Origin of the sequence: Sphingobacterium sp. BIGb0165 (assembly GCF_024810095.1) — a bacterium.
GTDB lineage: Bacteria > Bacteroidota > Bacteroidia > Sphingobacteriales > Sphingobacteriaceae > Sphingobacterium > Sphingobacterium detergens.
Genome location: NZ_JANUEB010000010.1, coordinates 115,344 through 173,014 on the forward strand (window position 1 = coordinate 115,344; position 57,671 = coordinate 173,014).

55 protein-coding genes, 1 pseudogene and 1 riboswitch (2 of these 57 cut by a window edge) are annotated in these 57,671 nt (G+C 39.3%); of the genes and pseudogenes, 39 read left to right on the forward strand and 17 right to left on the reverse strand.

Annotation, left to right across the window (positions count from 1 at the left end; translation table 11 throughout):
• The 6 genes from M2408_RS21990 to M2408_RS22015 all read left to right on the forward strand — a co-directional run.
• A protein-coding gene (locus M2408_RS21990) for an ATP-binding cassette domain-containing protein (protein ID WP_259186662.1) crosses the window boundary here: on the forward strand, positions 1-382 show its 3' portion. The gene continues 242 nt to the left of window position 1, outside the view; 382 of the gene's 624 nt are visible here — the last part of the coding sequence; the start codon falls outside the window, past its left edge; the stop codon is at positions 380-382.
• Between the two features lie 84 nt (positions 383-466).
• Positions 467-1,027 (forward strand): elongation factor P, encoded by a 561-nt coding sequence (efp, locus tag M2408_RS21995; RefSeq protein WP_120261848.1) that lies wholly within the window; start codon positions 467-469, stop codon positions 1,025-1,027.
• Positions 1,028-1,195: 168 nt separating this feature from the next.
• The gene (locus M2408_RS22000; protein WP_259186667.1) at positions 1,196-1,795 is read left to right on the forward strand and encodes a 5-formyltetrahydrofolate cyclo-ligase; all 600 of its coding nucleotides are present in this window, start codon (positions 1,196-1,198) and stop codon (positions 1,793-1,795) included.
• Positions 1,796-1,946: 151 nt separating this feature from the next.
• Positions 1,947-3,689: a tetratricopeptide repeat protein gene (locus M2408_RS22005; protein WP_259186668.1), complete on the forward strand. Its 1,743-nt coding sequence runs from the start codon at positions 1,947-1,949 to the stop codon at positions 3,687-3,689.
• A 126-nt stretch (positions 3,690-3,815) separates the two neighbouring features.
• Positions 3,816-4,568 (forward strand): hypothetical protein, encoded by a 753-nt coding sequence (locus tag M2408_RS22010; protein WP_259186669.1) that lies wholly within the window; start codon positions 3,816-3,818, stop codon positions 4,566-4,568.
• Between the two features lie 988 nt (positions 4,569-5,556).
• The gene (locus M2408_RS22015; RefSeq protein WP_259186671.1) at positions 5,557-5,724 is read left to right on the forward strand and encodes a hypothetical protein; all 168 of its coding nucleotides are present in this window, start codon (positions 5,557-5,559) and stop codon (positions 5,722-5,724) included.
• Positions 5,725-6,424: 700 nt separating this feature from the next.
• Here M2408_RS22015 and galE read toward each other — a convergent pair.
• Positions 6,425-7,456 (reverse strand): UDP-glucose 4-epimerase GalE, encoded by a 1,032-nt coding sequence (galE, locus tag M2408_RS22020; RefSeq protein ID WP_259186672.1) that lies wholly within the window; start codon positions 7,454-7,456, stop codon positions 6,425-6,427.
• Positions 7,456-8,448 (reverse strand): UDP-glucuronic acid decarboxylase family protein, encoded by a 993-nt coding sequence (locus tag M2408_RS22025; RefSeq protein WP_259186673.1) that lies wholly within the window; start codon positions 8,446-8,448, stop codon positions 7,456-7,458. Before M2408_RS22025 ends, galE begins: the two co-directional genes overlap by 1 nt.
• A gap of 66 nt (positions 8,449-8,514) precedes the next feature.
• Between M2408_RS22025 and M2408_RS22030 the strand changes: the two genes are divergently transcribed.
• Positions 8,515-9,753, forward strand: coding sequence for a 3-deoxy-D-manno-octulosonic acid transferase (locus M2408_RS22030; RefSeq protein ID WP_259186675.1), 1,239 nt, complete (start codon positions 8,515-8,517; stop codon positions 9,751-9,753).
• A 152-nt stretch (positions 9,754-9,905) separates the two neighbouring features.
• Here M2408_RS22030 and M2408_RS22035 read toward each other — a convergent pair whose 3' ends face one another.
• The gene (locus M2408_RS22035) at positions 9,906-11,354 is read right to left on the reverse strand and encodes a glyceraldehyde-3-phosphate dehydrogenase (protein ID WP_259186677.1); all 1,449 of its coding nucleotides are present in this window, start codon (positions 11,352-11,354) and stop codon (positions 9,906-9,908) included.
• Positions 11,355-11,492: 138 nt separating this feature from the next.
• The gene (hemW, locus tag M2408_RS22040) at positions 11,493-12,665 is read right to left on the reverse strand and encodes a radical SAM family heme chaperone HemW (RefSeq protein WP_310447504.1); all 1,173 of its coding nucleotides are present in this window, start codon (positions 12,663-12,665) and stop codon (positions 11,493-11,495) included.
• Between hemW and M2408_RS22045 the strand changes: the two genes are divergently transcribed.
• Together M2408_RS22045 and M2408_RS22050 are read left to right on the forward strand one after the other, a co-directional pair.
• A complete protein-coding gene (locus M2408_RS22045; RefSeq protein ID WP_259186960.1) occupies positions 12,564-12,779 on the forward strand; it encodes a hypothetical protein in 216 nt (71 codons plus the stop codon). The two genes, hemW and M2408_RS22045, sit on opposite strands and share 102 nt — an antisense overlap.
• 95 nt (positions 12,780-12,874) lie before the next feature.
• Complete coding sequence (locus tag M2408_RS22050; RefSeq protein WP_259186678.1) at positions 12,875-13,996, forward strand: glycoside hydrolase family protein; 1,122 nt, start codon at positions 12,875-12,877, stop codon at positions 13,994-13,996.
• 109 nt (positions 13,997-14,105) lie between these two features.
• On the opposite strand, the gene M2408_RS22055 is transcribed toward M2408_RS22050, so the two are convergent.
• Positions 14,106-15,983: a M1 family metallopeptidase gene (locus tag M2408_RS22055; protein ID WP_259186679.1), complete on the reverse strand. Its 1,878-nt coding sequence runs from the start codon at positions 15,981-15,983 to the stop codon at positions 14,106-14,108.
• Between the two features lie 160 nt (positions 15,984-16,143).
• Between M2408_RS22055 and M2408_RS22060 the strand changes: the two genes are divergently transcribed.
• Entirely contained in the window at positions 16,144-17,001 is an 858-nt protein-coding gene (locus tag M2408_RS22060) for a hypothetical protein (RefSeq protein ID WP_259186680.1), read from the forward strand.
• A gap of 77 nt (positions 17,002-17,078) precedes the next feature.
• Here M2408_RS22060 and M2408_RS22065 read toward each other — a convergent pair whose 3' ends face one another.
• The 6 genes from M2408_RS22065 to M2408_RS22090 all read right to left on the reverse strand — a co-directional run bounded on the left by M2408_RS22065 (position 17,079) and on the right by M2408_RS22090 (position 22,247).
• Entirely contained in the window at positions 17,079-18,476 is a 1,398-nt protein-coding gene (locus M2408_RS22065) for a rhodanese-like domain-containing protein (RefSeq protein ID WP_259186681.1), read from the reverse strand.
• 12 nt (positions 18,477-18,488) lie between these two features.
• Positions 18,489-19,304: a sulfite exporter TauE/SafE family protein gene (locus tag M2408_RS22070; RefSeq protein WP_259186682.1), complete on the reverse strand. Its 816-nt coding sequence runs from the start codon at positions 19,302-19,304 to the stop codon at positions 18,489-18,491.
• 58 nt (positions 19,305-19,362) lie between these two features.
• On the reverse strand, positions 19,363-19,776 hold the full coding sequence (locus M2408_RS22075; RefSeq protein ID WP_120261836.1) for a DUF6691 family protein: 414 nt from the start codon (positions 19,774-19,776) through the stop codon (positions 19,363-19,365).
• Entirely contained in the window at positions 19,777-20,271 is a 495-nt protein-coding gene (locus M2408_RS22080) for a YeeE/YedE family protein (protein ID WP_259186683.1), read from the reverse strand.
• A gap of 148 nt (positions 20,272-20,419) precedes the next feature.
• On the reverse strand, positions 20,420-20,860 hold the full coding sequence (locus tag M2408_RS22085; protein WP_259186684.1) for a hypothetical protein: 441 nt from the start codon (positions 20,858-20,860) through the stop codon (positions 20,420-20,422).
• Complete coding sequence (locus M2408_RS22090; protein ID WP_259186686.1) at positions 20,850-22,247, reverse strand: WG repeat-containing protein; 1,398 nt, start codon at positions 22,245-22,247, stop codon at positions 20,850-20,852. Before M2408_RS22090 ends, M2408_RS22085 begins: the two co-directional genes overlap by 11 nt.
• Before the next feature lie 293 nt (positions 22,248-22,540).
• Here M2408_RS22090 and M2408_RS22095 point away from each other — a divergent pair, with 293 nt between their 5' ends.
• The 26 genes and pseudogenes from M2408_RS22095 to groL all read left to right on the forward strand — a co-directional run bounded on the left by M2408_RS22095 (position 22,541) and on the right by groL (position 47,012).
• Positions 22,541-23,221, forward strand: a complete 681-nt coding sequence (locus M2408_RS22095; protein WP_077438218.1) for a response regulator transcription factor — start codon at positions 22,541-22,543, stop codon at positions 23,219-23,221.
• On the forward strand, positions 23,211-24,593 hold the full coding sequence (locus M2408_RS22100; protein WP_259186689.1) for a cell wall metabolism sensor histidine kinase WalK: 1,383 nt from the start codon (positions 23,211-23,213) through the stop codon (positions 24,591-24,593). The genes M2408_RS22095 and M2408_RS22100 overlap by 11 nt, the downstream gene beginning before the upstream one ends.
• Positions 24,594-24,746: 153 nt before the next feature.
• Complete coding sequence (locus M2408_RS22105; protein WP_259186690.1) at positions 24,747-25,955, forward strand: OprO/OprP family phosphate-selective porin; 1,209 nt, start codon at positions 24,747-24,749, stop codon at positions 25,953-25,955.
• Between the two features lie 36 nt (positions 25,956-25,991).
• Positions 25,992-26,294: an urease subunit gamma gene (gene ureA / locus M2408_RS22110; RefSeq protein WP_046674789.1), complete on the forward strand. Its 303-nt coding sequence runs from the start codon at positions 25,992-25,994 to the stop codon at positions 26,292-26,294.
• Positions 26,295-26,308: 14 nt separating this feature from the next.
• Positions 26,309-26,605, forward strand: a pseudogene (gene ureB / locus M2408_RS22115) (urease subunit beta); the annotation flags it as partial.
• A gap of 81 nt (positions 26,606-26,686) precedes the next feature.
• Positions 26,687-28,537, forward strand: a complete 1,851-nt coding sequence (gene ureC, locus M2408_RS22120; protein ID WP_259186707.1) for an urease subunit alpha — start codon at positions 26,687-26,689, stop codon at positions 28,535-28,537.
• A 10-nt stretch (positions 28,538-28,547) separates the two neighbouring features.
• Positions 28,548-29,042, forward strand: coding sequence for an urease accessory protein UreE (locus tag M2408_RS22125; protein ID WP_259186709.1), 495 nt, complete (start codon positions 28,548-28,550; stop codon positions 29,040-29,042).
• Between the two features lies 1 nt (position 29,043).
• Positions 29,044-29,730, forward strand: coding sequence for an urease accessory protein UreF (locus M2408_RS22130; protein ID WP_120261828.1), 687 nt, complete (start codon positions 29,044-29,046; stop codon positions 29,728-29,730).
• A 102-nt stretch (positions 29,731-29,832) separates the two neighbouring features.
• Positions 29,833-30,462, forward strand: a complete 630-nt coding sequence (gene ureG, locus M2408_RS22135) for an urease accessory protein UreG (RefSeq protein ID WP_120261827.1) — start codon at positions 29,833-29,835, stop codon at positions 30,460-30,462.
• A 12-nt stretch (positions 30,463-30,474) separates the two neighbouring features.
• The gene (locus M2408_RS22140) at positions 30,475-31,446 is read left to right on the forward strand and encodes an urease accessory protein UreD (RefSeq protein ID WP_259186715.1); all 972 of its coding nucleotides are present in this window, start codon (positions 30,475-30,477) and stop codon (positions 31,444-31,446) included.
• On the forward strand, positions 31,439-31,918 hold the full coding sequence (locus M2408_RS22145) for an urease accessory protein UreE (RefSeq protein WP_259186717.1): 480 nt from the start codon (positions 31,439-31,441) through the stop codon (positions 31,916-31,918). The genes M2408_RS22140 and M2408_RS22145 overlap by 8 nt, the downstream gene beginning before the upstream one ends.
• 110 nt (positions 31,919-32,028) lie before the next feature.
• Entirely contained in the window at positions 32,029-33,078 is a 1,050-nt protein-coding gene (gene mutY, locus M2408_RS22150; protein ID WP_259186720.1) for an A/G-specific adenine glycosylase, read from the forward strand.
• A 19-nt stretch (positions 33,079-33,097) separates the two neighbouring features.
• On the forward strand, positions 33,098-33,556 hold the full coding sequence (locus tag M2408_RS22155; RefSeq protein WP_120261823.1) for a single-stranded DNA-binding protein: 459 nt from the start codon (positions 33,098-33,100) through the stop codon (positions 33,554-33,556).
• Between the two features lie 297 nt (positions 33,557-33,853).
• Positions 33,854-34,894, forward strand: a complete 1,041-nt coding sequence (gene pheS / locus M2408_RS22160; protein WP_104385292.1) for a phenylalanine--tRNA ligase subunit alpha — start codon at positions 33,854-33,856, stop codon at positions 34,892-34,894.
• Positions 34,895-35,008: 114 nt separating this feature from the next.
• Complete coding sequence (locus M2408_RS22165; RefSeq protein WP_104385291.1) at positions 35,009-35,584, forward strand: TetR/AcrR family transcriptional regulator; 576 nt, start codon at positions 35,009-35,011, stop codon at positions 35,582-35,584.
• A 357-nt stretch (positions 35,585-35,941) separates the two neighbouring features.
• Positions 35,942-37,354: a 23S rRNA (uracil(1939)-C(5))-methyltransferase RlmD gene (gene rlmD / locus M2408_RS22170; RefSeq protein ID WP_259186723.1), complete on the forward strand. Its 1,413-nt coding sequence runs from the start codon at positions 35,942-35,944 to the stop codon at positions 37,352-37,354.
• Between the two features lie 4 nt (positions 37,355-37,358).
• Positions 37,359-37,757: a hypothetical protein gene (locus M2408_RS22175; protein ID WP_259186724.1), complete on the forward strand. Its 399-nt coding sequence runs from the start codon at positions 37,359-37,361 to the stop codon at positions 37,755-37,757.
• A 221-nt stretch (positions 37,758-37,978) separates the two neighbouring features.
• Positions 37,979-38,734, forward strand: coding sequence for a hypothetical protein (locus M2408_RS22180; protein WP_259186725.1), 756 nt, complete (start codon positions 37,979-37,981; stop codon positions 38,732-38,734).
• A gap of 201 nt (positions 38,735-38,935) precedes the next feature.
• On the forward strand, positions 38,936-39,625 hold the full coding sequence (locus M2408_RS22185) for an OmpA family protein (RefSeq protein WP_208642619.1): 690 nt from the start codon (positions 38,936-38,938) through the stop codon (positions 39,623-39,625).
• Between the two features lie 249 nt (positions 39,626-39,874).
• Positions 39,875-41,311, forward strand: a complete 1,437-nt coding sequence (gene miaB / locus M2408_RS22190; protein ID WP_259186726.1) for a tRNA (N6-isopentenyl adenosine(37)-C2)-methylthiotransferase MiaB — start codon at positions 39,875-39,877, stop codon at positions 41,309-41,311.
• Between the two features lie 37 nt (positions 41,312-41,348).
• A complete protein-coding gene (locus tag M2408_RS22195) occupies positions 41,349-42,626 on the forward strand; it encodes a sigma-54-dependent Fis family transcriptional regulator (protein WP_259186727.1) in 1,278 nt (425 codons plus the stop codon).
• Between the two features lie 10 nt (positions 42,627-42,636).
• Positions 42,637-43,152: an LptE family protein gene (locus M2408_RS22200; protein WP_259186728.1), complete on the forward strand. Its 516-nt coding sequence runs from the start codon at positions 42,637-42,639 to the stop codon at positions 43,150-43,152.
• A gap of 12 nt (positions 43,153-43,164) precedes the next feature.
• Positions 43,165-44,250, forward strand: coding sequence for a hypothetical protein (locus M2408_RS22205; protein ID WP_259186729.1), 1,086 nt, complete (start codon positions 43,165-43,167; stop codon positions 44,248-44,250).
• A 12-nt stretch (positions 44,251-44,262) separates the two neighbouring features.
• Entirely contained in the window at positions 44,263-44,682 is a 420-nt protein-coding gene (secG, locus tag M2408_RS22210; RefSeq protein ID WP_259186730.1) for a preprotein translocase subunit SecG, read from the forward strand.
• A 301-nt stretch (positions 44,683-44,983) separates the two neighbouring features.
• Positions 44,984-45,259 carry a co-chaperone GroES gene (groES, locus tag M2408_RS22215; protein ID WP_088160030.1) on the forward strand — a complete coding sequence of 92 codons (276 nt, stop codon included), beginning with the start codon at positions 44,984-44,986 and terminating at the stop codon, positions 45,257-45,259.
• Between the two features lie 115 nt (positions 45,260-45,374).
• On the forward strand, positions 45,375-47,012 hold the full coding sequence (groL, locus tag M2408_RS22220; RefSeq protein WP_120261812.1) for a chaperonin GroEL: 1,638 nt from the start codon (positions 45,375-45,377) through the stop codon (positions 47,010-47,012).
• 68 nt (positions 47,013-47,080) lie between these two features.
• Here groL and ggt read toward each other — a convergent pair whose 3' ends face one another.
• The 4 genes from ggt to M2408_RS22240 all read right to left on the reverse strand — a co-directional run bounded on the left by ggt (position 47,081) and on the right by M2408_RS22240 (position 52,229).
• Positions 47,081-48,784: a gamma-glutamyltransferase gene (ggt, locus tag M2408_RS22225; RefSeq protein ID WP_259186731.1), complete on the reverse strand. Its 1,704-nt coding sequence runs from the start codon at positions 48,782-48,784 to the stop codon at positions 47,081-47,083.
• Between the two features lie 68 nt (positions 48,785-48,852).
• Positions 48,853-49,179: a nucleotide pyrophosphohydrolase gene (locus tag M2408_RS22230; protein ID WP_077438193.1), complete on the reverse strand. Its 327-nt coding sequence runs from the start codon at positions 49,177-49,179 to the stop codon at positions 48,853-48,855.
• Between the two features lie 18 nt (positions 49,180-49,197).
• The gene (dtd, locus tag M2408_RS22235; protein ID WP_259186734.1) at positions 49,198-49,656 is read right to left on the reverse strand and encodes a D-aminoacyl-tRNA deacylase; all 459 of its coding nucleotides are present in this window, start codon (positions 49,654-49,656) and stop codon (positions 49,198-49,200) included.
• A 137-nt stretch (positions 49,657-49,793) separates the two neighbouring features.
• Positions 49,794-52,229: a TonB-dependent receptor gene (locus tag M2408_RS22240; RefSeq protein WP_259186735.1), complete on the reverse strand. Its 2,436-nt coding sequence runs from the start codon at positions 52,227-52,229 to the stop codon at positions 49,794-49,796.
• 54 nt (positions 52,230-52,283) lie between these two features.
• Positions 52,284-52,409: riboswitch (TPP riboswitch) on the reverse strand.
• A gap of 231 nt (positions 52,410-52,640) precedes the next feature.
• Between M2408_RS22240 and M2408_RS22245 the strand changes: the two genes are divergently transcribed.
• Genes M2408_RS22245 through M2408_RS22255 form a run of 3 tightly spaced genes read left to right on the forward strand, consistent with a single transcriptional unit; the run spans position 52,641 to position 55,643 of the window.
• Entirely contained in the window at positions 52,641-53,816 is a 1,176-nt protein-coding gene (locus tag M2408_RS22245; protein ID WP_259186737.1) for an amidohydrolase family protein, read from the forward strand.
• Between the two features lie 37 nt (positions 53,817-53,853).
• Positions 53,854-54,135 carry an acylphosphatase gene (locus M2408_RS22250; RefSeq protein ID WP_259186738.1) on the forward strand — a complete coding sequence of 94 codons (282 nt, stop codon included), beginning with the start codon at positions 53,854-53,856 and terminating at the stop codon, positions 54,133-54,135.
• Positions 54,136-54,140: 5 nt separating this feature from the next.
• Positions 54,141-55,643, forward strand: a complete 1,503-nt coding sequence (locus M2408_RS22255) for a lipopolysaccharide biosynthesis protein (RefSeq protein ID WP_259186740.1) — start codon at positions 54,141-54,143, stop codon at positions 55,641-55,643.
• 71 nt (positions 55,644-55,714) lie between these two features.
• Here M2408_RS22255 and dusB read toward each other — a convergent pair whose 3' ends face one another.
• Both dusB and M2408_RS22265 read right to left on the reverse strand, forming a co-directional pair.
• Entirely contained in the window at positions 55,715-56,710 is a 996-nt protein-coding gene (dusB, locus tag M2408_RS22260) for a tRNA dihydrouridine synthase DusB (protein WP_259186741.1), read from the reverse strand.
• A gap of 66 nt (positions 56,711-56,776) precedes the next feature.
• On the reverse strand, positions 56,777-57,671 hold the end of the coding sequence (locus M2408_RS22265; protein WP_259186743.1) for an outer membrane beta-barrel family protein. It continues 1,547 nt past the right edge of the window; the window shows 895 of its 2,442 coding nt (coding positions 1,548-2,442); the start codon falls outside the window, past its right edge; its stop codon occupies positions 56,777-56,779.

The window sequence follows — 57,671 nt, forward strand, 5'->3', positions numbered from 1 at the left end:
ACCATATATAGAATTGATCGAAGAGTTTACCTTGCGTGAGCTGTTCGATTTTCATTTTCAATTTAAAAGTTATCTTCAGGGTTTTGATAAAGAGCTTGTTTTAAATTTGTTAGGGTTGGAAAGTGCTCTGGACAAAGAAATAAGGCATTTTTCATCGGGGATGCGCCAACGGGTTAAACTTGTATTGGCATGCTGCTCTAGTTCAAATTTAGTATTGTTGGACGAACCAACAAGTAATCTGGATCGTGCAGGAGAGGAATGGTATCTGAATTTAATAGCGCGTACCAAGCTCGATTTTAGATTGTTTATTATCTGTTCAAATCAAAAAAAAGAATACGAATTTTGTGACGAAACAATTTCTATTGTCGACTTCAAAAAGTAGCGAATGAAATTTTAATAAAACAATTAGTTTTTGTATTTTTGACGACTCAATAATGAGATAACCGTTTAAAGTTCAATTCAAAGAATGGCTAAGGCATCAGAGGTAAAATCAGGAAATATTTTAAGATTTAATGGAGAGTTAGTCTCTGTAGAAGAATATATACACCGTACACCAGGTAATTTGCGTGCTTTTTATCAAGCAAGAATGCGTAACGTGAAGACTGGGAAATTAGTTGAATATCGTTTTAGAGTTGATGAGAGTGTGGAGATTGCGCGTGTTGAAACGAGTGACTACCAATACCTATATGAAGATGGCGAATTTTTCGTCGTGATGGACAATAATACATACGAGCAATTCAATATTCCTAAGTTTTTATTTGGTGATTCAGCGCGTTTCCTGAAAGAAGGAATGACTGTCATTATTGCTTTTGAAAGTGATGAGCCTATTATGGCAGAAGCACCTAAAAGTGTTGAATTGGAAATTACATATACGGAGCCAGCAGTGAAGGGAGATACGTCTACAAATGCGTTGAAAAAAGCTACTGTAGAAACAGGAGTAGAGATCATGGTACCTTTATTCATTAATCAGGGAGAGAAAGTCAGAGTCGATACGCAAACAGGCAACTATATCGAACGCGTAAAGTAATATAAGAATTTAGGTTTAGGTTGATTATTCGGTCTTGATAGCGCTCGCTACAAGGCCGTTTTTTTTTGCTTGGTTCTGCCTATTTAAAATCTTATTATCGAAGATTGAGCAATCCATTTACTGGATGCGTGTTATCTGAATGATGGAATAAAAAAATTATCTTTAAGCATGAAATCTAAAAAGGAATTAAGACAGGAGTTTAAGATGAAAAGATGCCAACTTTCCAAGGTGGATGAGGAAAGTCTTAACCATGAATTACTGTTACAATTTCAAAAAATAGCGCTAACAAAAGTTAGCTATATGCATGTTTTTCTTCCGATTCAAAAATACCATGAACCCGATACTTATCCGATCATAAATTATGTGAGGGAATTTTTTCCGAAGATCATCTTGGTTATATCCCGCTCAAACTTTTCGGACTATTCTATGCAGCACTATATTTTTGATCATCAGACGGTTTTTGAGACGAATGAATGGGGAATTCCGGAGCCTGTTTCAGGAGTAGAGGTATCCCCATCAGTTATCGATTTTATTCTAGTTCCTTTATTGGCGTTTGATGTTGATGGTCATCGAGTAGGTTATGGAAAAGGATTTTATGATCGGTTTTTTGCACTTTGTGCGTTAGAAACCCAACGTGTAGGATTATCTTTTTTTGATCCAATCGGACGAATCGCTGATCGAAATGAACACGATGTTGTATTGACTAAAGCGATTACACCAAATCACATTTATAGTTTTAGTTCCCATGGGCATGATACCTCATTCTAGCGATATTTAAGATATTCGGGAATCTCCGTTTAATGATTTATTTTAGGGGATCCGTGTATTTCTCTTTTTATCTGTGTGTTGATTTTAGTGTATGCTGATTTAATTAAAATTATTTTTTATTTTTAGTGAGAAATTCGACCTCTATGCCGGTATGCTGAGATTTTTTATTATACTATTTTTTATAACGATAATTCCCGGTCGTGCTGTTTTTGGAATGGATTTGATGGATTCCAATTCTTCGGCGGAAGAGAAGAATTTTTATGAAACAATTATCCAGGAATCACAGAAGTATCAGACTTCTAGTTCGGCGTTGAGCACATACCTAACCCCATATTTCAACCAGGCCATTCGGAAAAATGACAATGCATTGCTCGCAATTTATTATTGTTTGTTAGCGGATCAATCTTTTGATAGCGAAGGTGGAAGAAATAGCTTTAGTGACAAATACTATCTAAAGGCCCTCGATCTGGAAAAGGAGTATAATTATCAGAATGTCAAAGCGTGGGTAAAGGTGATGTATGGTTTTTATCTGTATAGATGTCTAAAAGCTTCGGAGGCACTTCCTCTACTATTAGAGGGTGAAAAGGGCTTAGAGGATATACCAAAGGATCTCGTGTTAGATCTGACACATACTTACAAAAAGCTTGGCTATTTTTTCGGCACTTTGGGCGACTATAGAACGGGAATTAAGTATTTGGAGCTGGGCCAGCGGCAAGAAGGCATCTCTCCAAAACTGAAAGCCGAGATCTTAGATAACCTCGGCTTATTGACTTTAAAAAGTGGTGGAGATACGGCGCAGGCGATGAAAAATTTTGAGATTGCCCAAAATCTGGCGCTTTCTGAGAAGGATTCTCTTCGCTATGCCAAAACCTTGGGCAATCAAGCACGGATCTATGAGGGAATGAAAGATTATCAAAAAGCATTGTCACTTTTAGATAAAGATCTGGAAATCTCGAAATCTCTGGGTAATAATAAAAATACCATTTTCGCTTTAATGATGCGGATTCATTTGTGTATTTCTATGGGGGCAAACCAAGAAGTCCGTCAAATGATCAAGCAGACCGAACATCTATTGGAAGGAGCTGATGACAAAAAAACAATACTGGAGCTGGAAGGACATAAGTTGAATCTTGCTATTCAAAATGGTGACTTGAAGCAAGAACTAAATGCACGCCGGCGTATTGAACAACTTCAGGATTCATTGCGATTTCTGGATGGTGACCCCGTTTTGTCGCAACTGAAATTTATGGCTGACAAGCAAAAATATGCTGACAAGCTATCATTGGCTCAGGCGCTTATCAAAAAGAAACGTGCTGAAACGAGATTGTGGGTGATATTGAGTTTGTTTGTATTGGTGCTATTCTTTTTTATCTATAATGCATTTCGATACCGTTCACGTAAGCGTATGCGGGAATATGAATATCAGTTGTTGAATCTCAAGTACACCAAAGCCGAGCTGGACAAGGAATTGATGAGTTCCAAAAGTCAACTGGAGGAGTATATGGTATATCTCAAGCGTAATAATGAACAGATAGATCTTCTTTCTTCGATGCTTGATGAAATGGGGGAGACAAGTGTCAAAGATCGGGATGAGCTTAAAACACTTTTGCAGTCCCATCTTATAACGGATGAGAAATGGCAGGAATTTAAGCTTTTGCTTGCTAGGGAGTTTCCAAACTTATTGCACGATATTCAGGCTAAATTTTCAGATATTACCGAATCTAATCTGAGGGTGATTGTGCTTATGAAAATGGGCTTAAATAATAGAGAGGTTGCCAATGTTTTGGGCGTTACTCCTGATGCAATCAAAAAATCAATGCAACGTTTGAAAAAGAAACTTGGTGGACAAGCCGGAATATTGATGGAATATATTTCTGATAAAGAGTTTGTTTAGAAGGTGATAATTTTTGGATCATTTGAATACCATATCTAGGTAAACCACACTACACACAATTGCCAAAATATAGATTTAGGAATACATCCTGACGGCAATAATGAAGGAACTAAAAGATGTATCTGAATGTCAGGAGAGAAAATTATTTTCACGAATTCCCGAGATAATATTAAAAATATACTACAAGTAAAAAGGTCGATTTCAACAAAAGTTATGCCCAATAACAATCCCAATAATGATGGTAGAAATGGGAAAAAATACCGAATGTTAATGAATAGGATATTACTTTTCAATTTATTTTTCTTATTAAGCTGTAGTGAGAAAAGTAATTCAAAAATGGAGAAAGAAACTACTTTAATTCGGGATACAATTGAGAGCAAAATTAACACACAACCTGATCTAAGTGTCAACAGTTTAAAATTGTTAGATGAGAGTTCAGTGCGAAATATTACATCGAAGAAATTACTTGCAAGAGATTTTATTCGAGCACATCCAGCAGTAGTGTTTTTAAGCAATGACAATACTCAATACCTTATTGCAAGTCAATATGAAGGTGATATTGCTAATTATTTTAGTTTATTTGAGGTAGGATATTTACGAGATCAACCGGGGCTTGATTCTGTTGGGGTTAGGATCCAATATAATGATTTTATATCTGATTCGGGATTGAAATTGGGCATGGAATTAAATCAGCTTATAGAATTGAAAGGTAAGAGATATAAGGAATATTCTGAACATGGCATAAAAGTCCTCTCATATACAATTGTTAATCGAGACAGCCCTCTTATAGGAGAAAGTGGACTTCCGCTTTATTTTATGAGTGTATCATTAAAAAATAATAAGGTATTTAAAATTATATTTGGTTTTGAATATCCGTAATTATTAAAACCAAGCAATATATATAATTGCGGGGCTAGATTATACGATACAGAGATCGGTAGATAAGACATACTGGATTCGCTGGTGTCAGTTTATATTAGTAATGGGCAAGTAATTAATCATGTTGTACCGAAAAAATGAAAAAGATTTCAACCATTGAATGTAATAACTTTACATATCATTTAACTGAAGAAGTATCCATGTACTTATATTCATGGCTGAATAACTATCTTATGAAAAATAAGATTAAAGAAAGTGGTAAAAGTGTTTTTATCGTTGATGATAATTTGGACAAGCTGATTGAAGAGGTTCGGTCTTCACTTCAAATTCTTCTTAAATCTGGGTATGAAGAACCTGCATTGGGTGAAATACAAAAATATTCAACAAGATATGAAAAAATTTTATTAGACAATATTGTCTACCAAGTAAATTATAGGACGTCCTCATTTGGTCATTCAGCCTATTCGATAAATTGTATTTTAAACGATTTGATAGTTTCCGCTAGTAATAGGTCATCTGTTAAGTTGTATTAAAACTATAATAAATAATCAGACAAGTAGTAAAATACAGTTTGCAAAGGTAATTTGGAAAATTGTCTTTGTGTAGAAACTATTTTTGAGGAGACTGTCACTAAAAGACAGTCTCCTCATTTGTAGAGAATAAGACGGGAAACTAAATCGATAAAAAGGAAGATTTTCTTGAGCGAGTCTAATGGTGACCTTCGGCCGTTAGCGTCCTTTGCGGGGGACCAAATTAAGACCAAGTTATTACCAACTTTGGATTGTAAGCAGATTGAGTGTACAGTGAGTCCACGTTGAGTCCACCTTTTAATGTACTTACACTGTGTCTATATGTTTTTTACAAGTCGGGAGGGCTGCGAGCTTGGGGCGAACTTGTCCCTAAGTTATTTACAAGAAATGGCAAGGAAAATTGCAAGACTTGCAATTATCATTTAGCATGAATTTGGGATTACCCAAAAATCAGCTAGATGCTTGATAAAGGGGAGGGAGTATCTTTAGATACGGAAATCAATAGAAATGGCCCCCGACGAAAACCATTGGAGCCAGATCGAAAACACATGGGCGCTGTCCGTGTTCGCTTGCGCTTAGGAAGAGTTCGCGAGCACTACCGAAGAGCTTCTGTTCTCCTTTCATGAAGTTACCTGCTGCGCTGATGATATTTCTTGCTTTGGCCAAGTGAATGCATAGGGCTCTCTACAACTATTTTGAACCCTCCATAGGTCTCTTGGATCTTTGATCGAATTTCTTGCTCTTCTTCTTTGATCTTTTGGAGACTTAATAGATCTTATTGGTTGATTTGTTAATTTACTTGTTCATGTGAAGTGTATGTGTCGACTTCGGAAGTGAGTCAATGCCAGGCTCATGATATTCTTTCGATGATCACAGTGTTCTCGAGGGTCGCCCAATCAAAGTCGTAAAGTACTGGTGTGTATTATTCCTTAGACGATAGTAATCGGTCGGCGGGCAATGAATTCACTTTGCTATGGGATAATACCTTCAGCTTATTCATTCAAATACTGCCTCGGTCGAAGCAATTTAATCGTCTCGGCACATATTCCTTTGCGCATCTGAATGGTTTTCTTGGCACTCGCATGAGTTCTCGGTTTAGAAGGGTCGGTTCTCGGTCAGTGCGGAAGAGAACACCTAATGCGGTTCTTTGTGTAGGTTTGCTAACAAAAATAAGTCGATTTTATCCAAGCTTGCTTCGTTACAAACAAGGGATAGTTTTTGCAAGAAGAGAAAGGATACAAATAATCCAATTTACTATTACCAAAAATATGACCGTCTCAGTTCCCAGGACGGTCATATGAAGTGTAGCGCTCAACGAGCTCCTATTTAATCCAGAGGATTTTCTTTCAGATTTTTTTCCCATGCCCATGCGGAGGCCATCATCTCATCGATACCCAATGCGGCTTTCCAATGCAATTGATCTGCTGATTTGGTCACATCACCATATACCTTGATGATATCACCATCCCGACGCGGGCCAATTTCATAATTCAATTTTTGACCAGAAGCTTTCTCAAATGCCTTGATGGCTTCAAGTACTGAATAGCCATTGCCGGTTCCTACATTGAATACATCATATTTACCGTTAGGGTTTCCTTTTTCCAATAATTTGATCGCAGCGACGTGGGCTTTTGCTAAATCGACCACATGAATGTAATCACGGACACAAGAACCATCAGGCGTGTCGTAATCGTCTCCGAATACTGTTAGTTTCTCTCTTTTCCCGATAGCAGTCTGTGTAATGAATGGTAGTAAATTTTGAGGTACACCATTTGGCAATTCGCCTATCAATGCAGACTCATGCGCACCTACTGGGTTGAAGTAACGTAGGGCGATAATGTTATAGTTATCGTATGCAGTGGCTGTTTCTTCAAGAATCTCTTCGGCGATCTGTTTTGTATTTCCGTAAGGTGAAGTTGCTTTTTTTACAGGAGCACTTTCGGTGACAGGAAGAGTGTCCGGTTCACCGTAAACTGTACAGCTTGAAGAGAATACAAAATTAATCGGTTTATTCCGATAAGATTCCAAGATGTTGATCAGGGAGAAGAAATTATTGTGGTAGTATTTTAAAGGGTTTTGAACGGATTCACCTACAGCTTTGGATGCCGCAAAATGAATAATCCCTGAAATATCGCTGTTATTTTTTACAAATTCATTTACCTTATTGGCATCACAAAGATCGAATTGATGAAATTCGGGTTTAATCCCGATGATTTTTTCTATTTGATCCAATATCTTGATATTTGAATTGGAAAGATCATCAACGATTACAGGAATATATCCTGCCTGATGTAGTTCGACAACTGTGTGAGAACCAATATAGCCTGTTCCGCCTGTGACTAATATTTTTTTGCTCATTATTTTTGATTATAGTATGTAAAGTCTTTATGTGATAAAGTTTCCAAAGGAACCTTTCTGTAAAAATCTATCGTTTTTTCTAAGCCTAATTTTCGGTCTATTTCGGGCTGCCAATTCAATTGTGCCTTCGCTAGACCAATATCCGGTTTACGTTGTTTAGGGTCGTCTATGGGCAACGGCCTATGGCTGATCTTGCTTGAGCTACCGGTTAGTTCTATGATCTCCTGTGCCAACTGCAATAGTGATATTTCGTCGGGGTTGCCTATGTTTATGGGCTGTATACAATCTGAATGCAACAACCTATAAATGCCTTCTATTTGATCATCGATATAACAGAACGACCGTGTCTGTGAACCATCACCAAAAAGGGTAATGTCTTCGCCTCGAATTGCTTGTGCTATAAATGTCGGTATCGCCCGCCCGTCATTGAGACGCATTCTGGAACCAAAGGTGTTAAATATTCTTACAATCCGTGTGTCAAGTCCATGTGCATTATGATAGGCCATCGTAATCGCCTCCTGAAATCTTTTGGCTTCATCATATACCCCTCTGGGACCGACAGGGTTAACATTGCCCCAATAATCTTCTGACTGTGGGGAGACCAAAGGGTCGCCATAGACTTCTGAGGTCGATGCTACTAATATCCGGGCTTGTTTTGCCCTTGCTAGGCCAAGGAGATTATGCGTCCCTAAGGAGCCGACTTTGAGTGTCTGAATCGGGATTTTGAGGTAATCAATGGGACTGGCTGGAGACGCGAAATGGAGGATATAATCCAAATCCCCCGGAATATGCACAAACTTCGAAACATCGTGATGATAAAAGTCGAAATTCTCCAGCTTAAATAAATGTGCGATATTCTGTAGGTCTCCAGTGATCAGGTTATCCATTCCGATAACATCGTAGTCTTCGGCAATAAAGCGATCGCAAAGGTGGGAACCAAGGAAGCCTGCTGCTCCTGTGATCAAAATCCGTTTGCGATGTTTATTTTCCACTCAATGGTTCCTTATTAATGAAATGGGTTTGATATCTTTGACTAAGATAAACATTATTTTAACAACATGCGTTTGCTTTATTCAATTGGAATCTTTCTTTATGGACTCTTATTGCGTATTTTGGCCCCTTTTCACGCCAAAGCGCGCCTCATGGTAACAGGGCGAAAAGACTGGTATTTGCGGATGAAACAATCGGTTGACTCTAGTCAAAAACATATCTGGTTTCACTTCGCCTCATTGGGTGAATTTGAACAGGGCAGACCTGTTTTGGAGGCGGTGAAAAATAATTATTTGGGCCATAAAATAATTGTAACATTTTATTCTCCTTCAGGCTATGAGATCAGAAAGAATACCAATCTGGCGGATCATGTTTTCTATTTACCTTATGACACTGCCCAAAATGCACGGCTGTTTTTAGACCTGATCAATCCCTCATTTGCAGTCTTTACGAAATATGAATATTGGTATTATTATTTTGAAGGTTTAGACAGCAGGTCTATTCCATTATTTCTTGTTTCGGCAATTTTTAGACCGGAACAGATTTTCTTTCAGGCTTATGGTACTTTTTTTCTGAAAATTCTAGGCTTTGTGACTTATTTCTTTGTTCAGAATGAGGAAAGCGTGCGTTTGTTGAAAGAATATGGAATTCGAAATGCGGGATTAGCAGGTGATACACGTTTTGATCGTGTGATCGACCTGCCTAAGGTTCGAAAAGACATACCGTTGATTGCAGATTTCGTAGGAGCGGCTCCTGTTTTGGTGGCTGGAAGTACCTGGCCTGAGGATGAGAAATTATTGAAGGAACTGCTCCAACGGTTTCAAGAATATAAGCTGATCTTAGCGCCACACGAGATCAATGAAGGCCATATTGTCAGTATATTAAATCTGTGGCCTGCAGCCCTTCGTTTTTCAAAAATGACAGAATATGACAGGGCAATTTTAACGGAAGCAAAAGTATTGATCATAGACAATATTGGACTTTTGTCTTCTTTGTATGGTTATGGTCAGGTCGCCTATATCGGTGGCGGATTTGGTGTGGGGATACATAATACACTGGAAGCGGCAACCTATGGAATGCCTGTACTATTTGGCCCCAATTTTAAGAAATTTCAGGAAGCGAAAGATCTGATCGAACTGGGGGGAGGCTTTTCATTTGCTGACATTAAGGGACTTATGGATACCTTTGAACGATTGCAGGATCAATCAAAACGTGCAGAGGCAGCGAGATCTGCGCGCCAATATGTACAGCAAAAAGCGGGCGGCACACCTATTATCATGAAATATTTGAAGAATGCCAATTTATAAAAATATGAAGAAAGTGACTTAAAAGGTAAAAAGCAAACTAGCTGGGAGTTGAATAGCTGAAAAAGAGACGCTTTGGGTAGACGAAAGAAATTAAAGAAAAATAGGGTATCCGATCATTTTGGATACCCTATTTTTATATTGGAAATTGAATTTTAATAATACGTATATCTTCTTACACCCGCAATATGCCGCGATAAACGCATAACTTGATGGGAATAGCCATACTCATTGTCATACCATACATAGAGTACAATATTTTTACCATCAGCTGAAACAATGGTTGCTGGTCCATCAACGACAGCTGCAGCTGTTGTGCCTATAATATCAGTAGATACAAGCTCATCATTGTTTGAGAATTTAATCTGTTCGACAAGATTACCTTCTAATGCACTCGTTTTTAAGAGTGTGTTTATTTGTTCCAGAGATATTGTTGATGTCAATTCTAAATTTAGTATTGCTAATGACCCATTAGGGACAGGCACCCGGATTGCGTTGGAAGTGAGTTTGCCTGTTAATGTTGGAAGGACTTTTGAAACAGCACTGCCGGCCCCAGTCTCCGTAATAACCATGTTCAGGGCCGCAGCACGACCTCTCCTGGATTTTTTGTGCATATTATCCACCAGATTTTGATCATTCGTATAGGAATGGATCGTTTCTATATGACCTTTCAGGATACCTATTTTCTCTTCGAGGACGGCCAAAACTGGCGCAATAGCATTTGTGGTACAGGAGGCTGCTGAAAAGATAGCATGTTTTTCCAGATCTATTGTGCTTTCGTTTACACCGTAAACAATGTTGGGCACACCTTTGCCAGGTGCCGTCAACAATACTTGAGAAGCACCTTTAGAGGTTAAATGGCGTGCAAGTTCTTTTTCATCACGAAAGGCACCTGTATTATCGATAACCAATGCATTATTGATGCCGTATGCTGTATAATCAATATCTTCAGGTTGCTTAGCAGAGATGACGTTGACCGTGATACCATTAATAATTAGCGCATTTTTTTCAGGGTCTGTATAAACTTCACCCTCAAATTCCCCATGTATAGAATCGCTTTTCAGGAGAGCAGCCCTTTTTAACAACGATTTGGAATCATTGGGGTCCCTGGTAACTATTGCCCTTAGACGAAGTTGCTTGCCAGAACCCGATTTATTAATAAGTTCGCGTGCCAGCAGACGACCAATACGACCGAAACCATAGAGCACAACATCGCGTGGTGTTAATTCCTGCCACTCGGCGATTCCCTCTAATTCATTGAAAATAAAAGAAGACAAATCCTCCACATTGATCTGGTCGTTTGTGGCTTTGGTCGCAAGTTTACCGATATCAATTCGAGCGGGAGCCAGATTTGATTTTTCCAATACACGGGCGACATTCAATAGATCAAATATGGTCAGTATACTGCCAGTAAGGACAGTGCTTTCCCGGAGGTGGTTGAGAATCACACTTACTTTTTCATCAACAAGCTGCTCTCTGAACAGAACGAGCTCAATGGCCTGGTTATACCAAAGATTACTAATGATTTGAATCAGTTCAACAGCTGCATTCTGCTGCTCTCTGTAACTTTTGATTTCTGAATCAAAAGAAGGACTATGTAACATAATATTTTTATAATAGATTATGTTGCAAACATAGTATAAACAGCGCTAAAAAAGTGATTTGATTTTCATTTTCGTAATTATTGAAATGAAAATACACTTACCATTATTGTTTTGATAATTTTTTAGACTGTTTTGTTGTTAATTTTCAATAATAAATAATTCGGACATGATATGGTCCGCCATTAGTTTGCCAGAATCTGTTAATCTTAATTTATTATCGTCTAAAATTAATTGTTGCTGCTCGAGAAATGGTGCGGCATCTTCCATTATTTTGCTTCTAACAGAGTAATCAAAATTCTTTTCTAACTGCTGCAGATCAAGCCCCCACATGGTGCGCAGTGAGGTCATAATACACTCGTTAATCTGATCGCGAACAGATAGATGCTCGATCTCCAAGGGGAGCTGGTTGGTCTGTATCGAACCGATATACTTGGCATTATTGGCGATATTCCAAGATCTGGAATGACCATTGAATGAATGGGCCGAAGGGCCGATACCTAGATAATGTTTGCCTTTCCAATAGTTTGTATTATGACGTGCATATAAACCATTTTTAGCAAAATTGGAAATTTCATATTGTTCATAACCCGCACCTTTCAATGTGTCGATCAGCAGGTTCATCTGATCGGCCGCCTGATCTGAATCAATGGCCGGACTCATACCCTTCTTGATGAAATGATCTAGTGCTGTTTTAGCTTCCACAGTCATTGAATAGGAAGAAATATGGGGGATCGCAAAATCGATCAGTTGTTGCATATTGTAACGCCATTTTTCATCCGTCAACAAGGGGTAGCCATAAATAAGGTCACAGGTGATATTCTCAAATCCCGCATCCTGTACACGCATGATTGCTGCGGATGCCTCCTGTCTGGTATGCGCCCGATTCATCCATTTCAGATCTTCCTCAAAAAAAGACTGTACCCCTATACTGAACCTATTCACGGGAGTTGATCTTAATGCATTCACTTTTGCGGCATTGAGGTCATCTGGATTGGCTTCCAACGTAATTTCAGCCTGATCACTTATGTCAAATTGTTTGGCAACAGCATCAATGATCCTTGAGATTTCGTCCGCCTCCAACAGGGAGGGCGTCCCACCACCAAAATAGATGGATTCAACTTTTCTGTCTTCCAAATAGGGAGACCTAAGTTCGATTTCTCGCAAAAGGGCGTTAACCATTTCGGTCTTGTATTGCAGTGAAGTACTGAAATGGAAATCACAATAATGGCAAGCCTGTTTGCAGAATGGGATATGGATGTAAATCATGGGCACAAATATACCAAGACTGGTGCAACTTCGGCGTTTATTCATATTTTTTCTTCCATTTGGGGAGTCGTTTCCCCTATCCTCTTGGATATTTTTATTGGTGAGCAACAGCCAGTGTTATGTCATCTCGATGTTGAATGGGGTTATTTTTGGAAATAGTCTTTTAAAAATAGGAGATAAAGAGTTTGACAACAAAGGAGTTATTTTCTATCTTGATGGTCAGATTCATTTTACATAATCAAAAAACCAATCTTATGAAAATATCTTCCCGTCGTGACTTTCTGAAAAATGTCATTGGTGCATCGAGTATGCTACTGCTTTCACAACAAGGATTTGCTGTGGATAATCGGTATGAAGAAGCATTTATCGATAAGTTGCTCCCAGCACCAAAAGGAGGTGGATTTGCCATGGCAGATTATTGGATATGGGATCCTTCAGTGATTAAGGGGGAAGATGGTAGATATCATATGTTTGCATCACGTTGGAGCAAAAAATATGGCTTTGGTAATTGGGTGACCAATTCGGAAGTCGTGCGTGCGATTGCTGATACACCCGAGGGGCCTTACGAATTTGTTGAGGTGGTATTGCCTGCCCGTGGGAAAAAGTATTTTGATGGTTGTACAACCCACAATCCCCGGATCGTTAAAAACGGTGACTATTATGTACTTTATTATTTTGGAAACAATTATGAGGAGCCCAATCCTAGTTATTCCGAGAATGTTTGGGAATCGGGGCTGGGGCAGAAAGCCTGGATGCATAAACGCATCGGAATGGCTTATTCAAAGTCGATATCAGGTCCTTGGAAGCGCGTCGATCAGCCCATTTTGAATCCGAGGCAAGGCGAGTGGGACGCTTCCATAACATCCAATCCTTCTCCGGTCGTTTTGCCCGATGGAAAGGTATATCTGATCTATAAATCATCACCTGTGAATTATAATCCCCCTTTGCTATTGGGGGCAGCGCAAGCCGAATCGTTCTTGGGACCATATCTTCGTTTATCTGATAAACCTATTTTTTCTTTCCATAGCGATCAAAATCATGAAAATGATGTGGAAGATCCTTTCGTATGGCATAATGGTCAGCATTTTGAATTGATTATGAAAGACCGCTATGGTAAAATCTGTGGGGAAGAGGGTGGCGGTATCCATGCATATTCGAAAGATGGAATTGATTGGCATCTGTCAAAAGCGGTCAAAGCCTATTCCAAGACAATCCGTTGGAATGATGGTACGGTCAGTCATCAAGCTAATTTTGAACGACCATTTTTACTATTTGAAAATGGAAAACCGACTCATCTTTTTGCGGCTACAGGAGATGGAACCGAGTCTTATCAGTTTGAACGGACCTGGAATATGGTCATTCCGTTGAAGGTATAATAAAAGAGCTGTATCAAATTTTTAGTATGATACAGCTCTTTATGATTTTTATGATCTCATCAAAGGAACATCAATCTGTTTATAGATGCTTATTTTTTCAGCATTTGAATTAGCGTGTGAGGCTATTGTTCGCTGATTCTACATCCGCAAGTCGAAGCGATGGATCTATTGTGATTGTTTTTGGTACCTTATTGACTGAAATTTTATATTCAGGGTTTGTCCAGAACCAATCCTTCAGTACCGTGCGTTTTATACCCTTGTAGACCTCAAAATTTTCCTCCGGTTTTTCACCGCGCATTTCACGTAAAGGGATGTAAAATAGCTCTTTGCTTCCATCTTGATATTCTACAAGTATATCGAGTGGCATCGCAAAGTTTGATTTATTGAGCAGTTGAATTTCTGAATCAGTCACATTGCCAATTGCATAATCAATTTGGCGTGTCGTATTGATGAACAAATTGAAATACCACTTCAGGTTTATTCCGGATACATCCTCTGCAACACGTTTGAAATCATTCGGTGTAGGATGTTTGAATTTCCAGATGTCGTAGAATTTCAAAAAGGTTTTCTCTAGATTTTCCTGGCCGATAATGTAGCCTAATTGCTCCGCTAGCACAGCACCCTTATTGTAAGCCTCATTACTATACCCATAATTTGTATTGTAATAATCCGCAAGCAGGCTCATCGGCTCTTCCTTGCCCGAAAGCGCTAATTTATAATAAGCCCGATAAGCATCGATAAGAGGATTGGATGCAATGGCTCCCCTTTTTTCGAAGAGATGCTGCATGGCCAATTCTTCCACATAGGAAGTAAATCCTTCATCAAACCACTCATCTACGGTTTCATTGATTCCAAATAAATGTTGATACCAGGAGTGAGCAGATTCGTGAAAAATTACACCAACAAGGCTTTTCAGATTACGACCTCCGGTAATCAAGGTTGCTGTTCCATATTCCATACCACCGTCACCGCCTTGGATGATGGTGTAAGTTGGCCATGGGTACGTACCAAACTTAGCGCTGCAAAAATCGAAAAATTCAGTAGATAGGCCCAGAGCTGTCTTCCAATTTGAAATGACCTCTTTGTCAGTAGGAAGGTAAACCGTATACACTTTGATTCCATTTTTGCTAGCTGCTGAGTCTACAACAAATTTGGGATCTGCAGCCCAAACGAAATCGTGAATATTTTGGGCTTTGTAATGCCATGTAGCCTTACCATTGCTGGCTTTTACCTTGGCTTTTTCCTGATAGCCTTTTACCTCATCTGGATTTTGAAGAACACCTGATGCACCGACAACATAATTCTTGTTGAGGTGTATAGTGACGTCAAAGTTGCCGAAAGGGGCTATAAACTCACGGCCGATATATTCATCGAGATGCCAGCCAAATTCATCGAACTGTGCCATCTTCGGATACCATTGTGCCATAGAAAGCGCCACGCCTTCTGCCGAATTGCGACCTGACCTCCGGATCTGTTCAGGTACCTGTGCGGTCCATTCTATATTAAAACTAGCTGTTTCTCCGTCCTGGATCGCAGTGGGTAGGGTGACTTCTAGTATGGTGCCGTCAATCTTATAGCTTGTATTGACCCCATTCATGCTGAGGCTTTTTATTTTTTGGTAACCGATCTGGTTTGGTTGTAAGGTTTCGATACGGCTTTGCAATATTGGTTTTTCTTTGGTGCCAATATTTGATACCATCCGTTTATCTGGATCACTGATATTTTTCAACCGGTAATCCATCATTGATCCTGGTTGGAATGCGTTAAAATATAAATGAAAATAGACTTTTTTTAAGGATTGGCCTGAATTGTTGCTATATTTCAAAGCCATTTTTCCATCATATTGATAAGCTTTTTCATCCACGTTGACATCCATTGTATAGTCAACCTTCTGCTGCCAGAATCCTTTTCTCTGGGCCTTTACTTCCTGTCCTCCAATATTTATGACACATATAAGTGCTAGAAAGGACAATATTTTGATTTTCATGTTCCAAACTTACAAAATTGTCTCAAGAAATGCCGATTAATCATCCCAATCGAGGTAAATGTCATCAAATCTTGACGAAAAGTGATTTGATTATTAATAATTGGCTTGGTTTTGGTTAGAAAATTTATCTGATGAGTTACCAAATATTACAAATAAATTTATGGAAAATCTGTATTATAAACCTTCGGGGAAGGTGCCTGCTTTCGCATTAATCGGTTCGCTTGTATTAGGTATTGTAGGATCAATTATTTTGGCAATAGTCTATATCGCCTTACAGTGGTTTATTCCGATTGTCTATTTCAATGTCTTTATCACACTTGGATTTGGCGCAGGACTGTTTTATCTGCTTAATTTTTGTTTCAAACAATGGAAGCTCAGGAATAAAGGTGTTGCGATTCTCATCACACTGATCGTTGCTATAGTTGGTTTTTATGCACAGTGGGCTTTGTTTGTTTCGTTGATGTATAATGCTGAAGGTACCATGGGTGGAGACACCTGGGTAAAATCTTCTTTTAGCCTAGAAGGCTTTAAAGCATTTTTTATGCACCCCTCTTTTATCTGGGAGGCACTACAGGGGCTAAATGAGGTTGGTACATTTACACTGAAGAAATCACCTGTTTCTGGAGCGATGCTTTGGGCCGTATGGGGAATCGAAATGGGAATTATCCTTATTACGCCAATCATCATGGCTTTTCGGGGTATTACCATTTATCCTTTTTCAGAGAAAGACGAGATCTGGATGAACAAACGGATTTTACCGGGGCGATTAAAGTTTGTTGAGGACAAAGATGCTACGGCGAACACATTGGCCAATCATGATTTTGCCTATGTCTACGATCATCTTTCCGATGAAGAAGAGCATTTTTCTTTTGCAACGGCAGAAGTGTACGAATCGGATACCGATGACCATCAATACCTGACCATCTATAATCATCAATTCGTGGAGAAGAAAGGAAAGATGGAGGAAAAGAAAGATGAGGTTATTGAATTTCTTCGAATTAACAGGAATAGCTTATAGAAGCAGCTGAATGACTGAGATTATGTGAAAATAAAATAGCTCCAGGATTTATTTCTGGAGCTATTTTATTCAACAGGCTATTTAACTAATAGACCACCTTTTGCTTTCCAGTCATTGATGGACGCACTATATATTTTAATGTCTTTAATCCCATTTTTAGCTAAGATCGAAGCTGCAATTGTCGCCCGGTCTCCAGATTGACAATGCAGGTATAATTCTTTTGTGCGATCAATTTTGTCTAGATTGTCTTCAATTGTTCCAACAAAGAGATGTGTGGCATGTGGTAGATGTCCTGCTGTAAATTCGGCTGTATTCCTGACATCGAGAATCTGAACGTTGGGATTGTCAAGGACATCATTCATTTCCTGAAATCCGATAAGCTGTTGTTGTTCCAAAGGAATTCCCAATTGTGGAATGGCGTCGACTGTAATATATCCGACAACATTGTCAAGACCTATGCGCATTAATTTACGTGCAATTTCGTCCTGTTCGTTTTCATCTATGATAAGAATAAATGGCTTTGTGTAATCCAGTATCCAGCCGGCCCAGGTGTTGAATGTCCGATTATGTTGTATGTTGATGCTGTTGGGAAGATAACCTTTCGCAAAATCAAATTTATGTCGTGTATCGATGACTGTGGTACCTGACTGATACAGTCTGGTGAATTCTTCCATCGAAAGCTTGGGATACTGAGGTACGCTCGTCTGTAGCGGACGCATGATTTTGTTGAGTTTCTTCATCATGGCAAAATAGCGCGGCGGCTCAGGCTGTCCTTCTAAGAGTTCCGCAACAAAATCACTTTCATTATTTTGATATTGAAACGCCCAGTTGCGTATCCGTTCATAACCAACCGTTGAACTAGGTACAGCACCCAATGCTTTGCCGCATGCTGATCCAGCGCCATGGGCAGGCCACACTTGGATATAATCTGGTAAAGTCAAAAAATGCTGTAAAGACTTAAACATCTGCTGTGCACCAACTTCTTTGGTACCAATAAATCCAGCGGCATTCTCCAAAAGATCTGGACGGCCAATGTCTCCAACAAATACAAAATCACCTGTAAATATCATCACCGGATCCATTGTTGCTGGCGTGTCAATTAAAACAAAACTAAGACTCTCAGGCGTATGTCCAGGGGTATGGAGCACCTTAAAAATTAGATTTCCAAGATGGATCTGATCACCATCTTTTAATCCGATATGGGGAAACTCATATTGCCAATCTTCGCCTCCTTCGTCGGAAAGGTAACATTGGGCGCCTGTTAGTTCGGCTAATTCCAATGTTCCGGAGAGATAATCAGCATGGATATGTGTTTCGGCAATATGTGTAATTTTTAAATTGTTTTTTGCTGCAATCTCTAAGTAAGTGTCGACATCTCTTTTAGGGTCAATTACCATGGCAACACCTTTGGCCTGACAGCCAATTAAATAACTTGAATGTGCTAAAGATGACTCGAAAATGTGTTGAAAAAACATAACATATGATTTTTAGTGATTTACGAATTGAATGATTTCGAAAGTAAGAATTAGGATACCGATACTGATCAGGAAATAACCAAAGATCCCCTGTAGTCGTACCACCTCCAATTTGTCTTTCCATTTGGAACCAATCTGAAGGCCTATTAAAGTGATTAACGTAAAAGTAAGCAATATCGGCCAATTCATATGGTTCAATAGCTGGTAGTTTGCAACCAGACCAAAGGAGGCGTTTAACCCAATGATGAATAGCGATGTCGCGATAGCCTGTTTTAATGGAATCCCCAAAAGGAGTACCAACGAGGGTACAATAATAAAGCCGCCTCCGGCACCGACAAGTCCTGTCATGACACCGACAAGCAGGCCCGCGATAATTATTCTGAGGACTTGACCAATATGCATCGTGACAGCTGGTATTTCGACCTGTTTCCTTCTGCGGATCATTGCCAGCGCGGAAATCAGGATAACAATCGAAAACAGCAGCATAATAACGTGATTTCTGGAGACCGTTATTTCCGCAAGATCAAATTGCGCTGGTATGGCAGCCAATAGGTGGCGCTTGGTCAAGTAGACCGAGAGTAAAGACGGAACCAAAAAGAATGCTGTGGTTTTTAGATCTATTTCGCCTCTGGTCAGGGGTTTAATTGAGCCGATTATGGCCAGTATTCCAATGGAAAACAGGGAATAATCAAGCGCATATTGGGGCTCAATATGAAATAGGTACACGAAGATCGGTAGTGTTAAAATACTGCCGCCACTCCCCATCAAACCCATTGATAGCCCAACCAATATCGCCAATAAAAAGCCAATTATAAATAGTAGTTCCATTTTTGCTAAATCAAATGCTATTGTTATACCCACAGACTCATGATCATCTATTCTCGGCTTAATGAGGTAGCTTGTGTCTAATTAAACCATAGATCCATGTCCCCAGGATGGCGAAGATCAGTACAATGCCTAATGTCCAATAGCCTGAGCCGATCAATGCAAACATAGGCCCCGGACAGGCTCCTGACAATGCCCAGCCCAGTCCGAAAATGGTACCACCGACCAGATAGCGTGTGATGCTTTTGTCTTTAGCCTGAAATGCAATCTGCATCCCATTGCTGTCTTTAATCTGTTTCCGTTTGATAATTTGTACAATGATAATCGCTGTTGCGAGCGCCGTACCGATCATGCCATACATATGGAAAGAGCGAAACTGAAACATCTCATAAATGCGATACCATGAAGCTGCTTCTGATTTGTATAAAATGATCCCAAATAAGATCCCGATCAATATAAATTTTACTGCTTTCATTTATGCGAAGATTAAAGGAAATAAGAAGTGAACCATGATAATTCCACCTATAAAAAAGCCAATGACAGCAATTAAAGAGGGAAGCTGGAAATTACTGAGTCCTGAGATGGCGTGTCCAGAGGAGCAGCCTCCGGCATATCTTGTCCCGAAGCCAATCAATAGTCCACCAATGCTTAGTATTAAAAACTGAAACCAAGAACCATTAAAAATAAAGATAGATTCGGGAAGATAGCCCTGTAGATGATCTATTATTCCCAGTTCTTTGAGGTCAGCTATGCTTTTTGCATTGATTTGCGCAGCGGAGCCGTCGCTTAAAAAGTAATGGGCAATGAATCCTCCAATGGCGGTCCCGAGTACCACAAGAAGGTTCCAGGATTGCGTCCTCCAGTCGAAGCGAAAAAAAGAGGATGATTTACCGGCACCTAATACCGTACACATCGTTCGCAGATTATTCGACATCCCGAAATCTTTTCCTTGTTTTAGCAATAAGTACATGACTAATGCAATTAAAGGCCCTGAAATATACCAAGGCCATGGTTGTTTGATGTATTCCAATAACATAGCTTGTTCTTAATTTATATGACAAAGGTACATACCGCTATTACAAAAAACGGTAACAAATGTTACCGTCGAATGTATGTTATTACATATCGTAATACTCAATATTAGCCTCTTTGATTGCTTGGGTCAATAGGGGCAGATCATCTTCTTTCTGAAATAATTTATTACGCCAGGTACGAAAAGCGGAGCCTTTGTTTTGGTTTATAATAATCAAATTGCCGCCGGAGCGCCTGAGATTTCGAATATGTGAAATGTTGCTCAATGGAAATTCAACTGTTTTTTTTGAATTGCTGACGGTGAGTGTATCTTCATCCAACCGCCATGTGGAGTCCAATGTAGAACACTTGATCGCAAAATACAGTGCAAGGGGAACCATCAAAAGAGCGATGATGATCTTATAAATTTCTTGAATCGGAACTTTCGACATCCCTATCCCTATCAATAGAATCGAGGTCAATAGAATAAACATGTATTTCCCGCGATGCAATGTTGAAAGATAGAATGTTTGTGGATTACTCTTCATACTTTTTTATAAACTTTCCTTTTGCATTAATATAGTAAAAATTCTCCAGGTCTTCGCTGACCAAGGCTAATCCATTTTCAAAGGGTTGTGCATTTTGGAATTTAAAAAGAATGACCACTTTGCCACTGTAGTCGAGATATCCATACTTGTTGTCTTTAAAAACCAATAATAATTTCTCGCCGGCAAAAGATAAATATTCCTGACCTGTAGGTAACAATTTTTTGCCGGATTTGTCAACTAACTGATAGGTTAGATTTTCGACAATCAGTGCTAGATTGTCGCGATACTCCGCAATAGTTTCGTATTTCGCAGGAATCAATACATTCCCTTTTAGATCGAGTACACCAGTAAAGTCTCCTTCGTTATATAAGGCATAGCTTAAACTTGGGACGGAGATGAAATCATATTTTGCAGCAAGTAATAGTTTGCCGCTGTTATCCAACAGACCATACTTCTGATCTTTCATAAATACTAATGGCGCACCTTCGGTATCTAAACTCAACGATTCGTATTGACAAGGAATAACTTCTTTTCCTTGTAAGTCGATCAGGCCGAACATTTGAGCTGCATCGGTGACGATTGCATAATCACCAACATACGCATAGATTGAAGCATATTTTGCTGGCGTGAGTTTATTGCCTAAGCTATCCTGTACGCCAAAAAATTCAGTATTGGGATCTTGATACCAAGATAAATGATCATTTAGAGCAGAGTCGGTCGCAGTTTCTTCTGCTTCTCCTTCTTCATAACCTTCTGGAATTTCGAATAATGCCGTATCGTAAGGGACTTCTTCAACTTTCGTCGCTTGGATTCCTAAACCTGCGGCACCGATAGATAGCGCTGCTCCGGGTACCTTTTCAAGGTAGTCATAGGTTCCCCAATATAATTTAGGCAATTGCTCTGCATACCAGACCGTGATTTCAGTCTGTTTATCCTTACTGCCAGCTAGATTAAATGTTGCTTTTTTGCAGGACAATCCTGCGATAACTTTCTTTTCATTCGGAATTAAGCTCATTTCAAAATCACTAGAGTAAACGTAATCTCCACCCGCTGATGTTTCAATAAGCTTACCGGAAGCAAGATCCGTTGAAGTATATGTTTTGCTATTTTCGTCTATCAGATAAGAAGTCTCGTCTTTGATGTTGCTGATCTGTATGGATTTTCCAAACAGCAAACTTTCTACACGCATTTGGTCCTTACAAATATAGGCGTGCATCAATGCCTCTCCGTTTCCGGCCAAAATTTTGATAAATTCAGAAGCTGATGTATCTGTACCTGTTTCGGGGTCGGCAAATTGATAAGTTATTTTAAAGACCTTTTGTTGAGCCGAACTTATTTTAACAAAAACTAATGTGAAAAAGGCTATGCAAAGGAAAAAATGTTTCATTGGAAATACAAATTAAGATACGAAAGTATTGAAATTTGGTTGGTTTGTAAAATAATCTTTTGCCGATTGAGAAAAATCATGCAGAAATTTTGATAATATTGTATCCAAATGCCATTTTGTAAAATAGGCGATGATAGTAGATTGGAAAATAATGTGCGCGTTTCTATCATCAAGAAAATATCATATAAAAGTCAAGAGTTTGTGATTTTCATGGTATTCAGTAGCTTAGGTAAGACGTGCAGCGATATTTTCGTATTTTACAAACCTTAAATTTACTTTTTAAAACAATATCTGTGGAACTACTGCTTATAGAAGACGAACCGTCGGTCATATCCTTGATAGAAAGAGGGCTAAAGGAAGAAGGCTATAACATTAGCATTGCAATGGATGGCTATACAGGTCTAAAAATGGCCGGATTAAATCATTATGACCTCATCTTGTTGGATGTTATGCTTCCCGGCATGAATGGTCTTGATGTGTGTAAAAACATCCGGATGTCCAATAATGAAGTTCCGATTATTATCCTCACTGCATTGAACCAAACCGAAGATATTGTGGAAGCTTTTGAACGTGATGCGGACGACTACCTGACCAAACCGTTTCGCTTGGAGGAACTAAAGGCTCGTATAAATCGCTATAGCCGTAAGTCCAAAACGGTGACCGAACAAAAGAATGTCTTGACATTTGATGATCTGCAATTGGATCGGGATAGTAAATCTGTTCAACGTGGAGAATCTCCAATCATACTTACAGCCACCGAATTCCGCTTACTGGAATTCTTGATGCTCAATCGGAATAAGGTATTGACACGAATAGACATCCTGGAGGAAGTATGGGGTATGGATGTCGATTTAAGTACCAATGTTGTGGATGTTTATGTCAATTATTTACGTAAAAAAATTGACAAACAATTTGCCCGTAAACTGATCCATACAGTTATTGGTATGGGCTATGTTATCCGTCATGAAAATTAGGACCAAGATTGTACTCTTATTTTCTATTATCAGCACGCTTCTGCTTGTTGTCTTTGCCTTGTATGTCTCTTATTTTACCTATGATAGTTTGCAGACCAAGTTTTTTCACCGGTTAGAAGAAAACGCGGTCATCGTAGGTGACCATATTGTCAACCAGAAGGAAGAAAACAAGGAACTCTATATTCAAGTAAAACGTAAATACCTCAAACAGCTATCTGAAGGAACAGATCATTTGCTCCGTGTGGTAAAAGGCAGTGACAGTATCCGTTTTAAACCCAATTTACCCATGCCCATGAGCTTCTATAAAGATGTGCTGCGGTACGGCAAAGGTAGGTACATGCATAATGAAACTGCGTTTGTAGCGGTGTTTTTTAAAGATCAACTCCATCACGATAATTTAATTGTTGTGTCGGAAGGAGTTGATGAATATGGCCATGATGAACAACGACAATTGGATCGTACCTTGATCACAGGTGGATTCTTAGCAATTCTATTGATTATCCTCATGTCATTTTATTTTGCAGATCGACTACTAAAGCCTATAAAAGATATCAACAGTGATTTGGGAAAAGTGGATATTGCTAATCTGGATTATAGACTGTCCAGTAAATTCAGCAATGCCAAAGATGAGCTAGGGGTATTAATTGCAAACCTCAACTCGATGCTCAGTCGTTTGGATATTTCTGTACAGTCCCAGCAGAGTTTTATCGGAAATGCATCCCATTCATTAAAGACTCCTTTAACAATTATTGGTGGTGAGGCCGAACTTGCACGAAATCTAATCCCCAAAGAACACGAAGCCTACTATTCATTGGAGACGATTTCCAAGTATGCGGATAAGATGGAACTCATTATTAATAATCTCCTTCAATTATCCCGTATGGGCTTTAAAGGAGAGGTAGATAATAAAGTGCTCATTCGCATTGACGAATTGCTCTATGAAATTTATAAGGCGGAACGAAGCATTCATAAAGATTTTAGGTTGTCATTTGATCTTACTCAAATCCCTGAGGATAGCGATGAGCTAACTGTATTTGCTAATCCCGATCTGTTCTATATTGCATTTAGCAATATTATCTCCAATGCGTATAAATATGGCAATGGTGAGCAGGTCCAGGTTGCTATTAGCTGTAATGACCGAAATATTACAATTAAAGTATTTGATAAAGGGATCGGAATTCCGCAGAAAGATCAGCCCCATATTTTTACTTCGTTTTATCGTGCTTCCAATGTCGGGGATATCTATGGAAATGGCCTGGGGCTTGTTTTAGCCAAGAATATCTTCGATCTTCATGGCGCTGAGCTCAACCTTTATTCTGCAGAAGGGCAAGGTACCCAGGTTGTTGTCACGCTGCCTAAAATTGCTTTCTAATCTCATTTTAATCTCATCCTTATTCCATTTTTAATTTGCCGTGATATACTTGTACCAGAGATAGGTATATCATATGAAACCATCACGATTTATTCAAACCTATAAAGGAATAAATCTGATAGCTTCATCACCAACAAAAAGCAAGTTATACGGATGAAAAAAACACTTTCACTTATTACAACGTTGGGTTTGGGCATTGCGGCATTACATGCGCAGGAACAGGCTCCAACAGATTCCATTCCAGCAGAAAGAAATAGCTTATTATCCAGAAGTAGTTTATTGTCAAAAGAACCAGCTAGGGCAAAATCATTTCAATTGGATGTTTTGCTGCGTGCAGGCCTGCAGGCTGATAACAGCGATGGCTCCGGTCAGGCAAAAGCAAATTTGGACGATGCCCGCATCTTGATGAGCGGTGATTACAATGATCAGCTTTCGTATAAAGTACGTTTTCGTCTGAATAGATCATTTGCACCAACCAGTCAGGACAATGGATCAAGGGCATTGGATATGGCCTATATCAAATACAAGTTTGGAAAGGATCTGAAATGGTCCGTCACAGCGGGTAAACAGAGTGCTATCGTAGGTAGCTACGAGTTTGAAAATAATCCTATTTACGAGTATAAATTCACGGATTATGTTGACCGTATCCTGAATTTATTTGTGGTCGGGGGAACATTGTCCTATGAAGTTAACCCTAATCATTCCTTACATGCACAAGTTTATAATACGACAAACGATAGTTTTATGGATGTGCATACCAAAAATGGTTTTGCAGTAGGTGATTTAGAGCGATCTGATGTGCCAATGGGTGCTTACTTTACTTGGGTAGGAGCCTTTATGGATAAAAAAATCAATACGAAATGGTCCTATAATATCTCTCAGTTTGCGAAGGGGCATACCAATCATTCCATCTCTTTGGCAAACAAGTTTAAAACGCCGAAGCAAATGGTCTATTTAGACCTGCAATATTCTTATCTAGGTGTTGACCATGCCTTGATTGCATCATCGACAATCAATGACTTTTATGGACGTACGGGGACAGGACGCGTTTTGGCAAAGGATGCCAATTACGCTTCGGCAATTGTACGATATGATCAATTTTTAAGTGAAAAATGGGAGGTCGCTCTGAAAGGTGGTTATGAGACTGCCGGATCGAGATATGACGATCAAGTTGGCAAAAATTTCCGTCAAAACTGGACCTACTTTGCTACCCTACAACATAAGCCTTTTCATAATCAGGATTTGCGATTCTACCTTGGTTATGTAGGTAATACAGTAAACTACAAGGGACATATGGATATGGGTAAAAGTCAATATAACCGTGTTGCCTTTGGAGCATATTTTACAATTCCGGTCTTGTAATAATTCCTTTAACAAAATAACAAATAATTATTTTTTATGCGTTTAACACCAAGAGAAACAGAAAAGCTGCTATTGCATTTAGCAGGAGAATTGGCAGCAAAGCGACTAAAGCGCGGGGTGAAACTAAATTACCCTGAATGTATTGCCTATATCAGTGCTCAGATTATGGAGGAAGCAAGAGATGGTCGGTCTGTTGCGGACTTAATGTCTTATGGTACGACCTTATTGAAAAGAAGCCAGGTGATGGAAGGTGTCCCTGAGATGATCCATGACGTGCAGATTGAGGTTACTTTTCCGGACGGTACCAAGTTGGTAACAGTTCATGATCCTATTCGTTAATAAATCTTAATCATATGATTCCAGGAGAATACATTTTAAAAAAAGAAGAAATCAAGGCTAACGTGGGGCGTAGAACCACTAGCGTTGTTGTAAAAAATGAAGGCGATAGACCGATTCAGGTGGGTTCGCACTATCATTTTTTTGAAGCGAACAAATTGCTTTCGTTTGACCGCGAAAAAGCATTTGGTATGCGCTTGAATATTCCTGCAAGTACGGCAGTACGGTTTGAACCAGGTGAACAGAAGTCTGTTGTACTGGTTGAATTTGGAGGAAGCAAAGAAATTCACGGTTTCAATGGATTGACAAATGGTAAGTATACGGACCAAAATGTCAAATCGAAAGCTGTTGAGAAAATGAAAAAATTAAAATTCAGACAATCTAAATAATATAGAATGGGAGGATGGAATAGACGCGAATGGATTAAGGTTGTAGGACTCACGACATTGGGATCTACCGTTGGTCTACATGCGCTTGGTTTAGATAAACTAGGTTTAGACAAATCATCTGTTAAATATATTGATGGGGAACTTTATATCCCTAGAGAAAAATATGCTGCTCTTTTTGGCCCGACCACGGGTGACAAGGTGCGTTTAGCTGATACGGAGCTGTTTATAGAAATTGAAAAAGATTTTAACGTATATGGCGAAGAAAATAAATTCGGTGGTGGTAAGACGATCCGGGATGGTATGGGGCAATCTGCCCGTGCCATGCGTGATGAGGGTGTTTTAGACTTCTGTATTACCAATGTAATCATTATTGACCACTGGGGTATTGTGAAAGCTGATATCGGAATCAAGGATGGTAAAATTGTTGGAATCGGAAAGGCAGGTAACCCTGACGTACAGGATGGTGTAACCGAAGGTATGATTATCGGAGCTTCTACCGAAGTGCATGGTGGTGCAGGTTATATCCTTACTGCTGGCGGTATTGATACACACATTCACTTTATATCACCACAACAGATCGAGACTGCGTTATACTCAGGTGTAACTACATTTATCGGCGGTGGTGCCGGTCCAGCAGATGGTACTCTGGCAACAACTGTTACTTCGGGTAAATGGTATATCGAGCGTATGTTTGAAGCGTTTGAAAACCTACCGATCAACGTTGGTTTCTTCGGTAAAGGTAACGTTTCGACAACTAAGCCGATCGAAGAGCAAATAGAAGCTGGTGCATTAGGGGTGAAAATCCATGAAGACTGGGGGGCTACGCCTGCGACTATCGATGCAGCGTTAAAAGTTGCTGATAAGTACGACGTACAGGTGGCTATACATACGGATACATTGAATGAAGCTGGTTTCTTAGAAGATACAGTTGCCGCAATCGATGGTCGTGTTATCCACACGTTCCATACAGAAGGAGCTGGTGGTGGACACGCACCTGATATCATCAAAATTGCGATGTATCCAAACATTCTCCCTGCATCTACCAACCCGACAAAACCGTTTACAGTGAATACCGCAGAAGAGCATCTTGATATGTTAATGGTCTGCCATCACTTGGATAAAAATGTGAAAGAAGATGTTGCCTTTGCAGATTCACGTATCCGTCCGCAAACGATCGCCGCTGAAGATATCCTTCAAGATATGGGGGTATTCTCTATTATGAGTTCGGATAGTCAGGCGATGGGACGTGTAGGTGAAGTTATCTCGCGTACATTCCAGACGGCACATAAAATGAAGATACAACGTGGTCCTCTGGCTGAAGATAAGGGTAAGGATAATGACAACTTCCGTGTAAAACGTTATGTGTCCAAATTTACAATCAATCCTGCAAAAGCGCATGGTATTGATAAATATATCGGATCTATTGAGACAGGTAAATATGCCGATTTGATCTTGTGGAAGCCAGAGTTGTTTGGTGTGAAGCCGGAGTTGATTATCAAAGGTGGTATGATCCTAGGTGCGAAAATGGGCGATGCGAATGCTTCTATCCCTACACCACAGCCTATTATCTACAGACCGATGTTTGGAAACTATGGTAAGGCAGTGTCAAAATTGTGTTTCAACTTCGTTTCAAAAATATCTTTAGAGAATGGAAATATCCAAAAATTGAATTTATCACGTAAATGTTTGCCAGTAGAAGGCTGTCGTACAGTGATGAAAAAGGATATGGTACATAATCATGCCACACCAAATATCGTGGTCAATCCAGAAACCTATGAAGTAACAGTGGACGGTGTTTTAGCTACTTGTGAGCCATTAAAAGAGCTTCCAATGGCACAACGTTACTTCCTGTTCTAATTCAGCATATATGATTTTAGCAAGAGACATTAAAGGCAATATTTGGGCAGAAGGTAAGGAGCAGGATGCTGCGGAACTTGATTTTTTAGAGCTTGAATGGTTTGATACCGAGCGACGTGTCATTCGGGGATTTACCGTTCAGGGCCGAGAGATCGGATTTAAAAATCTGGGTGAAGACTCTTTGTTCGATGGTGATATCCTGTTTGAAACCGAGGAACTCCGTATCGTTGTCCGAATATTGCCCTGTCCTTGTTTGGTTGTACGACCAAAAAATGTATTGGATATGGCAAGAATATGTTTAGAAATAGGCAATAAGCATATCCCTGTTTTTATCAACAAAGATCATGAAATCATAGCGGCTTACGAAAATCCGCTATGGGAACAATTACAGCGGGCAGGATTTACACCAACGAAAGAGTCACGGGTAATTGAACGCACGCATACATTGCGCATACATCAGTATGCCGTAGTGCAAAATAAAATCACACTAGCAAAGGAGATATAATATGAATCCATTGTTGACATTGATGCAGATCAATGATTCCGTTTTTCCGATTGGAGGATTCACACATTCCTATGGATTGGAAACCTATATAACCAAAGGTCTTGTACACGACTCCAAAACTGCCAAAGAGTACGCACAGACTTTATTGGAACATAGCTTCTATTACAACGATGCGGCCTTTTTTCATAAGACTTGGCAATTATGCGAAACAAAGGCAACAAAGAAGAAGGTAGCAGAATTAGATGCCTTGATCACGGCCTTTAAAGCGCCTTATGAAATTCGGGATGCAAGTAAAAAATTGGGAATACGCTTCTTGAAGCTGACTGAAAAATTGCAGCCGGTTAAACGTTGTTCAGCTTATTTAAAAGCAATAAATACACAAGAATTGCATGGGCATTACGCAATGGCATTTGCCATGTTTGCACATGCGCAAGGGATTAGTTATTCAGATGCATTGAGTGCTTTTTATTACAATTCACTCAATGGTATTATGACCAACTGCGCGAAACTGGTCCCTATTAGTCAAATGGATGCACAACAGATTCTGTTTAAGTTGCAGCCATTAATCAATAAGTTGGTTATCGCGCAACCAGCGTTGGAAGAGGATTTAATCGGTAATTGTTGTATCGCACAAGATATCCGTTGTATGCAACATGAAAAGTTATATACACGTATCTATATATCGTAAAAGCAAGATTACTGCTATACTTAAAACTTATTTTATCTGATTAAGCAAGGTAAATTTTAAGCATCATAAACTTCATCTAAGTGATGAAATAAATAGTTAAGGATGAAAAAGACGTCAAAAAGAAATTATGTAAAAATTGGTGTTGCCGGACCTGTTGGATCGGGCAAGACTGCTTTGATCGAACGATTGACACGTTCGATGTCCGCAGATTATAGCATCTGTGTTGTTACAAATGATATTTACACACGTGAAGATGCAATGTATCTACAGCAAAATTCGGCTCTACCAGCAGAACGTATCATTGGTGTAGAGACTGGCGGATGCCCACATACCGCGATCCGCGAGGATGCATCGATGAATATTGAAGCGGTGGAGGAATTGGCCAATCGTTTTGAGGACGTGGAGCTTATTTTCGTTGAAAGTGGGGGAGATAACCTGACAGCAACGTTCAGCCCCGATTTAGCGGATTTGACCATCTTTGTTCTTGATGTGGCCGAAGGAGAAAAAATGCCGCGCAAAGGTGGTCCCGGTATCACACGCTCAGATTTGTTGTTGATCAATAAAATTGATTTGGCGCCCTATGTACATGCAGATTTGGAGGTCATGCGCCGAGATACATTGCGCATGCGTGGAGAACGTCCTTTTATTTTTACGAATCTGATGACATTAGAAGGGTTGGAAGATGTAAAGAAATGGATCAAAGAATACGCTTTATTAGAACAAGTAGGCTAAAAACAATAGGATATGGATAGTAAGATAGTATTAAATGTAGCCAAAGAGGACGGTAGAAGCAGGCTGAAAGAAAGCTACCATAATGCACCTTATAAATTGACCCATTATGGAGCAGCGAATCTAACTGACCATCTGGAAATGATTATCATGAGTGCATCACCCGGTATTATGGATACAGATCATCTTCATATTGATGTCCATGTAAAGGAAGAGGCCCAATTAAAGCTGTTTACGCAGTCTTTCAATAAATTGCACCCGATGAAAACCGGTGCCAGTCAACATACAGATGTACAGGTGGCTTCGGGGGGAATATTGCATTACATTCCGCATCCGGTCACGCCTTTTAAAGACTCCATATTCAAGGCGACCAATCATATTCATTTGGCCGAAGATGCGGTTTTGATGTGGGGTGATATTATCAGTGTCGGGCGGATCTATATGAAAGAAGCATTTGAATTTGATCGTTTGCATACACAGACTAAGATTTTCAGATCAGGAAAACTGGCCTTTATAGATAATCAGCTGTTGCAACCCAAAAAACAGCCCATCCAGAAAATGCTCTTCTTTGAAGGTTATACACATCAAGCGACCTTTATATTCTCCGCTCTTTTCGCGCAGGAACTAAAGAACGAACTTGACGAAATATTGACTGTAGAATATAATGACATCTCTTATGGATTTACACAGGCATCATCAGATGTCGTTATTCTACGAGCGCTGGGTTCTGATGGTGAATTGCTCTATGATTTTCTGCAAATGTTAGGGCAATTGTGCTGGGACTTTACCATGCATAAACTGTCAGAGTCAAAAGAAGCTGAAATTATCGAAAATGAGGGCGCTGAGCCTGTGCCAGTTGTGTCAGAGTCGATTGTGGTAGAGGTGGCTGCGGCAGAGGCCGTTGTCGCTAAAAAGAAAAGTACAGCCAGCCCGCGGAAAAAGAGGGTAAGCAAGAGTAAAACGGAGGAAGGACTGAGATATGCGTAAATCGAAAGAGCCTACCGAAATCCTCATTGAGTCCATTCCCAATTTTGAGCATGTTAAATTCAATCGTGAATCGGATATCTTGGATCTTTCCTACTTTGAAGTGAATAAACGTGTTATCCACCGCAAAACGCGTAAGGGCAATACGGTAAAGATACAACGGGATGACAGCACGGCCTTACAGTCAGGACAATGTATCTATCATAGCGAAGATCTGTTTATACAGGTCAATATCTTGCCTTGTCTTTGTGTATTGCTTGACAGTCAGGATCTTTCTGTGGTCGGAGAATTCTGTTTTGATGTAGGCAATCGTCATTTGCCCGTGTATCTGAAAGCTGATGGGCGCTTTGCTGTCTCCTATGATGGACGCTTGTATCAGGCATTAAAAGAAAAATATAATGGTTCCATTTCCTTGGAAAATGCCATTTTGGAACCGGATGAACAGATTACGTCGCTTCGCAATGCGAAAAAATAAGAGGTGAGTATTTGAACGTTTGTTTTAGGTTTTGATTTGATAGCGGAAGCCGATCTTTCTTTGTTTGTGCGCTGCTTGAAAATGCTGAAAAATTGTGCATTTTTGTTGTTATGACATTTGGTGCGGAATTGCAGGGATGGTATCAACAGCATAAGCGTGATTTACCATGGCGGGAAACAAGAGACGCCTATAAAATTTGGCTCTCTGAGATTATCCTGCAACAGACTCGAGTAGAACAAGGCCTGCCTTACTATTTACGATTTGTGGAACGGTTTGAGACAGTCGTTGACTTTGCTAACGCAGAGGAAGATGATATTTTACACCTTTGGCAGGGACTAGGTTATTATTCAAGGGGACGAAATATGCATAAGGCTGCACGAATCGTCCGTGATGAATATAACGGCATTTTTCCCGTAGACTATAAGACCTTGCTAAAGCTTCCCGGTGTAGGTGAATATACTGCTGCCGCAATATCATCCTTTGCCAACAATGAGGCCCAGGCAGTATTGGATGGGAATGTGTTCCGTGTGCTGTCAAGATATTATGGCATAGACACAGCGATCAATTCTACTGAGGGAAAGAAAATTTTTACGGCTATCGCTCAGGAAAATTTGGATCAGGACCATCCGGCATTATACAATCAGGCTATCATGGATTTTGGTGCAATTCATTGTAAGCCGAAGCAACCTTTGTGTATTACTTGTATGTTTAATACATCTTGTTACGCCGTGCTAAAGGGAGAGGTTGATCGATTGCCGGTTAAACTTAAAGGCAAAGCAAGCAGAGAACGGTATTTTAATTATTTTATCCTTAAAGACGATGTGCAAATTTTGATGTCAAAACGCGGAGAAGGCGATGTCTGGCAGAATTTATACGAGTTTCCCCTGATAGAGTCTGATCAAACATTAACGATACCCGAGCTCCTTGGAGATGAGCAATTTGTCCAGTATTTCGGGGATAAGGCGGAGATCAAACTTCTGCAAAAGCAAACTAAACATATTCTGAGCCATCAGAATATTTATGCGACATTCTTTGAAGTGCGGTTAGAGGGCGGTCTAAATCAAAAAAAATCCAATTGGGATTATGTATTTTTAAAAGATTTAGATAAATTAGCTAAACACAAGTTGATCTTTACCTTTTTGGAAAGATCCAATTTTTAACCATTTATGCTTTTAAATTATGTCAGGAGTTAACAAAGTTATTTTAGTGGGACATCTTGGAAAAGATCCCGAAATTCGATATTTAGAAGGCAATGTCTCCGTTGCCAGTTTCCCATTGGCAACTTCAGAAACGTATAACAAGGACGGAAAACGAGTAGAACAAACCGAGTGGCACAATATTGTCATGTGGCGCGGTTTGGCAGATGTGGCGGTAAAATACCTTACTAAGGGCAAATTGGTCTATATCGAAGGTCGATTACGTACGCGTACCTACGAAGATAAAGAGGGGATCAGACGTTATGCTACTGAAGTAGTTGCTGAGACTTTTACCCTTTTGGGACGGAAATCAGATTTTGAACCTGCTGGAGCTGCTAACACGGGGAATGTTGCAAGTACCCCGGCGCAGAAAGCTGAGGATAAAGAAATCGAAGTTGATTTTACCGAAAACGATCAGGAGGATAATCCGCTTCCATTTTAATCGAACTTAAAGGTAGCTTTGAATATTAGAAGATTATCATTTTATATTAAATATAGTTATGGGCAAAAGAGCAGATGAAAAATCTGCTCTTTTTGATTTCTGGGATATTTCTAATTCCTTTTAACCACCATAAAAAAGAATCAAACCTGTTTGTTTGCTTTCAAAGTGTTGATTACAAAGACCTTTGTCCCATCGAGTCGTAAATGCTGATTTTCTATACAAGAGCGCTTTTGACACGAGTTGAGAGATCGCGAAAATTTCTTTTTGGCGGAAATTTTGGCTATGTTTGTCCTAATTATGTTGCAAGATAAAATTACGCAGTATACTGAAGAAATTAAGGCGTTTGTGCCATCTTCTTCAGCCGATGTAGAAAATTTCAGATTGAAGTTTTTGGTTTCCAAAGGGATCGTGAAAAATCTTTTTGATGAATTCAAAACAGTTACTCCTGAAGAAAAACGTACTTTGGGGAAAGTACTGAATGAATTTAAGCAGTTGGCAGAAAATACATTCAAGGAAGCACAAGAGAAATTTGGTTCCGGTGAGAAGCAGAAATCCCAACAAATGGAAGGTGATCTTACGTTGCCTGGTAATGGATTTCAATTGGGGTCTAGACATCCGATCTCATTGGTACGCAAGGAAATCGTTGAGATCTTTAAAAAGCTAGGCTTTATCGTTTCTGAGGGGCCCGAGATTGAAGATGATTGGCACAATTTCTCTGCGTTGAATTTTCCTCCTGAGCATCCGGCGCGTGATATGCAAGATACATTCTTTATCAAAAAGCAAGAAGGTAACGATATTACACTAAGAACGCATACATCTTCTGTTCAGGTTCGTCTGATGGAAGCTGGTAAGCCACCTTTCCGTGCGATTATGCCCGGACGTGTGTATCGGAACGAAGCCATTTCTGCCCGCGCGCATTGTTTCTTTCATCAGGTAGAAGGATTGTATGTGGATGAAAATGTTTCGTTTGCTGATTTGAAGCAGACTTTATATCATTTTGTTCAAGAGATGTATGGTGAGGGAACTAAAGTGCGTTTCCGTCCTTCTTATTTCCCTTTTACAGAACCTTCTGCGGAGATGGATATTTCTTGTACGATCTGTAAAGGTGCAGGATGTAATCTTTGTAAATATTCAGGTTGGGTAGAGATTTTAGGTTGTGGGATGGTAGACCCTAATGTACTTGAAAATTGTGGCATCGACAGTAAAAAGTATTCAGGTTTTGCCTTCGGTATGGGTATCGAGCGTATCACAAACCTTAAATATGTGATCAAAGATTTGCGACTGTTCTCCGAAAATGATACGCGTTTCTTAGCTCAGTTTGAGACTGAATTAATATAAATCAATGCTAATAAAGACTATTGAAACCATCACACTATTACCACCCTCCAAGCACATCTTGTTCTGTTCAGGAATTGGAAATAGTGTGATGTGTGGTAGTCTTATCTGAAGAATATGGAACCAGATCATATCATTGAATCCATAAAAAGAACCGCACGGGAACTCTTTCGTCAAAATGGTTATCATAAAACCAGTGTAAACACCTTAGCAAAAAAAGCTAAGATCGCTAAAGCGACTGTTTATAAATATTTTGATAGTAAGGAGATGATTTTACATGCTATCTTGATGGATTATCTGCGGGCGAGTTTGTTGGATATCTTAAAGACGACAAAATATGAGGATGATATGGCCTCTTTTTTGGCTTCTACCATTCTTCGTGTCAGCCGACTGACTTATACAGCATGTAATGAGTTGATTGGCTGGGAATTTATTCGTGAATCTGCCAATGCTCAGGAATATCTAAAAACACTGTCTGAGGATTTGGAATTTTTGCTTTTGAGCACATTTATTCAGAATGAAAAGATTAATGAAGCGATTAGCGAGGAAAAACTGACATTTCTGATCAAATCAAGTAAGAGCATTGTATTCTCCTTTGCTTTTACGGCCGTTTCGGATGCCGATGTGCGTAAAAATTTCATTTCTTTTCAAAAGGAGATTCTTCCTTATCTGGTGCAGGCAACTATACTCTAAACGACGCAGGTTTTATTTGTCTATTGCCTTTCGGTTATCCACTTTTGAATACTCTTCGATTTTTTTCTGAATTGCCTGTTTTTTATTGATTCGTATTTTTTCATTAAGGGATCAAGGAGCTTGCTAGGCTCAGTTAATTGGCCAGAAAGAACTTTTGGTCGATTTTCATTGCTGTTTGAGCTGAACTTATATCATCGTTGATCCTTGAATGATGGCCTTAGATATTGCTTGAATCATCTCGAATATTGGGGGAATCGGAGTGATGGAAATGGATTATTGTGCTATATGAAAGGTCTTTTTTTTAAGACCATGTAGGTCAGTGGAAAATCATTATAAAAAATTGTATTTTTGCAAACTATGAGTAGAAGAATTCCGCAAGAAAAAAAGTTCTTGAAAGATATTGCAATCATTGATATTGCCGAAGAAGGTAGAGGTGTAGGTAAAACTGATGATTTGGTTTTGTTTGTCGAAAAAGCTGTCCCCGGTGATGTTGTCGATGTGGAGTTAATGCGCAAGAAGAAGAATTTTGCTGAAGCTCGGGTGACGAGCTTAAAAGAAGCTTCTACTTATCGCGTTGATCCTTTTTGTGAGCATTTTGGTGTTTGTGGTGGTTGTAAATGGCAACACATGAGCTATGAAGCCCAATTAAAATTCAAGCAACAATCTGTTGATAATGCATTATCCCGTATTGGGAAAGTCGATACTTCTTCCATGGAAGATATTTTGGGATCGGCACAAACGGAGTATTATAGAAACAAATTAGAATATACATTTTCCAATAAGAAATGGTTGACCTCTGTTGATGAAGATTCATCACAATTGGAAATGAATGCTTTGGGCTTCCATGTGCCCGGACGTTTTGATAAAATCTTAGATATCGATCATTGTTTTCTTCAGGAAGATCCTTCCAATGAGGTGCGGAATACCATACGGGACTTTGCACTAAGCAAAGGGATGACCTTCTATGATCTTCGTGAACATACAGGGGTATTACGAAATCTGATTATCCGTATTTCTTCTACTGGGGAGATGATGGTCATTGTGGTTTTTGCCTACCCAGAAGAAGGACAAGTGGAATTGTTAATGGACTTCATCAATGAAAAATATCCACAGATCGCTTCACTCCTTTATATCGTGAATCAAAAGCGTAATGATACCATCTTTGATCAGGATATTCATGTGTATGCAGGTCGGGATTTTATTTATGAGGAGATGGAAGGTCTTCGCTATAAGGTCGGACCGAAATCATTTTATCAGACCAATTCTGCGCAAGCATACGAACTCTATAAGATCACACGTGATTTTGCGGATCTAAAAGGGGATGAGTTGGTTTATGACTTATATACAGGAGCTGGTACAATTGCTAATTTTGTTGCTAAGAAGGCAAAAGAAGTGATCGGAGTTGAGTACGTACCTACTGCAATTGAAGATGCAAAGGTCAATTCAGCCATCAATAATATCAACAATACGAAGTTTTACGCTGGGGATATGAAAGATGTGTTGATACCATCTTTTATTGCGGAGCATGGGAAACCGGATGTAGTGATTACGGATCCGCCAAGAGCAGGTATGCATGCGGATGTTGTGGCCCGGTTATTGGAAATGGAGTCTCCGAAAATTGTTTACGTGAGTTGTAATGCAGCAACACAGGCGAGAGATTTAGTACTATTGGCAGAAAAATACGATGTAAAACGTATCAAGCCAGTGGATATGTTCCCCCATACACAACATGTAGAAAATGTCGTTCTATTGGAACTAAAAAAATCATAATATTATGGAAGTAGAGGATTTATTTTCGGGCGGAGCCAGAAATGAGGAAGCGCAATCTACTGGACAGAGTCCGTTGAAAAGTTTGCAGGTAGATCTTGATTTTTATAGTGAGTCGATCCGTGAAGTTTCGATGGAGATCATAGAGGAAGGCTATTCTTCCTATCCGATTTTTGTAGCACATCAACATGAGGTTTCCGTGGGTGAAGTGATCTTAGATCGTGCGGATCTGGAAACTAATTGGACAATCAATGCTTCTACGTTGGAAGAGTTTGTCGAATTGGATATCATTCAAGAGGATCGTAAAGCTACTTTTATTCAGAATTATAAATCTGTGAAGGATTATATGTGTTTGTTTGTCGTTGTTGCTGAGGGAGCCAATTTTGTTTTCTATCCCTATAAATAGAGAAAGAATATTTAAACTTTTTTAACAATACAATTGTCAAACTATTACTATTTTTAGCGAAATAGGTTGAAAGTATGATGGATTCAAAAACTATAATGAGCAGAGCGCAGGATCAGTTCGTTTGGATTTAGCGTCGTTGATATTACATCATAGTTTTCAAAAAAGCGCTAGTGGCGAGATAAATGCCTGAGAAAACTGGCGTGATAAAACAATATATTCCAATGAGAAGAATACACATAGGAGGGCTATTAGGCATCTTGATATTGCTTTTGACGGCATTCGGTGCAAAGGCCCAACATATACAGAAAGTGTCAGGTATGGTGATGCAAAGGGGAACTGCCAATAGAATTGGCGATGTGGTGGTCCTGAATTTGCGCACGAGCAGATCAGCATTGACAAACTCTTTTGGGGTGTTCACGATAGATGCCTCTGTGGGAGATTCTCTTTCTTTCACTAAAGTTGGGTTTTCACCAGTAAAGACTGTTTTGACAAACTTGAATGAATTCTATATTGAGATGCAGGAAGGAATTAAGCTTGAAACAGTCATTGTAGAGCGGAAATCCAAGGAAGCCGAGCTGAATGATGCCATGGGGAATTATTCAAAGAAAGGGGTCTATAATGGCGGGAAGAATAAATTTGGAACCTATTTAGGTAGTCCTGCTACCGCACTTTATAATCTTTTTGGACGTGAGGCGAAAAATGCAAAACGCTTTGGACGATTTATGGATCGGGAAAAGGAGGAATTGCAGGTAGATCGTATCTTTTCAAGGGCAGCTGTCCAGAAATTAACGAAATTGGATAGCGTAGATTTAGATGCGTTCATGATACGTTATCGTCCCTCATTTGATCTAGCTGAACATTGGGGCCAATATGATTTGATGAATTATGTACAGCAATCTCTAGAGGATTTTGAAGCAAAAGGGCGTCCAAAAGGATCATTATTACCTGATATTGAAGTTAAGACCCAAGAGAAATAAAACATTTTTCGTTTTATGCTGTTAGTTCTAGTGAACATTGACCGTCGAGATTATTTGTAGCTTATCGTCTTCATTTATCAACGTTGTGATACTTTTTTTGGAGTATGGTAACAAAAAAGTTAAAAAAGGATGCTTTTGGCACTTTGTTTGATTTTAACATGAACAGTAATTTAATTTGAATATTAAAAGTCTTAGATAGATATGAAAATGAATAGAAAATTAGCTGTATTTGGTTTGACTGTTGCAACCTCGGCTATGTTATTTGGAAGTTGTTCTACAATCCAAAATACAAATAATACGACTAAAGGTGGTGTGATCGGTGGTGTTGCGGGTGGTGCTTTAGGTGCATTAATTGGCGGTAAGGCTGGTAATACGGCTATTGGTACGTTAGCAGGTGCGGCAATCGGTGGTGCAGCGGGTGTATTGATTGGTAAGAAAATGGATAAACAAGCTGCTGAGATTTCTAAAACCGTAGAAGGTGCTGAGGTGACTCAATCTGCAGAAGGTATTGTTGTAAAATTTGATTCAGGTATTTTGTTTGATTTCAATAAATCTGATTTGAAAACATCTGCAAAGGATAATATTGCAAATTTAGTGGCAACATTAAATAAAGAGCAAGGAACAGAAATTTTAGTTATTGGACACACCGATAATGTGGGAACTTTAGCTGCAAATGACAAAGTTTCTTTGGACCGTGCAAATTCGGTACGTGCCTTTGCGGTATCTAAAGGTTTATCTTCTTCACGTATTAAAACTGAAGGAAGAAACTTCTCTGAGCCAATCGCAAGTAATGACACAGAATCTGGACGTGCGCAAAACCGTCGTGTGGAGATCGTCATCGTTGCTGGTGACCAAATGAAGAAAGAAGCAAAACAACAAGCTAACCAATAACAAGCTAGACATATCGCTCCTCGAGGGATGAATATGTTTGACTCTTCTAAATGGCGAGTTTGTTGAATTTCGAAAATAACAGAAGGCGCGGATTCTATCCGTGCCTTTTTTGTGAAATATCCCGCCAGACCACTATGATATAAATTATTTACTTCAGAAATTTGACAAAGTATAAACCATATTTCTGGCTGACAAACTGTCATTATATGGATTTTAATTTCTAACTTTGTAGTCTTTGAAAATTGAGCTATGCTAGATTTAACACATACAACTAAGGAACACGACGAATCTCGTCAGGGTGAGGCATTGTTATTGGAACAAGATCCAAAGATCAGTAATGGACGTAAACTGTATATAGAGAGTTACGGTTGTCAAATGAACTTCTCGGATAGTGAGATTGTTGCTTCTATTTTGTTGGATAAGGGTTTTGAAACGACAAAGAATTATCAGGAAGCTGATGTTGTCTTTATTAATACCTGTTCAATCCGTGAGAATGCAGAGCAACGTGTTCGTAATCGACTGAAAGAATTTGAGGCGGCAAAGACCAGAAATCCTGGAATGATCGTCGGTGTACTTGGCTGTATGGCTGAGCGCTTAAAATCGAAGTTTCTGGAGGAAGAGAAATTAGTTGATGTTGTAGTAGGTCCTGATGCGTATCGTGATCTTCCTAACTTAATTGATAAGGTAGATGACGGAGCAAAAGCAGTGAATGTATTGTTGTCACGTGAGGAGACTTATGCTGATATTAATCCCGTTCGATTAAATTCAAATGGTGTAACCGCCTTTATTTCGATCATGCGTGGTTGTGATAATATGTGTTCGTTCTGTGTGGTTCCTTTTACTAGGGGACGTGAGCGTAGCCGCGATCCACATTCTATTGTGAAGGAAGCACAAGATTTATTCAACGCTGGATATAAAGAAGTGACCTTATTGGGGCAAAACGTGGATTCCTATAAACATACGGCGCCAGTTGCAGAAGGAGAAACTCCTGGTGAGACGGTGACGTTTGCTAAATTATTGGCGATGGTTGCAGAGGTGAGCCCACTTTTACGGGTTCGTTTTTCGACTTCCCATCCAAAAGATATCACGGATGAAGTTTTATATGCAATCGCATCACATGAAAATGTTTGTAACTATATCCATTTGCCCGTACAATCCGGGAATTCTAGGGTATTGGAACTTATGAATCGTACTTACGATCGTGAGTGGTATATGGAACGTGTAGATGCTATCCGTAAAATTATTCCAGATTGTGCGATTTCTACTGACGTTATTACCGGATTCTGTACAGAAACAGAAGCAGAACATCAGGAAACGTTATCGATGATGGATTATGTGAAATATGACTTTGCATACATGTTTGCTTATTCTGAAAGACCAGGTACATTAGCTGCGAAGCGTTATGAAGATGATATTCCAGAGGATGTCAAAAAACGTCGTTTGACTGAGGTAATCAACAAACAACGTGACCATAGCTTATATCGTTACCAACATTTTATTGGAAAAGTTTGTAAAGTTCTGATAGAAGGTTTTTCGAAAAGATCTGAGTTTGATTTCTGTGGTCGTAATGATCAGAATGCCTTGGTTGTGTTTCCTATAGACCCTCGTTACAAACAAGGGGATTATGTCAATGTGCTTGTGGAATCATGTACATCAGCAACCTTGCTTGGTAAAATTGTTGATTAAGAAAACTTAATATAAATTTATTTCCAATTGGAAATTTATGGATAATCAAGATATAAAAAATAGGTTTGGAATCATCGGTAATTCACCGTTGTTAAATCGGGCGATAGATATTGCCCGGCAGGTGGCTCCAACTGATATTTCTGTATTAATACAAGGTGAAAGCGGTAGTGGTAAAGAAGTTTTTTCGCATATTATCCATCAATTGAGTTCCCGTAAGCATGGCCCATTTATAGCGGTCAACTGTGGAGCAATACCGGAGGGAACAATAGACTCTGAATTATTCGGACATGAGAAAGGTTCCTTTACCGGAGCGCATGAAGCACGTAAGGGTTATTTTGAAGTGGTTGATGGTGGGACAATTTTCTTGGACGAGGTCGGGGAGTTACCTTTAGGTACACAAGCTCGATTACTGCGTGTTTTGGAATCTGGGGAGTATATTCGTGTGGGATCATCAAAGGTTCAAAAAACCAATGTGCGTGTAGTTGCTGCGACAAACGTCAATATGTTTGAAGCTGTTCAAAAAGGTAAATTTAGGGAGGATCTATATTACCGTCTAAATACTGTTCCTCTGCGTGTGCCTTCGCTCAGAGAACGTCCGGAAGATATCAATTTATTGTTTCGCAAGTTTATTGTCGATTTTTCGGAAAAGTATCGTTCCCCTGGCGTGCAGCTGACTGAAGATGCACAAAATATGCTGCGTAACTATAACTGGCCAGGGAATGTGCGTCAATTGAAAAATGTCGCCGAACAAATTGCCGTTTTAGAGAAAGAACGTATTGTTGACGCGCATACACTACAAAACTATTTGCCAAATGAGTCACGTACGAGTCTACCGGCTATAGTCACATCCAATAATAACGCAAAAGAAGATTTCTCTGAAAGAGACCTCCTGTATAAGGTTCTTTTCGATATGAAGAAAGATATGGTCGATCTGAAAAAGCTCGTTGTCGAATTGATCCAGAAAGGTGTGGATTCTTCTACATTCGATCAAAATTCTCCTTATATCAATCAGCTCTATCAGGAAATTGAACCACAGGTAAAATCCGATACCGAAGGATACGGTATCGCGCCAACCTTGACGATACATTCACCGAATAATAATACAGCAAACGTCTTGAAGAATCCTGTTGCACAGGACGATTATCTGCAAGATGCACAGGAGGTAGAAGAGTCTTTGTCTTTGGTAGACAAGGAATCGGATCTGATCAAAAAAGCCTTGAAAAAACATCGCGGTAAACGGAAAGCTGCAGCACAAGAATTGGGAATTTCTGAAAGAACTTTGTATCGGAAAATTAAAGACTTAAATTTAGACTAGGGTTTTGCACATGTTGTCAAGAAGAATTTTATATACCTTTCTCACGACCACTTTTCTATTCATCATGAATAGTTGTGGTGTGAAATATGGATTTACAGGAGGATCCATTCCAGAGGGGATGAAGACCGTCAATATTCAATATTTCGAAAATATCGCACCTTTGGTTTACCCGACTTTAAGCCAGAATTTTACAGAGGCATTAAAGGAACGTATCCGAAATCAATCCCGATTAAGCCAGGTCAATCAAGATGGTGATGCTACTTTTGAAGGATTCATTACAGACTATACGATCAGCCCAGCTGCTGTTGAAGCAGGCACGGACCGCGCTGCGATGAATAGAATGACGATTACAATTAAAGTTTCCTATCATAATAAGATAAACCCTAAAGACGACTTTGAGCAACCTTTTACACGTTTCAAAGAGTTTGCAGGAAATCTTCAGAGTGCACAGGAGGAGACCTTGGGTAAGGAAATTATCCAAATGTTGACAGAGGATATTTATAATAAGGCATTTGCTAACTGGTAATCCTGCTCTAAGATGAATATTACTATGCCACTATCGAATAACGAGCTTTTCTTTCGAGCAATCAATCATCCGGAGTCTATTGATGAAGATGTAATTTTGGCTTTGATTGAAAAATATCCTTATGCGCAAAGTTTGCGATTTATACATGAACGTAAGGTTTTTGGTGAAAGCAAACCTGTTAAGAATCTATCGTCTGCATTGTTGTATGCTTCGTCTCCAAATTGGTTATACGAATTTATGCATAGCAGGCCAGGGGTGGCAGTGAAAGAAATCCAATTGGAAGATATCATTCTTGATGAGGAAATTGAGGATGGCTTGTCGGAAGGTATTGTCGTTGAGGAAGCGGTAGCGGTAGATACTGAAGTTGAGCAGGAGGAAACTGATGTTGAAGAGGTGGAGAAGGCAGATGAATTGGACCGTTTGATTCAAGCAGGTGTAGCGCAGGATTATTTTCGTTCGCGTGAAGCAAAACAACAGGCCACCATTATTGAGTCAACTGAAACTGTTGAGCCAGCTCATTCCGAAATTGCTGTTCAGCCATTGGAGGATACGCAGGAGCGTGTCACAGTCTATGATGATGATACGATGCCTTATAGCTTTTTATGGTGGTTGCATAAAACGCGGCTTGAGTATGCTGAAACATACCAACCTTATGTAAATTCACCGTTGGGCCCAATGACACCATCAAATGATGATATTGCAAAGATCCATGAAAAATTGGATAGCCAGCTATTGGATCAACAGATTCGGGAAAATATTTTCCATCTGCAATCGCCGGAGGCAAAACTCAGCGATGAGGTGAAAACAACAATCTCTTTCCAGATTCCGCGCAAAACGGATGAGGTGATTGAGAAATTTATCCGCGAAGAGCCTATAATCCAACCATTGCAGGCTGAAAAGTTAGATTTAGAGAATAAAGCGAGAAAAAGCTCAGAAGATCAGCATTCACTAGTGACAGAGACCCTTGCAAAAATATATACCGAACAGGGTTTATATCCTAAAGCAATAGAGGTTTACGAAAAATTAGTTTTGAAATATCCAGAAAAAAATGCTTACTTTGCGGCACGCATAACAGAATTAGAAAAGAAATTAAATTAATTATATAAAGAGATGCAAGGATTATTAATTGGTCTTATCATATTAGCTAGTATTATTTTAGCATTTTTGGTTTTAATCCAAAATCCAAAAGGTGGTGGTTTATCATCTGGTTTTTCTGGAGGAACAAACCTAATGGGTGTAAAGCGTACAGGAGACTTTTTGGAAAAAGGTACATGGATCATGGTTATTGCTATTATGATTTTTAGTTTGGGTGTTAACATTATGGGATCATCACCAAGTACATCTAAAGGTGGTTTGGGTGGTCAAATTGAAGCCCCGGCACAACAACAAGGACCTTTGAACTTGGGTACGCCAGCACAGAAACCTGTAGGTGCTCCAGCAGGACAAGAGCAAGCTGCTCCAGCGCAATCAGAACAAAAAACTCCGGCTACAACGCCAGCAGCTAAGCCAACTGAAGAAGCTAAGAAATAGTTGCGAACAAAGAAATTCAAAAGGCCTTGTCTACAATTTAGACGAGGCCTTTTTTTGTTATACGCGGTTTGTCAGTCTGCCTATTGAAGTATGATAGGAATGGCAAACAGGGTTTTGTAAGGATGTCAGACAAACAGTGACAGTGTGACAGCAAAATGTGCTTTTATTTGTGAACATGTTAAGTTTTCGGTGAAAAATTGTCTTATACATCATCTTATTTACAATTGGCATAAAAGATGATGTGTCTATAACGATTATAACATAAAAATAAATTCAATAACAGATAAAAAGTAAATTAATTATGGCATTAAGTATCCAACCTATCGGAGATAGAGTAGTAGTAGAAGCTGCTCCAGCAGAAGAAAAAACAGCTTCAGGGTTATACATTCCCGATACAGCAAAAGAAAAACCATCTCAAGGTACAGTAGTTGCTGTAGGTACTGGTAAAGTTGACGAGCCGTTAACTGTAAAAGTAGGTGACAAAGTATTATATGGTAAATATGCAGGTACTGAAATTACTTACGAAGGAAAAGAGTACTTAATTATGCGTGAGTCTGATATTTACGCTGTTATCTAAGGGATTAAAAGTCTAAATTACAAAGTTAAAATTTAAAAAATTGAGGCAGTTCGTAGCTGCAGACTTGTAACATTAGAGTCTCACTACCAATATCTCAATACTCAATACTAAAAAAATGGCAAAACAAGTAAAATATAACGTTGAGGCTCGTGAGGCCCTTAAAAAAGGTGTAGACACTTTAGCTAATGCTGTTAAAGTAACATTGGGTCCTAAAGGACGTAACGTAATTATTGAGAAGAAATTCGGTGCACCAGTAATTACTAAAGATGGTGTTTCAGTTGCGAAAGAAATCGAATTGAAAGATGCTTTGGAAAATATGGGTGCTCAAATGGTAAAAGAAGTTGCTTCTAAAACTGCTGATCAAGCGGGTGATGGTACAACTACGGCTACTGTATTGGCACAAGCAATCGTTGCTCCAGGTATCAAATCTGTAGCTGCAGGTGCTAATCCAATGGATTTGAAACGTGGTATTGACAAAGCTGTGGCAGCTGTTGTTGCTAACTTGAAATCTCAATCTCAAGTAGTTGGTCAAGACAACAACAAAATTAAACAAGTAGCAGCGATCTCTGCGAATAACGACGAGATCATCGGGTCTTTGATTGCGCAGGCAATGGAAAAAGTTGGTAACGATGGTGTTATCACTGTTGAAGAAGCAAAAGGTACTGAAACAGAAGTAAAAACTGTAGAAGGTATGCAATTTGACCGTGGATATTTATCTCCATACTTTGTTACGAACTCTGACAAAATGGAAGCGGAATTAGATAACCCTTACATTTTGATCTACGACAAGAAAATTAGCAACATGAAAGAGTTGTTGCCTATTTTGGAAAAACAAGTTCAAACTGGTAAACCATTGTTGATTATTGCTGAAGATTTAGATGGTGAAGCTCTTGCAACATTAGTTGTCAATAAAATCCGTGGTTCACTGAAAGTGGCAGCTGTAAAAGCTCCAGGTTTTGGTGACCGTCGTAAAGCGATGTTGGAAGATATCGCTATCTTAACCGGTGGTACTGTAATCTCTGAAGAAAGAGGTTTCAAATTGGAGAATGCTGAGTTATCTTATTTAGGTCAAGCTGAAAAAGTTCAAGTTGACAAAGATAATACAACAATTATCAATGGTGGCGGTAACGTAGATGACATCAAAGCTCGTGTTGCTCAAATCCGTTCACAAATCGAAACAACTACTTCTGACTACGATCGCGAGAAATTACAAGAGCGTTTGGCAAAATTGTCAGGTGGTGTTGCTGTATTGTACGTAGGTGCTACTACTGAGGTAGAAATGAAAGAGAAAAAAGACCGTGTTGATGATGCTTTACATGCAACTCGTGCTGCAGTTGAAGAAGGTATCGTTGCTGGTGGTGGTGTTGCATTTATCCGTGCTACTGAAGCTTTGGTAAGCCTTAAAGGTGAAAACGAGGATGAGCAAATTGGTATTGATATTATCAAACGTGCTATCGAAGAGCCTTTGCGTCAAATCTGTAATAACGCAGGTATTGAAGGTGCAGTGATCGTTCAAAAAGTAAAAGAAGGTACTGCTGACTTTGGTTATAACGCACGTACTGACCGTTACGAGAATTTAATCGCGGCAGGTGTAATCGACCCTACTAAAGTATCTCGTATTGCTTTGGAAAATGCTGCTTCAGTTGCTTCAATGTTGTTGACAACAGAGTGTGTATTGGCTGACGAGGCTGAAGAAAACCCTGTAGGTGCTGGTGCTCCTCCAATGGGTGGTGGTATGGGTGGAATGATGTAAGATCATCCAAACTATCTAATATAAAAAAGGCTCATCTGGTATTCCAGATGAGCCTTTTTATGTGATGTTTAATATCCTTTTGCTGTATCGTCTCCACGAGGATCGGCACCGGTCTGCAATTTACCATTTGGAAGGATAAGAATATTTTCTACACGTCCTATTGTTCCTCTGGGATTTATTACATAGCCATCCTTTGTCAATTTGTCTCGTAGTGTTGTGTCAATCGCACCTTGCTCGACATCAATGCGATCAGGTAACCACTGGTGATGGAATCGAGGTGAACTGACAGCGGATTGTGCATTTTGTCCAAAGTCAATCACATTCAATATGGTCTGGAAAACGGAGGTAATAATAGTTGATCCGCCGGGTGTCCCCACCACCATAAATAGTTTACCATCCTTTTCTAGAATAGTAGGTGTCATCGAACTCAACATTCTCTTCCCAGGCTGAATTTCATTTGCCTTTTCTCCTGTCAGGCCATACATATTAGGTACACCAGTCTTTATTGAGAAATCGTCCATTTCATTGTTCAATAAAAATCCTGCGCCATCTACGATAACACCAGATCCATAGGAATCATTGAGTGTGGTGGTGATAGAAACTGCATTTCCCTGCTCGTCAACAATATTGAAATGAGTTGTTTGCTCACTTTCGTAACCCGGAATGACATCTGCATTGACGTTTTTACTCAATGTCGCCTGATGAAAATTAAACGGATTCAGTTTAGCGGCATTTGTCGTGGAATCTATCAGTTGTTGTACAGGGACATTGATAAAATCAGGATCTCCTAAATACTTTGCTCTATTTGCATACACATAGCGTTCTGCTTCAACGATGACACGTATTGTGGAGTCCCTCTGGAATCCCCAGCGCTGAAGGGGGAATTGTTCAACCGACTTTAATAAAGCCAGTAGGGAGGTCCCGCCGCTCGATGGTGGAGGCATAGAAACAACCTTGTGTCCCCTATAGCTTGATGCAATCGGGGTACGCCAGAGTGCTTTGTAGCTCGTTAGATCCTCGTGGGTAATGATTCCTTTGCCTTTATTCATTTCAGCAATGAGCAGATCGGCCGTTTTTCCTTTATAGAAGCCGTCACGTCCTTCATTGGCGATTCTTTCGATGGTATTGGCAAGATCTTCTTGTACAAAAAGGTCACCGGTTTTCCAGGCTGTATTTTTGATAATTGCGGCACCAGTAGAATTCAGCTTGACAAACCGCTCTTTATGACCTTCAAACTCGCGGGCTTGCCTTTCACTGATCTTGAAACCTTTCCGCGCAAGTTCGATTGCGGGCAAGAGTAATTGTTTCCAGGCCAGCTTCCCATATTTCTGATGGGCGTCCCACATGCCGGCGACAGAACCGGGAACACCCGATGCGAGCGCACTGTATAGGCTCAAATCAGCGATAACATTCTTTTGTGCATCCAGATACATATCCCGGTGGGCCTGTTTAGGAGCGGTTTCCCGAAAGTCCAGTGCATCGTACTGGCCCTTATTGTTGCGATATAGCATAAAACCACCGCCACCAATATTTCCTGCATTTGGATATACTACAGCGAGGGCGAACTGCACCGCGACGGCAGCATCAATGGCATTTCCTCCTTTTTTCAACACCATGACACCAACCTCCGAAGCTATGGGATGTGCCGTTACTACAGCTGCTTTGTTGAATGTCTCGGGGCTAGTTTTATGGGCATCAAGCTGCTTGCGGGTGTTGGAACATGAAGCGAATAGCAAACTTCCTATTAGCGAATAAATAAATAGTTTATTCATAATATCTGCTCTAAAATTGTGTGTAAGTTTAATAATTAAACCTTGTACACCTCTGAAACAAAAAGGTGTTATTTTAATTTTTCATTATTTTTATGGCGGTCTGCATCCCGAATAGATTTCTTTTGAAGGTTCTTTTCCAATGCTTCGGTCAGGTCTATGCCTGTTTGATTTGCAAGACACATTAAAACAAACAATACATCGGCCATTTCATCAGCCAGATTAACCTCTTTATCTGATTTTTTGAAAGACTGTTCACCGTATTGTCTCGCCATGATCCGGGCGACTTCGCCAACTTCTTCCATAAGCATGGCTGTATTTGTCAGCTCATTGAAATAGCGTATCCCCGTTGTATTGATCCATTTATCAATTACTTCCTGTGCTTCTTTAATTGTCATTTTTTCGGATTAATTAGTTTAAAAATTGTCCTTATCTTTTGTATCCATTATTATGGTAACAGGACCATCATTCAATAAATTGATTTTCATGTCAGCTCCAAATATACCAAGCTGAACAGGCTGATCGATCAGTTGGGAAAGCAGTTTGGCCATTTCTTCGTAAAGCGGTTTGGCAGTATCAGGCTTGGCTGCCCGAATAAATGAGGGCCTATTTCCCTTTTTTGTCTGAGCGAATAGGGTGAACTGTGAAATCAGTAAAATATTACCACCGATATCCAGTATGGATTTATTCATTAGTCCCTGCTCATCTTCAAAAATTCGTAGGTTAACGAATTTTTGTCCCAACCACTTTAAGTCTTCAATTGTATCGGCTTCTTCTATTCCCAATAGGATAACTAAACCTTTTTGAATCTGTCCGGTGATCTGTTCGTCTACTGCACAGGAAGCATGTTTTACCCGTTGTATTACTGCACGCATAATGAAAAGTATAAAACCAAAGTTAAAAATTCCGATCGTCAAACACGATCCAATCTAATATTTATTGGCGCCAAAATAAAAAGCCTCCTTTTCTATTGAAGAGAAGGAGGTTTTCTATATATGCGGGATTCTAATTGTTAAAATTTGATATTTAAGCCTAACATAAAATTTGTAGGTGCCTGTGGAAAGTAAAAATTGTAATATTTTCTGGTATCGCCTTCCATCCAACCAAAAGTATAACCGTTTGTTTCATACTTTTCATTCAGGATGTTGTTTATCTGTAAACTTAGATTAATGTCTTTTATGCCTAAAGCTGTAAAATTATAATTCGCTAGCAGATTATTAACAAAGTATGAAGAGATGCTTCTTTCTTTCGCTGAAGAGTTATCGAGATATTGTCGTCCTACATACTTTGATAGTAATGAAAATGTGAGTGGTTCAATAGGGCTATAGGAGAAGTTACTGGATAAGATCGTATTTGGCGATAGGGCAATATCAGTCTTTGGATAGGAGATTCTGAGGTCGCCAATGACTTCTTCAAAATTCTTGATCTTATTCTGGCTGAAGGTAGCTGTAGCCTTCCAGTTCAATTGCTTATTGATGTTCCAGGCTCCGTCAAATTCCAGTCCAATTCGATAACTGTCTTTCACATTTTGTCGGATTGGGGAACCTGTATCACTGATCTCACCTGTTGGAATCAATTGGTCCTTATAAAACATACCATATCCATTCAATCCAATATTGAATTTGGTGTTAGTGAATCTATATCCAATTTCGATGTCCTGCATTTTTTCTGGCGTTGGATCTGGAAGTTTGCTGTTTTTCTCTATGAAATCTTTCCGGACAGGTTCCTTTTGTGCGAAAGCATAGGAAGCATAGATATTTGCATGATCATTTAATAGATAGGTTGCTCCCGCCTTGGGATTTAGGAAATTGAATTTTGGGTGGTAATTGTAGTTTTTGACCTTATCATCATCGCCATACATGTGGTAGTCTACATTTCTGTACTGCACGTCGGCCATTAAAATCCATTTATCCAATTTGTAATCGACCTTTAGAAAATTGCTGAAGTCATTTTTTTGCGATTTTCCAAAGTAATATTTGTCATCTATAAATCCCGTTGAGGCATACTGTGCCCAGATTACTTCACCATAATGTTTTCCTCGATATTGATTGTATGCACCACCCCAAATAATTTCAAGTTGCTCATTGGGTTTGTAATTAAGAGCGTAGGTCATACCATAAAAGTAATTGTCAAGCCATCTTCTGCGGACTAGATCTGTTTTTTTTATGGTGTCCTGGCCAATGATGACATCTGGTAAACCATATTTACTTAACTTATCGGCTGGTCTCATCTCCTCATAGTAACCATAGCCTCTTGTATAATGTAGTGCGGTATTTAGCGTAAGCTTGTCGCTGAGGATATTGGTGTAATGAAGTTGGTGATGCTTCTGTGTATAATTGTCCGTTTGATTTTTGTAGGTATATAGGTTATAGTTCCTTCCTGCATTCATAAAACGGTCCTTTTCTTTTCCAGCTATTTCTAACCCATAATCTGCATAATCGTCCATACGGGATCTGTCCCCTGTGATCAAGGGTTCTGGTACCCCGTTCCAAGCCTGATATGTCTTTTCTTTCCCCCAGAATACGATTCCTTTTAAAATGTGTTTCTTACCGTAGTAGCCCCCGTCGATATAAAAAGATTGTAGGTCTGAGGCGCCTCTTTCGATATAGCCATTGCTGCTAATCCTTGATAACCGGGCATTGAAAGCAAACTTGTCGTTGATCAATCCTGTACCTAGCTTCACTGTATTTTTCCAAGTGTTGTAAGATCCAAATGAATTGTTAAGTTCGGTATAGGGTTTTTCGGCTAGAGTATTTGATTGAATATTTAACGAGGCGCCGAAAGAACCAGCGCCATTTGTTGAGGTTCCAATCCCCCGTTGTACTTGAATGCTTTCAGTAGATGATGCGAAATCAGGAAGATTGACAAAGAATGAGCCCATGCTTTCAGCATCATTTAGTGGAATTCCATTAAGAGTTACATTGATGCGCTGGTTGTCAGATCCCCGAATGGTCATGTTTGTATATCCTATGCCGGCTCCTGCATCGGAGTTGACCTGGACAGAAGGTGTTTGATTCAATAGATAGGGGATATCCTGCCCCAGATTATTTCGGGAAATCTCTTCTTTTGAGATATTCTTGAATGTTGTTGGGGCATTCTTTTTAGCTCTGGTAGATACAACGAGTACCTCTTCTGTTCGAATTGTTTTAGGATCAAGTTGGACAGTCAATTCCATATCATGCTCAATATTTAGGTTTTGGGTCCAGGTTTGATATCCTATAAAAGAAACTTGAACAGAATGCTTCCCTTTCTGGATATTATACAATTTGATCAGACCGTCTTTGTCCGATTTGGTTGTAAAAGAAGCCTGTCCATCCAGGGATACAGATGCATTTTGTAGCGGCCTTTGTGTGTTCCTGTCTACGGTCTTAATCGTCAAATTGTGCTGAGCAACAGCAATTTGGATAGAAACAGTAGCTAAAGCGCTACAAATCAAAAATTTGATCATGTTGATGTATTTTGTTTAAGTTAAACAAATCATAGAAAGGGGTCACTATGATCGTTCTATTTAACTAACCTCTCCCTCCGCCAGCATTACCTGGATCAGGTGCACAGAACTTAATCTGTTGGGTATAATCTCAGCCCTTATTTGTGTTTCTGACAAAACAAGGCACCCCTATTCGATGATGCGAATATATACATTAAAATCGAAATGGTATAACATGATGTGTTTTTTGACAAAAGAACAGTCTAGTTAAAAATTTGTTAAAATTTCCTTATGGTTTAAAGTTTTACGTTTAGGCTTGTTTTTGGTATTTATTGTTCTTTTTAGGTACCTTGGCATAGAGTTTTCTACTGTTAGTATGTATTCATATCGGTCAAAAATTTTTAATTACTAATTTGAGAGTGAGGAGATAAAATGTTAAAATATTTAAGCGCAAATTATATTCTACCGATCACTTCAATGCCAATAAAAGATGGTATTGTGGCGGTAGATGAAGAGGGGGTAATTCAGGGTATTTACGACCCCGCATCGTTTACTTTGAATGATAAAGTCAAGATCGAAAGGTATGATGGCGTTATTATTCCAGGTTTTATCAACGCCCATTGCCATCTTGAATTGTCACATATGAAAGGTGTAGTACCCAAAGGTACCGGTCTGCCGAATTTCTTGAGTCAGGTGATGACTTCACGCAGTGCTTCAATGAAGAAAATGGATGATGCAATGGCAAAGGCGGATAAAGAGATGTATGAAAATGGTATTGTAGCTGTCGGCGATCATGTGAATACAGATAACTCTTCTACACTGAAGGAGGAATCGCAAATACTTTATCATACGTTTGTAGAAGTTATTGGTGTTGAGCCTGAGGAAGCTGATTTTAAATTAAAAGAAGCGAAATCGTTGACGCAAGAATTCAGAAATGGCCATGTGTCGATTACGCCACATGCACCTTATTCCTGTTCAAAAGCTCTTTTCAAAAAATTCAAAAAAGCTGTCCCTGAGACGAACATCATTAGTATTCATAATCAGGAGAGTGACGAAGAGAATAAATTGTTTAGATACAAGACAGGTGAGTTCCTGGACTTCTATAAGAGTATCGGAAAAAATGCAGATTCTATTAAAGCGCAAGCCCGGAATTCGATCCAGTCTTATTTACCTTATTTGCCTTATCCGAATAAGTTGTTGTTAGTTCATAACACGTATACTTCATTAAAAGATTTGGATTTTGTGGAGCGTATGGATCGGGACGTTGTGTGGTGTTTGTGTCCAAAAGCAAATTTATATATCGAAGGTGCTTTACCTAAAATTCATAATTTTATAAATGCTGGACAACCATTAGTTATCGGAACGGATAGTTTGGCATCGAACGATACACTTTCAGTATTGGAAGAGTTGAAGGCATTGCATGAACATTTCGAAGATTTGGATTTCTTGCAAACCATTCAATGGGCTACAATCAACGGGGCTGTTGCGTTGAATATCCAAGATAAATATGGATCTCTGGAAGTAGGTAAAAAGCCGGGAATTGTTTTGCTCCAAGGTATGGAACACATGCGTTTGACAGATAAAGTTAAAATCAAACGTTTAGCATAGTATTTAATTCCACAAAAACTTCTGTACTTTTGCTCTTATGAAACATTTGAATATTTCAATAAGGGGTAAAGTACAGGGAGTCTTTTTTCGATTGACGGCCAAAGCTGTTGCAGATCAGGTTGGTGTAAAAGGCTTTGTTGTCAATCAAAAAGATGGATCTGTCTATATTGAAGCTGAAGGTGACGATTTTGCACTCGATTCAATGATGGACTTCTGCCAGGAAGGTCCAGAGGATGCAAATGTTGAAGCTGTTGAAGTTAAGGAAGGTGAGCTGAAGGGCTTTTCTAATTTTGAAGTGATTAAAAGAGTCCAATCCTAAGCCTAGTGTCAACAATAAAGAAATTTCTCAGCGATACCGTTATCTATGGTGTGACTACTATCGTTTCAAGAATGATAGGATTCCTGATGACACCACTCTATCTCCGTAAATTCAAGGATGCGGCGATCTATGGAATTTATTCTAATTTTTATGCGTGGATGTCCATGCTGAATGCTATTCTAGCATTTGGAATGGAGACAACTTATTTCCGGTATTTACAGAAAGTTGAACCACAGGATAAGAATAAAGTTTACAATAATAGCTTCTTTATTACTTTAATTACCTCCGCTTTATTACTGTTGTCTGTATTTGTTTTCACAAGACCTATTGCTTCATGGTTTGCGGATGGTGGAGATGTGTCTCTTTATGAGAAATATATCAAATACTTCGCATTTATTCTCGTTGCAGATGCGCTTGCTGTCATACCATTTACAAAATTACGTGCGGAAGGGAGACCTTATAAGTATAGTGCACTGAAATTTGTCAATATTGGTATTACCGTGATTTCAAATTTGTTCTTTATTTTATTCTTACCGGATTGGGTACATAAATATACTTTTTGGGCCGATTTTGCTGGAACATGGTTTAAAGAAGGTTGGATTGGTTATGTCTTTATTTCCAATCTTTTCGCAAGTATTGTTACATTAATTCTATTACTGCCTGAATTGTTAACTTTCCGATTCAGCCTAGATAAAAGATTAATGAATGAAATGTTAAAGTATAGCTTCCCAATTTTAGTCGCTAATATTTCATTTATTATTAATGAGAATCTAGACAAAATGTTCTTTCTGAAATTGGTGCCAGGGGAGGCGGGGAAAGATGATTTAGGTATATATGGTGCAGTTGCTAAATTGGCCGTATTTTTAAGCTTATTTGTTACAGCTTTTAGACTAGGGGCAGAACCTTTCTTCTTTTCATATTCAAAAAACCAGAACGCATCGAAAACCTATGCACTAATCATGGAGTATTTTGTTATCCTTATGGTTATCGCAATGGTCGGATTGACAGTCAATCTGGATTGGCTGAAATATTTTATCAAGGGTAATGAAAAAGAAGTCGCAACATATTGGACTGGGCTTAAAATTGTCCCAATTCTTTTATTCAATTATGTGCTACTAGGAATATATATGAATTTATCGATTTGGTATAAGTTGACGGATCATACACGTTACGCTATTTATATTTCGGGCATAGGAGCACTAATTACAATTCTGCTCAATGTGTGGCTTATCCCAACTTATTCCTATGTTGGTGCTGTTTTATCAACAACAGTAGTATATCTAGTCATGATAGCTTTTTCACTTTACTGGGGCCAGAAGTATTATCCCATACCTTATAAGATGATCAAGATCTCTGTCTATCTCAGCGTAGGGCTATTGATTTCCTGGTTGAGTTTTCAGGTTTTTCATAGTAATATTTGGATCGGAAACGCGATGTTATTGCTACTGCTTGGTATTACTTTTTTCTTGGAAAAGAATGGGCTAATGAAATTAATTCGAAGAAAATAGCCGGTTTGTTCAGGACATAAAAAAGGCGACAACTTAATTTGATTGTCGCCTTTTTCAATTATTGGAAAATCTTAAAATACTTCAGTTTCGAAGGTATGTTCAATATCATGGAGTACATCCAAAATTTCGTCTTGCGTTTGTAAGCTGACAAGTTTCATTCTGGATTCTTTAAAATTCGGAATTCCTTTGAAATAATTTGCGTAATGTCTCCGCATTTCAAAGATCCCTAATTTATCACCTTTCCATTCAATGGATTTGTTTAAGTGTGTTTTACATACCTCGACACGTTCGGCAATTGTAGGTCCTTCCAGGCGCTCACCTGTATGGAAGAAATGTTTGATTTCTCTAAAGATCCATGGGTAACCAATTGCAGCACGACCGATCATAATGCCATCAACCTCATATTCTTGTCTCCAGGCAGCGGCTTTCTCCACCGAATCCACATCACCGTTCCCAAAAATTGGAATCTGAATGCGTGGATTGCGTTTGATATCACGGATCATAGACCAGTCAGCCTGACCTTTGTACAATTGTGCACGGGTACGGCCATGTATTGCTAATGCTTTGATGCCGACATCTTGCAATCGCTCTGCTACTTCGTATACATTTTTGGTATTGTCATCCCAGCCAAGACGGGTTTTTACTGTCACCGGTAAATGAGTTGCTTCAACAACAGCTTTGGTCATCGCAACCATTTTATCAATGTCTTGCAATAAAGAAGAACCAGCTCCCTTACAGACCACTTTCTTAACAGGGCAACCGTAATTGATGTCGATTAGATTTGGATTTGCTTTTGTGCAGATTTCAGCTGATTGCCGCATACTTTCAATATCTCCACCGAATATCTGGATACCGATAGGCCGTTCATATTCAAAAATATCTAGTTTTTGAACAGATTTAGCCGCATCACGAATCAATCCTTCTGAGGAAATGAATTCAGTATACATTAAATCAACACCATTTTGTTTGCAAACATACCGAAATGGGGGATCGCTGACATCCTCCATCGGAGCAAGTAACAAAGGGAATTCTCCCAATTCAATATTTTCACCAATCTTGACCGACATCTTCAATTTTTTTTTACAAAGGTACAAAATTTGGTATTAGTATAAAGTTAGCTAACTGTCATGAGTTTAGAGTCGACTTTTTATGTCTTCAGAACCCGTAGCGCGTTGTGCTGTTGCGTTTTGAGAACCACCGAAACGGTAGCTGAAAGATAAGATGGCAGTTCTACTGTCGGGGTTAGATCTACCGATGAGCCTGACGGTCGGCGAGATCGTTTCATATCGTCGATTGTTGGTTCTAAAAATGTCGTTTACGACTAATTTCAGTGTGGCTTTTTTATTGAGGAAGTTTTTTTGGATGCCGGAATATACCTGTCCGTAGCTCCTGATATGACTGATCCCTACCGTCAAGCCAGATACATAATTGCCCCCCAATTCGATAGACCAATCCTTAGGCAATTTGAATGAATTTTGACTGTTTAGACTTAATGTATTGCCCTTGCGGACAATTAGCCTATCTTGTTGTGGCAATTCATATTCATTCCGATAATAGTTTGCAAAATGGGTTGCCGACCACCAGCTGGTAAATTGGGTCGGGGCAATAAAGGAGATCCCATAATTTTTAAAAGAACCTATGTTTTCGGGTCTTTCAAAAGTAATATAGGGATTAAGTGGATCTCTTCCCAATATCTCGTTGACAACATTTGACCGCTGTGCATAATTCAGCGTTAAGACGTATTTGCTTGCGTAAGTATAGCCTAGTTCAAAGGAGTGTTCGTATGCTGGGTTTAAGTTCGAATTTCCCTCAGCATAGGAAAAAGGATCGGTATATACCCTGAATGGATTTAAATCCCAAAACGAAGGTCGTTGTACGCGATAGCTGTAGCTGGTCTGTACTTTATGATTGTCATTGGCTGTATAAGTGAAAAACGCTGCTGGGAATAGTTTGAAATAGGATCTTTCAAATTGTTCGTTCAATGTAATTTGATGACTACGTGTACGGGTATGTTCACCACGAACGCCT

Bases quoted from the DNA above. Each gene is read 5' to 3' on its own strand.
- ureG (WP_120261827.1), top strand. From the start codon at position 29,833: ATGAAAAAGACGTCAAAAAGAAATTATGTAAAAATTGGTGTTGCCGGA.
- M2408_RS22005 (WP_259186668.1), top strand. From the start codon at position 1,947: ATGCTGAGATTTTTTATTATACTATTTTTTATAACGATAATTCCCGGT.
- M2408_RS22185 (WP_208642619.1), top strand. From the start codon at position 38,936: ATGAAAATGAATAGAAAATTAGCTGTATTTGGTTTGACTGTTGCAACC.
- M2408_RS22155 (WP_120261823.1), top strand. From the start codon at position 33,098: ATGTCAGGAGTTAACAAAGTTATTTTAGTGGGACATCTTGGAAAAGAT.
- M2408_RS22050 (WP_259186678.1), top strand. From the start codon at position 12,875: ATGAAAATATCTTCCCGTCGTGACTTTCTGAAAAATGTCATTGGTGCA.
- M2408_RS22080 (WP_259186683.1), bottom strand. From the start codon at position 20,271: ATGTACTTATTGCTAAAACAAGGAAAAGATTTCGGGATGTCGAATAAT.
- dusB (WP_259186741.1), bottom strand. From the start codon at position 56,710: ATGTCGGTCAAGATTGGTGAAAATATTGAATTGGGAGAATTCCCTTTG.
- M2408_RS22140 (WP_259186715.1), top strand. From the start codon at position 30,475: ATGGATAGTAAGATAGTATTAAATGTAGCCAAAGAGGACGGTAGAAGC.
- hemW (WP_310447504.1), bottom strand. From the start codon at position 12,665: ATGAATAAACGCCGAAGTTGCACCAGTCTTGGTATATTTGTGCCCATG.
- M2408_RS22105 (WP_259186690.1), top strand. From the start codon at position 24,747: ATGAAAAAAACACTTTCACTTATTACAACGTTGGGTTTGGGCATTGCG.
- ureC (WP_259186707.1), top strand. From the start codon at position 26,687: ATGGGAGGATGGAATAGACGCGAATGGATTAAGGTTGTAGGACTCACG.
- dtd (WP_259186734.1), bottom strand. From the start codon at position 49,656: ATGCGTGCAGTAATACAACGGGTAAAACATGCTTCCTGTGCAGTAGAC.
- miaB (WP_259186726.1), top strand. From the start codon at position 39,875: ATGCTAGATTTAACACATACAACTAAGGAACACGACGAATCTCGTCAG.
- groES (WP_088160030.1), top strand. From the start codon at position 44,984: ATGGCATTAAGTATCCAACCTATCGGAGATAGAGTAGTAGTAGAAGCT.
- galE (WP_259186672.1), bottom strand. From the start codon at position 7,456: ATGAGCAAAAAAATATTAGTCACAGGCGGAACAGGCTATATTGGTTCT.
- M2408_RS22230 (WP_077438193.1), bottom strand. From the start codon at position 49,179: ATGACAATTAAAGAAGCACAGGAAGTAATTGATAAATGGATCAATACA.
- efp (WP_120261848.1), top strand. From the start codon at position 467: ATGGCTAAGGCATCAGAGGTAAAATCAGGAAATATTTTAAGATTTAAT.
- ureA (WP_046674789.1), top strand. From the start codon at position 25,992: ATGCGTTTAACACCAAGAGAAACAGAAAAGCTGCTATTGCATTTAGCA.
- M2408_RS22145 (WP_259186717.1), top strand. From the start codon at position 31,439: ATGCGTAAATCGAAAGAGCCTACCGAAATCCTCATTGAGTCCATTCCC.
- ggt (WP_259186731.1), bottom strand. From the start codon at position 48,784: ATGAATAAACTATTTATTTATTCGCTAATAGGAAGTTTGCTATTCGCT.
- M2408_RS22240 (WP_259186735.1), bottom strand. From the start codon at position 52,229: ATGATCAAATTTTTGATTTGTAGCGCTTTAGCTACTGTTTCTATCCAA.
- M2408_RS22175 (WP_259186724.1), top strand. From the start codon at position 37,359: ATGGAAGTAGAGGATTTATTTTCGGGCGGAGCCAGAAATGAGGAAGCG.
- M2408_RS22045 (WP_259186960.1), top strand. From the start codon at position 12,564: ATGGAAATCACAATAATGGCAAGCCTGTTTGCAGAATGGGATATGGAT.
- M2408_RS22055 (WP_259186679.1), bottom strand. From the start codon at position 15,983: ATGAAAATCAAAATATTGTCCTTTCTAGCACTTATATGTGTCATAAAT.
- M2408_RS22130 (WP_120261828.1), top strand. From the start codon at position 29,044: ATGAATCCATTGTTGACATTGATGCAGATCAATGATTCCGTTTTTCCG.
- M2408_RS22205 (WP_259186729.1), top strand. From the start codon at position 43,165: ATGAATATTACTATGCCACTATCGAATAACGAGCTTTTCTTTCGAGCA.
- M2408_RS22030 (WP_259186675.1), top strand. From the start codon at position 8,515: ATGCGTTTGCTTTATTCAATTGGAATCTTTCTTTATGGACTCTTATTG.
- M2408_RS22035 (WP_259186677.1), bottom strand. From the start codon at position 11,354: ATGTTACATAGTCCTTCTTTTGATTCAGAAATCAAAAGTTACAGAGAG.
- rlmD (WP_259186723.1), top strand. From the start codon at position 35,942: ATGAGTAGAAGAATTCCGCAAGAAAAAAAGTTCTTGAAAGATATTGCA.
- mutY (WP_259186720.1), top strand. From the start codon at position 32,029: ATGACATTTGGTGCGGAATTGCAGGGATGGTATCAACAGCATAAGCGT.
- M2408_RS22180 (WP_259186725.1), top strand. From the start codon at position 37,979: ATGAGAAGAATACACATAGGAGGGCTATTAGGCATCTTGATATTGCTT.
- M2408_RS22065 (WP_259186681.1), bottom strand. From the start codon at position 18,476: ATGTTTTTTCAACACATTTTCGAGTCATCTTTAGCACATTCAAGTTAT.
- pheS (WP_104385292.1), top strand. From the start codon at position 33,854: ATGTTGCAAGATAAAATTACGCAGTATACTGAAGAAATTAAGGCGTTT.
- secG (WP_259186730.1), top strand. From the start codon at position 44,263: ATGCAAGGATTATTAATTGGTCTTATCATATTAGCTAGTATTATTTTA.
- M2408_RS22000 (WP_259186667.1), top strand. From the start codon at position 1,196: ATGAAATCTAAAAAGGAATTAAGACAGGAGTTTAAGATGAAAAGATGC.
- M2408_RS22075 (WP_120261836.1), bottom strand. From the start codon at position 19,776: ATGAAAGCAGTAAAATTTATATTGATCGGGATCTTATTTGGGATCATT.
- groL (WP_120261812.1), top strand. From the start codon at position 45,375: ATGGCAAAACAAGTAAAATATAACGTTGAGGCTCGTGAGGCCCTTAAA.
- M2408_RS22085 (WP_259186684.1), bottom strand. From the start codon at position 20,860: ATGAAGAGTAATCCACAAACATTCTATCTTTCAACATTGCATCGCGGG.
- M2408_RS22100 (WP_259186689.1), top strand. From the start codon at position 23,211: ATGAAAATTAGGACCAAGATTGTACTCTTATTTTCTATTATCAGCACG.
- M2408_RS22200 (WP_259186728.1), top strand. From the start codon at position 42,637: ATGTTGTCAAGAAGAATTTTATATACCTTTCTCACGACCACTTTTCTA.
- M2408_RS22245 (WP_259186737.1), top strand. From the start codon at position 52,641: ATGTTAAAATATTTAAGCGCAAATTATATTCTACCGATCACTTCAATG.
- M2408_RS22070 (WP_259186682.1), bottom strand. From the start codon at position 19,304: ATGGAACTACTATTTATAATTGGCTTTTTATTGGCGATATTGGTTGGG.
- M2408_RS22010 (WP_259186669.1), top strand. From the start codon at position 3,816: ATGTCAGGAGAGAAAATTATTTTCACGAATTCCCGAGATAATATTAAA.
- M2408_RS22015 (WP_259186671.1), top strand. From the start codon at position 5,557: ATGCTTGATAAAGGGGAGGGAGTATCTTTAGATACGGAAATCAATAGA.
- M2408_RS22125 (WP_259186709.1), top strand. From the start codon at position 28,548: ATGATTTTAGCAAGAGACATTAAAGGCAATATTTGGGCAGAAGGTAAG.
- M2408_RS22090 (WP_259186686.1), bottom strand. From the start codon at position 22,247: ATGAAACATTTTTTCCTTTGCATAGCCTTTTTCACATTAGTTTTTGTT.
- M2408_RS22165 (WP_104385291.1), top strand. From the start codon at position 35,009: ATGGAACCAGATCATATCATTGAATCCATAAAAAGAACCGCACGGGAA.
- M2408_RS22060 (WP_259186680.1), top strand. From the start codon at position 16,144: ATGGAAAATCTGTATTATAAACCTTCGGGGAAGGTGCCTGCTTTCGCA.
- M2408_RS22195 (WP_259186727.1), top strand. From the start codon at position 41,349: ATGGATAATCAAGATATAAAAAATAGGTTTGGAATCATCGGTAATTCA.
- M2408_RS22250 (WP_259186738.1), top strand. From the start codon at position 53,854: ATGAAACATTTGAATATTTCAATAAGGGGTAAAGTACAGGGAGTCTTT.